Source organism: Acinetobacter sp. YH12131 (assembly GCF_013418635.1).
GTDB lineage: Bacteria > Pseudomonadota > Gammaproteobacteria > Pseudomonadales > Moraxellaceae > Acinetobacter > Acinetobacter towneri.
The window spans coordinates 230686-288356 of the sequence record NZ_VPBQ01000003.1 but is presented as its reverse complement, the minus strand read 5'-3'; the positions used below and the strand labels follow the sequence as shown (position 1 = coordinate 288356).

The 57671-nt window shown below is 43.2% G+C and carries 56 protein-coding genes, 4 tRNA genes and 1 riboswitch (2 of these 61 only partly in view); of the genes, 38 read left to right on the top strand and 22 right to left on the bottom strand.

The features are described 5' to 3' along the window. Together FTU66_RS04150 and FTU66_RS04145 are read right to left on the bottom strand one after the other, a co-directional pair. Positions 1-637: the 5' portion of a YifB family Mg chelatase-like AAA ATPase gene (locus FTU66_RS04150; protein WP_180112350.1), read on the bottom strand. 851 nt of this gene lie to the left of the window's left edge; only the first 637 of its 1488 coding nucleotides appear in the window; the start codon lies at positions 635-637; its stop codon lies beyond the left edge, outside the window. A 72-nt stretch (positions 638-709) separates the two neighbouring features. Further along, the gene (locus tag FTU66_RS04145) at positions 710-937 is read right to left on the bottom strand and encodes an accessory factor UbiK family protein (protein ID WP_019838153.1); all 228 of its coding nucleotides are present in this window, start codon (positions 935-937) and stop codon (positions 710-712) included. A 276-nt stretch (positions 938-1213) separates the two neighbouring features. On the opposite strand from FTU66_RS04145, the gene glnK reads away from it, so the two are divergent. The 7 genes from glnK to FTU66_RS04110 all read left to right on the top strand — a co-directional run bounded on the left by glnK (position 1214) and on the right by FTU66_RS04110 (position 7415). Continuing rightward, positions 1214-1552 carry a P-II family nitrogen regulator gene (gene glnK, locus FTU66_RS04140; protein ID WP_004650081.1) on the top strand — a complete coding sequence of 113 codons (339 nt, stop codon included), beginning with the start codon at positions 1214-1216 and terminating at the stop codon, positions 1550-1552. Between the two features lie 63 nt (positions 1553-1615). Beyond that, entirely contained in the window at positions 1616-3025 is a 1410-nt protein-coding gene (locus tag FTU66_RS04135; RefSeq protein WP_180064684.1) for an ammonium transporter, read from the top strand. A gap of 139 nt (positions 3026-3164) precedes the next feature. Then, complete coding sequence (nrdR, locus tag FTU66_RS04130; RefSeq protein WP_180112349.1) at positions 3165-3623, top strand: transcriptional regulator NrdR; 459 nt, start codon at positions 3165-3167, stop codon at positions 3621-3623. A gap of 36 nt (positions 3624-3659) precedes the next feature. Further along, positions 3660-4763: a bifunctional diaminohydroxyphosphoribosylaminopyrimidine deaminase/5-amino-6-(5-phosphoribosylamino)uracil reductase RibD gene (ribD, locus tag FTU66_RS04125; RefSeq protein ID WP_180008481.1), complete on the top strand. Its 1104-nt coding sequence runs from the start codon at positions 3660-3662 to the stop codon at positions 4761-4763. Further along, positions 4760-6052: a DNA adenine methylase gene (locus FTU66_RS04120; protein WP_004975669.1), complete on the top strand. Its 1293-nt coding sequence runs from the start codon at positions 4760-4762 to the stop codon at positions 6050-6052. The genes ribD and FTU66_RS04120 overlap by 4 nt, the downstream gene beginning before the upstream one ends. Positions 6053-6086: 34 nt before the next feature. After that, positions 6087-6746: a riboflavin synthase gene (locus FTU66_RS04115; protein ID WP_104852910.1), complete on the top strand. Its 660-nt coding sequence runs from the start codon at positions 6087-6089 to the stop codon at positions 6744-6746. Positions 6747-6869: 123 nt separating this feature from the next. Next, the gene (locus FTU66_RS04110; protein ID WP_004975673.1) at positions 6870-7415 is read left to right on the top strand and encodes a VTT domain-containing protein; all 546 of its coding nucleotides are present in this window, start codon (positions 6870-6872) and stop codon (positions 7413-7415) included. A gap of 109 nt (positions 7416-7524) precedes the next feature. On the opposite strand, the gene FTU66_RS04105 is transcribed toward FTU66_RS04110, so the two are convergent. From FTU66_RS04105 to FTU66_RS04090, 4 genes are all read right to left on the bottom strand, one after another. Beyond that, the gene (locus tag FTU66_RS04105; protein ID WP_096901968.1) at positions 7525-7743 is read right to left on the bottom strand and encodes a hypothetical protein; all 219 of its coding nucleotides are present in this window, start codon (positions 7741-7743) and stop codon (positions 7525-7527) included. A 145-nt stretch (positions 7744-7888) separates the two neighbouring features. Continuing rightward, complete coding sequence (locus FTU66_RS04100) at positions 7889-8509, bottom strand: hypothetical protein (RefSeq protein ID WP_004975677.1); 621 nt, start codon at positions 8507-8509, stop codon at positions 7889-7891. Positions 8510-8557: 48 nt separating this feature from the next. Next, positions 8558-8965 (bottom strand): DNA polymerase III subunit chi, encoded by a 408-nt coding sequence (locus FTU66_RS04095; RefSeq protein ID WP_004975678.1) that lies wholly within the window; start codon positions 8963-8965, stop codon positions 8558-8560. Continuing rightward, the gene (locus FTU66_RS04090) at positions 8958-10406 is read right to left on the bottom strand and encodes a leucyl aminopeptidase (protein WP_180112365.1); all 1449 of its coding nucleotides are present in this window, start codon (positions 10404-10406) and stop codon (positions 8958-8960) included. Before FTU66_RS04090 ends, FTU66_RS04095 begins: the two co-directional genes overlap by 8 nt. A gap of 158 nt (positions 10407-10564) precedes the next feature. Here FTU66_RS04090 and lptF point away from each other — a divergent pair, with 158 nt between their 5' ends. The 4 genes from lptF (at position 10565) to FTU66_RS04070 (ending at position 15619) form a co-directional block, all read left to right on the top strand. After that, a complete protein-coding gene (gene lptF / locus FTU66_RS04085; RefSeq protein ID WP_004975682.1) occupies positions 10565-11665 on the top strand; it encodes an LPS export ABC transporter permease LptF in 1101 nt (366 codons plus the stop codon). A gap of 1 nt (position 11666) precedes the next feature. After that, entirely contained in the window at positions 11667-12737 is a 1071-nt protein-coding gene (gene lptG, locus FTU66_RS04080) for an LPS export ABC transporter permease LptG (protein ID WP_004975683.1), read from the top strand. A 146-nt stretch (positions 12738-12883) separates the two neighbouring features. Continuing rightward, positions 12884-14431 carry a 2,3-bisphosphoglycerate-independent phosphoglycerate mutase gene (gpmI, locus tag FTU66_RS04075; RefSeq protein ID WP_180112348.1) on the top strand — a complete coding sequence of 516 codons (1548 nt, stop codon included), beginning with the start codon at positions 12884-12886 and terminating at the stop codon, positions 14429-14431. A 24-nt stretch (positions 14432-14455) separates the two neighbouring features. Further along, entirely contained in the window at positions 14456-15619 is a 1164-nt protein-coding gene (locus tag FTU66_RS04070; RefSeq protein WP_004975690.1) for a S41 family peptidase, read from the top strand. A gap of 49 nt (positions 15620-15668) precedes the next feature. Here the strand turns inward: FTU66_RS04070 and FTU66_RS04065 are convergent, their stop codons facing one another. From FTU66_RS04065 to FTU66_RS04055, 3 genes are all read right to left on the bottom strand, one after another. Next, positions 15669-17102: a sigma-54 dependent transcriptional regulator gene (locus tag FTU66_RS04065; RefSeq protein WP_180112347.1), complete on the bottom strand. Its 1434-nt coding sequence runs from the start codon at positions 17100-17102 to the stop codon at positions 15669-15671. A gap of 69 nt (positions 17103-17171) precedes the next feature. Next, complete coding sequence (locus tag FTU66_RS04060; protein ID WP_180112346.1) at positions 17172-18734, bottom strand: PAS domain-containing sensor histidine kinase; 1563 nt, start codon at positions 18732-18734, stop codon at positions 17172-17174. Positions 18735-18774: 40 nt separating this feature from the next. Continuing rightward, positions 18775-19410 carry a response regulator gene (locus FTU66_RS04055; RefSeq protein WP_004975702.1) on the bottom strand — a complete coding sequence of 212 codons (636 nt, stop codon included), beginning with the start codon at positions 19408-19410 and terminating at the stop codon, positions 18775-18777. A gap of 215 nt (positions 19411-19625) precedes the next feature. Here FTU66_RS04055 and FTU66_RS04050 point away from each other — a divergent pair, with 215 nt between their 5' ends. After that, positions 19626-20717, top strand: coding sequence for a serine hydrolase (locus FTU66_RS04050; RefSeq protein WP_131260992.1), 1092 nt, complete (start codon positions 19626-19628; stop codon positions 20715-20717). 120 nt (positions 20718-20837) lie between these two features. On the opposite strand, the gene thrC is transcribed toward FTU66_RS04050, so the two are convergent. The 4 genes from thrC to xerD all read right to left on the bottom strand — a co-directional run bounded on the left by thrC (position 20838) and on the right by xerD (position 25422). Further along, positions 20838-21977, bottom strand: coding sequence for a threonine synthase (thrC, locus tag FTU66_RS04045; RefSeq protein ID WP_180112345.1), 1140 nt, complete (start codon positions 21975-21977; stop codon positions 20838-20840). A 57-nt stretch (positions 21978-22034) separates the two neighbouring features. Further along, the gene (locus FTU66_RS04040; protein ID WP_004975708.1) at positions 22035-23339 is read right to left on the bottom strand and encodes a homoserine dehydrogenase; all 1305 of its coding nucleotides are present in this window, start codon (positions 23337-23339) and stop codon (positions 22035-22037) included. 199 nt (positions 23340-23538) lie between these two features. Further along, entirely contained in the window at positions 23539-24354 is an 816-nt protein-coding gene (locus FTU66_RS04035) for a DsbC family protein (RefSeq protein WP_004975709.1), read from the bottom strand. 150 nt (positions 24355-24504) lie between these two features. Further along, positions 24505-25422, bottom strand: a complete 918-nt coding sequence (xerD, locus tag FTU66_RS04030) for a site-specific tyrosine recombinase XerD (RefSeq protein WP_004975712.1) — start codon at positions 25420-25422, stop codon at positions 24505-24507. A 185-nt stretch (positions 25423-25607) separates the two neighbouring features. Between xerD and FTU66_RS04025 the strand changes: the two genes are divergently transcribed. The 5 genes from FTU66_RS04025 to ftsW all read left to right on the top strand — a co-directional run bounded on the left by FTU66_RS04025 (position 25608) and on the right by ftsW (position 30739). Beyond that, a complete protein-coding gene (locus FTU66_RS04025) occupies positions 25608-25868 on the top strand; it encodes a FeoA family protein (RefSeq protein WP_004975713.1) in 261 nt (86 codons plus the stop codon). After that, a complete protein-coding gene (locus FTU66_RS04020) occupies positions 25865-27721 on the top strand; it encodes a ferrous iron transporter B (protein ID WP_131260988.1) in 1857 nt (618 codons plus the stop codon). Before FTU66_RS04025 ends, FTU66_RS04020 begins: the two co-directional genes overlap by 4 nt. Positions 27722-27753: 32 nt before the next feature. Next, entirely contained in the window at positions 27754-28005 is a 252-nt protein-coding gene (locus FTU66_RS04015) for a DUF6587 family protein (RefSeq protein ID WP_154321146.1), read from the top strand. Between the two features lie 171 nt (positions 28006-28176). Then, positions 28177-29523, top strand: coding sequence for a UDP-N-acetylmuramoyl-L-alanine--D-glutamate ligase (gene murD, locus FTU66_RS04010; RefSeq protein WP_180112344.1), 1347 nt, complete (start codon positions 28177-28179; stop codon positions 29521-29523). A 19-nt stretch (positions 29524-29542) separates the two neighbouring features. Then, entirely contained in the window at positions 29543-30739 is a 1197-nt protein-coding gene (gene ftsW, locus FTU66_RS04005) for a putative lipid II flippase FtsW (protein WP_154321144.1), read from the top strand. Positions 30740-30750: 11 nt separating this feature from the next. On the opposite strand, the gene FTU66_RS04000 is transcribed toward ftsW, so the two are convergent. The 7 genes from FTU66_RS04000 to FTU66_RS03970 all read right to left on the bottom strand — a co-directional run bounded on the left by FTU66_RS04000 (position 30751) and on the right by FTU66_RS03970 (position 37543). After that, entirely contained in the window at positions 30751-30990 is a 240-nt protein-coding gene (locus tag FTU66_RS04000; RefSeq protein ID WP_104852920.1) for a zinc-ribbon domain-containing protein, read from the bottom strand. A 52-nt stretch (positions 30991-31042) separates the two neighbouring features. Beyond that, positions 31043-31975: a tRNA glutamyl-Q(34) synthetase GluQRS gene (gene gluQRS / locus FTU66_RS03995; protein WP_179989655.1), complete on the bottom strand. Its 933-nt coding sequence runs from the start codon at positions 31973-31975 to the stop codon at positions 31043-31045. A gap of 2 nt (positions 31976-31977) precedes the next feature. Beyond that, positions 31978-32505 (bottom strand): RNA polymerase-binding protein DksA, encoded by a 528-nt coding sequence (gene dksA, locus FTU66_RS03990; RefSeq protein ID WP_004975725.1) that lies wholly within the window; start codon positions 32503-32505, stop codon positions 31978-31980. Positions 32506-32718: 213 nt separating this feature from the next. Further along, the gene (gene cpdA, locus FTU66_RS03985; protein WP_004975727.1) at positions 32719-33525 is read right to left on the bottom strand and encodes a 3',5'-cyclic-AMP phosphodiesterase; all 807 of its coding nucleotides are present in this window, start codon (positions 33523-33525) and stop codon (positions 32719-32721) included. A gap of 10 nt (positions 33526-33535) precedes the next feature. Next, the gene (locus tag FTU66_RS03980) at positions 33536-34156 is read right to left on the bottom strand and encodes an NUDIX domain-containing protein (protein ID WP_004975729.1); all 621 of its coding nucleotides are present in this window, start codon (positions 34154-34156) and stop codon (positions 33536-33538) included. 77 nt (positions 34157-34233) lie between these two features. After that, a complete protein-coding gene (gene thiC, locus FTU66_RS03975; protein ID WP_180112343.1) occupies positions 34234-36129 on the bottom strand; it encodes a phosphomethylpyrimidine synthase ThiC in 1896 nt (631 codons plus the stop codon). A 102-nt stretch (positions 36130-36231) separates the two neighbouring features. Continuing rightward, positions 36232-36379: riboswitch (TPP riboswitch) on the bottom strand. A 99-nt stretch (positions 36380-36478) separates the two neighbouring features. Then, on the bottom strand, positions 36479-37543 hold the full coding sequence (locus FTU66_RS03970) for a hypothetical protein (RefSeq protein WP_004975731.1): 1065 nt from the start codon (positions 37541-37543) through the stop codon (positions 36479-36481). A 432-nt stretch (positions 37544-37975) separates the two neighbouring features. Between FTU66_RS03970 and FTU66_RS03965 the strand changes: the two genes are divergently transcribed. Both FTU66_RS03965 and phoU read left to right on the top strand, forming a co-directional pair. Continuing rightward, positions 37976-39313, top strand: coding sequence for a TolC family outer membrane protein (locus FTU66_RS03965; RefSeq protein ID WP_026438398.1), 1338 nt, complete (start codon positions 37976-37978; stop codon positions 39311-39313). Positions 39314-39467: 154 nt separating this feature from the next. Next, positions 39468-40190, top strand: a complete 723-nt coding sequence (gene phoU / locus FTU66_RS03960) for a phosphate signaling complex protein PhoU (protein ID WP_004975736.1) — start codon at positions 39468-39470, stop codon at positions 40188-40190. Between the two features lie 568 nt (positions 40191-40758). On the opposite strand, the gene FTU66_RS03955 is transcribed toward phoU, so the two are convergent. Further along, on the bottom strand, positions 40759-41031 hold the full coding sequence (locus FTU66_RS03955) for an oxidative damage protection protein (protein WP_004975738.1): 273 nt from the start codon (positions 41029-41031) through the stop codon (positions 40759-40761). A gap of 14 nt (positions 41032-41045) precedes the next feature. Then, complete coding sequence (argH, locus tag FTU66_RS03950; RefSeq protein ID WP_171458207.1) at positions 41046-42476, bottom strand: argininosuccinate lyase; 1431 nt, start codon at positions 42474-42476, stop codon at positions 41046-41048. Here argH and FTU66_RS03945 point away from each other — a divergent pair. From FTU66_RS03945 to tuf, 19 genes are all read left to right on the top strand, one after another. Next, positions 42467-43621 (top strand): sensor histidine kinase, encoded by a 1155-nt coding sequence (locus FTU66_RS03945; RefSeq protein WP_180112342.1) that lies wholly within the window; start codon positions 42467-42469, stop codon positions 43619-43621. The genes argH and FTU66_RS03945 overlap by 10 nt on opposite strands. A 71-nt stretch (positions 43622-43692) precedes the next feature. Further along, complete coding sequence (locus FTU66_RS03940) at positions 43693-44433, top strand: LytTR family DNA-binding domain-containing protein (RefSeq protein WP_104852924.1); 741 nt, start codon at positions 43693-43695, stop codon at positions 44431-44433. A gap of 122 nt (positions 44434-44555) precedes the next feature. Next, on the top strand, positions 44556-45476 hold the full coding sequence (hemC, locus tag FTU66_RS03935) for a hydroxymethylbilane synthase (protein WP_096901970.1): 921 nt from the start codon (positions 44556-44558) through the stop codon (positions 45474-45476). A gap of 21 nt (positions 45477-45497) precedes the next feature. Next, positions 45498-46277, top strand: coding sequence for a uroporphyrinogen-III synthase (locus FTU66_RS03930; RefSeq protein WP_004975746.1), 780 nt, complete (start codon positions 45498-45500; stop codon positions 46275-46277). Beyond that, positions 46274-47110 (top strand): hypothetical protein, encoded by an 837-nt coding sequence (locus tag FTU66_RS03925; RefSeq protein WP_180112341.1) that lies wholly within the window; start codon positions 46274-46276, stop codon positions 47108-47110. Before FTU66_RS03930 ends, FTU66_RS03925 begins: the two co-directional genes overlap by 4 nt. Beyond that, a complete protein-coding gene (locus FTU66_RS03920) occupies positions 47111-48304 on the top strand; it encodes a heme biosynthesis protein HemY (protein ID WP_180112340.1) in 1194 nt (397 codons plus the stop codon). Positions 48305-48313: 9 nt separating this feature from the next. After that, a complete protein-coding gene (locus FTU66_RS03915) occupies positions 48314-48745 on the top strand; it encodes a thioesterase family protein (RefSeq protein WP_096901909.1) in 432 nt (143 codons plus the stop codon). A 145-nt stretch (positions 48746-48890) separates the two neighbouring features. Further along, positions 48891-49217 (top strand): H-NS family nucleoid-associated regulatory protein, encoded by a 327-nt coding sequence (locus FTU66_RS03910; RefSeq protein WP_180112339.1) that lies wholly within the window; start codon positions 48891-48893, stop codon positions 49215-49217. A 162-nt stretch (positions 49218-49379) separates the two neighbouring features. After that, the gene (gene gspN / locus FTU66_RS03905) at positions 49380-50120 is read left to right on the top strand and encodes a type II secretion system protein N (protein WP_180112338.1); all 741 of its coding nucleotides are present in this window, start codon (positions 49380-49382) and stop codon (positions 50118-50120) included. After that, entirely contained in the window at positions 50120-50959 is an 840-nt protein-coding gene (locus FTU66_RS03900) for a type II secretion system protein N (protein ID WP_180112337.1), read from the top strand. The genes gspN and FTU66_RS03900 overlap by 1 nt, the downstream gene beginning before the upstream one ends. Positions 50960-51018: 59 nt before the next feature. Then, a complete protein-coding gene (gspD, locus tag FTU66_RS03895) occupies positions 51019-53274 on the top strand; it encodes a type II secretion system secretin GspD (protein ID WP_180112336.1) in 2256 nt (751 codons plus the stop codon). A gap of 69 nt (positions 53275-53343) precedes the next feature. Further along, positions 53344-53994 carry an FHA domain-containing protein gene (locus tag FTU66_RS03890; protein ID WP_019838108.1) on the top strand — a complete coding sequence of 217 codons (651 nt, stop codon included), beginning with the start codon at positions 53344-53346 and terminating at the stop codon, positions 53992-53994. 62 nt (positions 53995-54056) lie between these two features. Next, on the top strand, positions 54057-54728 hold the full coding sequence (locus FTU66_RS03885; RefSeq protein WP_180062038.1) for a phosphoglycolate phosphatase: 672 nt from the start codon (positions 54057-54059) through the stop codon (positions 54726-54728). A 152-nt stretch (positions 54729-54880) separates the two neighbouring features. After that, positions 54881-56374: an anthranilate synthase component I gene (trpE, locus tag FTU66_RS03880; protein WP_104852931.1), complete on the top strand. Its 1494-nt coding sequence runs from the start codon at positions 54881-54883 to the stop codon at positions 56372-56374. Positions 56375-56472: 98 nt separating this feature from the next. Continuing rightward, positions 56473-56548, top strand: a tRNA-Thr gene (locus FTU66_RS03875). A gap of 55 nt (positions 56549-56603) precedes the next feature. Beyond that, positions 56604-56687: transfer RNA gene (locus tag FTU66_RS03870), tRNA-Tyr, on the top strand. Between the two features lie 36 nt (positions 56688-56723). After that, positions 56724-56799 (top strand) — tRNA-Gly (locus FTU66_RS03865). Between the two features lie 14 nt (positions 56800-56813). Beyond that, positions 56814-56888: transfer RNA gene (locus FTU66_RS03860), tRNA-Thr, on the top strand. 148 nt (positions 56889-57036) lie between these two features. Next, positions 57037-57671, top strand: the 5' portion of a protein-coding gene (gene tuf / locus FTU66_RS03855; protein WP_004975768.1) for an elongation factor Tu. 556 nt of this gene lie beyond the right edge of the window; only the first 635 of its 1191 coding nucleotides appear in the window; its start codon is at positions 57037-57039; its stop codon lies beyond the right edge, outside the window.

The following is a 57671-nucleotide window of genomic DNA, read 5'->3' as shown; positions in this document are numbered from 1 at the left end:
AATGTCCACCTGCGGCTGCAATTTCCAAAGCGCGTCGTGGGCGTAATTGTCCTTTCACATCGACTAAATCAAATGAGGAGTGTGATAGCTGTGGCTGTGCAGTCGCGATGACTTTATCTAAAAGCTGGCTTTGTGCCAAATGTTCGCAAACTTGTTTTAAATGTGTGGCGGCAAAGACTTCAAAGTCTGGCAATTGAGCAGCTTCTTGTGCATTTTGTTCAGGTAAAACCAAACGATGCTGTGCCTGTTGGCAGGCAATCGCAATACTGAGTGTGCCTGTGGTGGGGCGTAATTGACCATCTAAAGCCAATTCTCCAATAAATTCTAAACCGTCAGTGCTCTGTTCGGGCAATTGTCCCGATGCAATTAAAATACCTAAGGCGATGGCTAAGTCTAAACGCGACCCATCTTTGGGCAAGTCGGCAGGCGCTAAATTAATCGTTAAACGCTTGGTTGGAAATTGAAAACCACTATTAATAATGGCAGAGCGTACTCGGTCTTTACTCTCACGTACGGCAGCTTCGGCTAGACCAACTATGGTTAAAGAAGGTAAGCCTTGACTTAGATGGACTTCAACTTCAATTGCAGGGGCATGCAAGCCGAGCAGCCCCCGCGTATACACTTTGGCAAAAGACATTTTTATTATGATCCGTTTTGGTGCGTTATTTTTATAATGTTTGGTTTTTGTACTTAAGCACTCAATTGGTGCTTATTTTTTGAGTTGGATTTTCTGTTCTAGTACTTCAACCTGTTTTAACAACTCATTTAAACGTAAGTTGGCATTATTGAGCGCAGTACGTTGGCGGTCTAGCTCATCTTGCGAGACCAAATCCATTTTGGTGACCGCTTCATTGAGCAAAGCACGTAAATTATGTTCTAAATCTTTTTTAGGTTGTTCAATTTGTTCCAAAATGGCTTGTAATAAAGTTTCAATCATTGTTGTTTCCACAAAGATGGAGAAAATGGAGGCAGTGTAGCACTGGTCTTGAATAGACTATAGCATTTCAGACGAAATATGGATTTATTCGATGAGTAAAATCGTAAATCTTCTAATAAATATGTCTATTTTTTGAAGATCAAAACCATATAAATGTATAAAATAAGGTATAAAGAAAACTCATGTCACGGTTTCTAATTTCCCCCGACCTTAGAACTTTGGCATGGAATTTGAACATAAAACCTTACTGGTGAATTAAGCCGAAGGAAAACAAACATGAAGCTCGTAACTGCAATTGTAAAACCCTTTAAATTAGATGATGTGCGTGAAGCATTATCTGAAATTGGTGTTCAAGGGATCACCGTAACAGAAGTCAAAGGCTTCGGTCGCCAAAAAGGTCACACCGAACTTTATCGTGGCGCTGAATACGTCGTTGACTTCTTGCCTAAAGTTAAAATTGAAATCGCAATTAGCGATGAAATGGTGGATTCGGTGATTGAGTCAATCACTCGTGTTGCTAGTACAGGCAAGATTGGTGATGGCAAAATCTTTGTGACTAACCTCGAACAAGTCATCCGTATTCGTACAGGTGAAACGGGTGCAGACGCTGTTTAAGAAAATGGCACGAAGTTTGCTGAGTACCTAATAACTCACAAAAACAAAGGTCGGGGGACACAAATGAAAAAAATGCTACTCGCGCTGAGTCTATCAGGCGCACTTCTTGGTGGTTCTGTTGCTTGGGCTGAAGAAGCCGTAACAGCCACCGCACCAACTTCAGATGTTGCAGTGCTTGAAACTGCCGAAACATCTCCTATCGAAACACCAAATGCAACAGAAGTTGCAGCTGTAGCAGAAGTCAGCACGCCCGAAGCTGCTGAACCAGAAGCTGTATTAGATACAGGCGATACCGCTTGGATTTTAGTTTCGACTGCTTTAGTTTTACTCATGACCATTCCTGGTTTGGCACTGTTTTATGGCGGTATGGTACGCAAGAAAAACGTACTCAATACTATGGCCTATAGCTTTGTAGCAGCAGCCGTGGTCAGTATTGCCTGGGTGGCAGTGGGCTATAGTTTGGCTTTTGGTGAAGGTAATGCCTTTATTGGTGGTCTAGACAAAGTCATGCTGGCGGGCATTGGTACCGATGCGCTCAGTGGCAGTATTCCTGAAATTCTATTTGTGATATTCCAAATGACCTTTGCCATTATTACTGTGGCAATTATCAGTGGTTCAATTGCAGAACGAATGAAGTTTGGTGCCTTTGTTGCCTTTATCGCGATCTGGGTGGTCGTGGTCTATGCACCAATTACCCACTGGGTATGGGGTGGTGGTTGGTTAGGCAATGATGGCGCACTCGACTTTGCTGGTGGTACTGTTGTTCATATTAACTCGGGTGTTGCAGGTTTGGTTGCTGCATACATGTTGGGTAAACGTATGGGCTTGGGCCGTGAATCTATGGCCCCGCACAACCTGACCTTGACTGTACTGGGTGCAAGTTTACTTTGGGTGGGCTGGTTTGGTTTCAACGGTGGTTCTGCTTTAGGCGCGAATGGTGCAGCGGGTTATGCCTTAGTTGTGACTCAAGTGGCAGCCGCAGCCGCAGCAATTGCATGGCTTGTGGTTGAAAAACTGGTACGTGGTAAAGGTTCTGTATTAGGTGCTGCATCGGGTGCTGTTGCAGGTTTGGTCGTCATTACGCCAGCGGCAGGTTTTGTGACTGTCGGTGGTGCATTAGCGATGGGTTTAATTGGTGGTGTGGTCTGTTTCTGGGGGATTACTGCCTTAAAACGCGCCCTGAAAGCCGATGACTCTTTAGATGCCTTTGGACTACATGGTGTAGGTGGTATTGTTGGTGCAATTTTAACCGCCTTTTTTGCCAGCGAGTTTATTATGGGCGATGCTGCACCAAGCAACCTAATGAGCCAAGTTTGGGTGCAAGTTGAAGGTGTGTTAGCGACTATTGCTTACTCAGCTGTACTGACTTTCATCATCTTAAAAGTAATTGATCTAACCATTGGTATTCGTGTGGCTGCAGAAGATGAGCGTATGGGACTCGACTTAAGCCAACATGGTGAACGTGTAGAATAATCTAGACAGTACATAATCAATATATTGTGTAAAACAGCCCTTCGGGGCTGTTTTTTTTCTATATGTTGCGTAAAACTCTACAAAGTTTGGAATTTTTGCTACACTGCATTTTCATTCAAATTTGTGCAATTAAACCGCTATGCATTGTCCATTTTGCAACACTGCAGACAGTAAAGTGATTGACTCACGTTTGGCGGCAGAAGGCTGTCAAATTCGCCGACGTCGCGAGTGTATTGGCTGTGGTGAACGCTTCACCACTTTTGAAAGTTATGAAGTCGTCATGCCACGGGTGATTAAATCGGATGGGAAAAGTGAACCCTTCGATGAGGTCAAGCTGCGTCGTTCGTTAATGCATGCTTTGCAAAAACGTCCTGTGACCCAAGAGCAAATTGAAACGGTACTCAGCGACATTCAATTACAAATTCGCCGTTTGGGTGAGCGTGATGTGAAATCACGTACCATTGGTGAAATTGTGATGCAGGCTTTATTTGCATTGGATCACGTGGCGTATGTGCGTTTTGCTTCGGTGTATCAGGACTTTCAGGATGTCGAAGCGTTTCGTCGTCAAATTGAACAAATGCAGTTACGTGAGCAATAAATCCTCATGTCAGCAAAAAGCACACAACATCTGAATATGACTGAATCTACTTCCAATTTACCACCCGACGATCTTTTTTGGATGCGTCGTGCTATTGAATTGGCACGTTTGGGGCAATACAGTACCAAACCTAATCCAAATGTCGGCTGTGTGATTGTTAAAGATGCGCAATTATTGGGCGAAGGTTATCATCCGCGTGCAGGACAACCGCATGCCGAAGTCTTTGCTTTGCGTCAGGCAGGTGAACAGGCACGTGGTGCAACTGCCTATGTAACTTTGGAGCCGTGTGCGCACTATGGACGCACACCACCTTGTGCCAAAGCATTGGTTGATGCAGGCGTGGCTAAAGTGGTGGTGGCATGTCCAGACCCAAATCCATTGGTGGCAGGCAAGGGCGTTCAGATTTTAAAGGATGCAGGCATTCAGGTGGATGTCGGTGTGGCAGAAGCTGAAGCGCGTCAGTTAAATTTAGGCTTTTTAAAAGCCATGGCTACGGGCATGCCCTATGTGCGTTTAAAAGTAGCTTCAAGTTTGGATGGTCGCACGGCAATGGCTTCGGGTGAATCCAAATGGATCACAGGCACGGCTGCACGTGCCGATGTGCAGCATTGGCGGGCAATTTCTGCTGCAGTATTAACGGGGATCGACACGTTACTGGCCGATGACTGTCTGCTTAATGTACGCCACTTAGAGGGTGTAGATGACATCCACAGCGTAGTACAACCCAAACGGATTATTTTAGATCGCCAAGGTCGTTTGCCTTTGAGCGCACAAATTTTGCAGCAGCCTGAAACGGTGATGGTGATGGGACCGTATCGTGCAGAGTTGGCTGCTTTGGGCGTGTTACAATTGGAACCGCAACCTTTAGCCACCTTACTTGCCCAATTGGTACAGCAACATCAAATTTATGATGTATTGGTTGAAGCGGGTGCAACCTTATCGACCGCTTTCTTACAGGAAGGTTGGGTTGATGAAGTGATCAGCTATGTGGCACCTACATTGTTAGGGCGCTCAGCTCGTGCCATGTTTAATGCAGAATTTGAACAGATGGCAGAGCAACTTCGATTTAAACTTTGCGATGTCACTCAATTGGGTGATGACGTGCGCCTTAGGTTAATTCCTTCTCAAGAGACACTATGAGTTCAGAGTCAACGGTTTATCACAAACGTCGTCATGCGGCACGCACCACTGATGAATACTTATTCCATCAGTTAGTGCCTTATTTGGGCAATAAACGCCGTTTACTGCATCTGATTTTAGAAGCACTTGAACAGACAGGAACGCTACATCCTAAAAATGGTCGTGCACCAATTTTTGCCGATTTTTTTGCAGGTTCAGGAGTGGTATCACGTTTGGCGCGTCAAAATGGTTATCGGGTGATTGCCAATGACTGGGAACCGTACAGCCATGCCTTAAACCATGCGATTTTGGCCTGCACTGAAGCACCTGCGTTTAAAGAATTAGGCGGCTATCAAAAAGCCATTGATTATTTGAACCGTTTGCCTGAAGTCAAAGGCTGGGTGACGCATAATTTGTGTCCGCGCAATGACGAAATTTATGACCCAAGTCGTGACCGTTTATTCTTTAAACGTCGTAACGGTATGCGCATAGATGCGATTCGTCAGCAAATTGCTACGTGGCAAGCGCAGGGTGCCATTGATGATGTTGAGATGTCGGCATTGTTGGCGCCGTTGTTGTACTCTGCCAGTTTTGTCAGTAATACCAGTGGGGTGTTTAAAAGCTTCCACCACGGCTGGGGTGGCAAAACTCAAACTGCACTCGAACGAATAGAATCATTATTGTGGCTCACGCCAAGTCGTTTTTGTGACATTGGTGAACCAAATAAACCTGCTGCAGAAATGTGGTGTGTCGATGCACAGCATCTTGCCAATCAAATGAGTGGTTTTGAGGTGGATGTGGCTTATTTAGACCCACCGTATAATCAACATGCTTATAGCAGTAACTATCATGTCTTAAATGCCTTAACCTTGTGGGATCAGGTCGATTTACCAACCCCAGACACCAAAGGCTTTAAAAGTGGTATTGACCGTGCATGGCGCAAAGAACGTCCAAGTCCATACAACTCATCTAAGTACGCCAAAGAGGCGTATGAAACCTTATTGGACACCATTAATGCACGTTTTATTCTGACCAGTTATTCTACCGATGGTAATATTAGTGCCACAGACTTGTTGCAAGCCAATTTAAAACGCGGTCGAGTGACGTTATTGACGCAAGATGTTCCGCGTTATCGCGTGAGTAAACAGCGTCAGTCCGAGCGTGCGCGCGTGCTGGAATTTATTGTGATTACCGATACGCATGCCAAGTCAGGCCCACCTATTCGCCAGTTGTTAGGGCAACTTTACCATTTTGCAGAATTGGGTGGTGTAGATACCTCAGGTGTGAGTACCCAATTGGCGTTGTGGTAAATCCACAAATCCTCAGTGAATGAGAGAAAAGATTATGTTTACAGGCATTATTGAAAGTTTAGGTAAAGTAGAAAGCCTGCAAAGTGTGGGCGGTGATGTACGTTTGCGTATTCAGACCGATTTGGATATGTCGGATGTGCATTTGGGGGATTCAATTGCCACCAATGGTATTTGCCTGACTGTGATCGAGTGGGGCGACAATTGGTATGCCGCAGATGTGTCCCGTGAAAGTTTGAACCGTACCACTTTAGGCACATGGAAAGTGGGTCAGCCTGTCAATGTCGAAAAAGCCATGTTGCCGACCACACGTTTTGGTGGACATATCGTAAGTGGCCATGTTGATGCAGTCGGTGAAATTACGCTGGTACGTGAAGATGCACGTTCAATTTACTATGAAGTGACTGCACCTGCAGAAATTGCCAAATATTTGGCAGAAAAAGGTTCGGTGACCGTCGATGGCATCAGCCTGACCATTAACCATTTACGCGGCAGTGTTATCAGTCTGAATTTAATTCCACACACGGCAGAGCGTACCAATATTGGCACATGGAAAGTTGGCAGCAAGGTCAATTTAGAAGTGGATGTCTTGGCGCGTTATATTGAGCGTTTGCTCTTGGGTGATAAAGCTGCAGAAACTACGCAGCAATCTAAAATTAGCATGGAATTCTTGGCTGAAAATGGCTTTTTAAAATAAGCACAGAGCCGAATGAAATTTAAACAGTCTGATTGAAAAATTAGACTGTTTTTTTGTTTTTAGGGATAATTAAAAAGATAAAGATGTTTTTTTCATCATAAACACCCCTTTGGTTTAATGTAGATGATTGATTTTTTAATGAATTTGGAACACTGGCTGCCATTATTACTCGATAATTATGGTCTGTGGATCTATGCCATTTTGTTTCTGATTATTTTTGCAGAAACAGGTTCTGTGTTCATGTTCTTTTTACCAGGCGATAGTTTGCTGATCGCAATTGGTGCCTTGTGTTCCACCACTGACGTGGTGCATTTGCACTATATGGGGATTTTGCTTTTTGTCGCGGCAGTCTTGGGATATAGCGTCAACTATTACACTGGACGAATTCTAGGGGTGAAGTATTTTCATCAACATTCACGTTATTTCAAACCTGAATATATTGTCAAAACCAACCATTATTTTATGAAACATGGTGGCAAAACTATTTTAATGGCGCGTTTTATACCGTTTGTACGCTCATTTGCACCATTTGCTGCAGGGTCAGGGCACATGCCTTTGGCGACCTTTAGTTTTTATAATGTGGTGGGTGCTGCCGTATGGATTTTTTCTTTAATGGCAATAGGTTATGGCTTGGGTAATATTTTGTCTTGGTTGGGTGATTGGATTTAAATTCCTCATTTTTTCTATTTTCTTCTTCTAAATCCACCGCGATAACTAAAAAAGTGGATTGATGGCCACAAAAAAAGCCCACCGTGTGGACTTTTGATATTGTTCAGTTTTAGTGTTTGGTGACAATTAATTCTGTGCCACCCAAGCGCGGGCTAAAAGTATCGTTACTTTGAATTGAAAACTCACCCTTTTCCGCTTCTTTAGACAAGTACATGCTTAATGATTGGAAATCTGCACGACTGATCCATAAATCCTGAGCACGAATACTCCACTGTTCGCCCGCATTAAGATGGTCGATTTTGCCTGAAATTTTCGTCAAGATATCCATTTGAAACCCATGATTACAAAAGTCATTTAAAGGAGATAAAAGTTGAGAATTCAACTTTTTCTGGATGATTATCATGTGACAAAATTATTTCATTTTGATGACATTGGGTTTAAGACTTTGGGCTAATTGGGGATAAAAAGTAAAATTATTCTTTAGAAAAATTTGAATTTTTTAAGATATAGTCAATTTCTTCTTGGGCTGCAGCATGTAGTCGCGCACGAAAGATCGTTACCGCCTGCTCAATTTGAGTTTCGGCTTCTAGCTCTAAACGCAAACGTACACTTTCAAGTTCAGAAACAATTTGATCATCACTTACCGCAGTTGCGGCTTGATTAAAAGTCACTGCAGGTAATTCAGGATTTTGCTCATAACGTGCAGTATAGTTTGAAATTTCCTGATCCAGACTTTGACGCATCAACTCAAGTGCTTGAGTTTGTTCTGCAAAGCGTTGCGCTTCATCTTGCTGTAGCTGTGCAGCATAAGCGGCTTGTTCTGCACGTTGCTGTTCTAATTTGAGTTCGAGTGCCAATTGGCGACGTTGCCGTGCTTCTTCAATCAAACGTGCTTTCAGGTCAGCATAGGCTTGTTCAATTTTTTCCTGTGATTGTTGCTGAGCGCGCTGATCTTCTGCAATCCAGTTGTGTAATTGCGTTTCAGGTTGCAAGACCTCACAAATTCGATGCAGATCATCCATAAATGTCTGGCGCACAGCCTGAGGCGCGGTTAACCAGCGCTGTTTAAAATCTGAGCCGACATTTAAAGTCACCGCATCTCTCCTTATTTTGAGCAGTATTTTAAAAAAAACGTTTTAAAATTAAAGCTTAAACGTCTGTGGTTCTATGCCCAAACGTCGATATTGTTTAAATTTTTCACGTCCAAGCACTTTGGCTGCTTCGTGATTTTCAATAATCTCAATAATGTGACTAAATTTTGCATAGGCTTCAAGTGCCTGACTGTTAAAATTAAACACAATCCAGTCCGATTGCTGCGGTAATTCGGCAGAAATACACACGTTGGCCTGTGTTTGGTTAATGCCATGTGGAATAAAGCTGCTGGCATCAAAACTCCACAGACGCTCATCCAATATTTGCTGTAACTCTGGATCAGGGCAATGCAGCCAAATGCGTGCCTGCTGCCGCAAAATTTTGCGGCATAAACGGCAAGTGCTTTCCACTTGCCGTTCAGGACTTTTTTCAAACAAATAAAAGCTAACTTTAGCCATTATTGCTTGCACGTTGTGCGAGGAACTGCATCAATAACGGTACAGGACGACCTGTTGCGCCTTTATTGCTGCCTGAATTCCATGCAGTGCCTGCAATGTCTAGATGCGCCCAGCGATAGTCACGGGTAAAGCGTTGCAAGAAGCATGCTGCAGTAACTGAACCTGCTTTAGGCCCACCAATATTGCCAATATCGGCAAATGGTGAATCCAGTTGTTCTTGGTAATCGTCAATCACGGGCATACGCCATACACGGTCAAATGCAGTGTGTCCCGCAGCATCCAATTCCGCCGCAAGTTCATCATCTGGGGTAAACATGCCTGTCAGTACCGAACCGAGTGCAACCACGCAAGCGCCTGTTAAAGTCGCAATATCAATCACCAAAGCAGGGTTGAAGCGTTTCACATAGGTTAGGGTATCGCACAGCACCAAACGACCTTCGGCATCGGTATTTAAAATTTCGATGGTTTGGCCGCTCATACTGGTCACAATATCACCCGGGCGAGTGGCTTTGCCTGACGGCATATTTTCTGCAGCGGCAATCGTGCCGACCACATGGATAGGTAAACGTGCTTCACATAGCGCGCGCATGGTGCCTAAGACTGAAGCAGAACCACACATATCAAATTTCATTTCATCCATCCCTAAGCCAGGTTTGAGTGAAATGCCGCCTGTATCAAAGGTGATGCCTTTACCAACCAATACCACAGGTGCTTCATCACGCTGTGCTTGGTATTCGAGGCTAATGATGCGTCCTGGACGGTCTGAACCCTGACTGACTGCAAGGAAAGCACCCATGCCCAATTCCGCTATTTCTGCTTCATCTAAAATGGTGACTTTGAGTAGGTCTGGATATTCTGCCGCAAGTGCTTGGGCTTGTTCTGCCAAATATTCAGGGAAACAAATGTTGCCCGGACGGTTGCCCAAGTCGCGTGCCATGTTTTGCCCCGATTGCATGGCTTCAATCAATTGAAGTTGATCTGCGCTGAGTGGGCTGTTATTGGCAATGAAATGGATTTGTTCAAGCTGAAATTCATTCTTTTTGCTTTTGTATTCATCAAAAGCATAGGCTGCTTGGGTCAGGCTGAGTGCAAATACATAATGCAGCTCGCTAGGCAGAGCAGACAAATCAATGCTGATCTGTTTAAATTTTTTTTGTGAAGATTTGATAATGCTTTGTGCAATTTTTGCCAGCTTTGCGGCTGGTAATTCTTCGGTTTTACCCAAACCGATCAGGTTGCTATTGGCGCATTCAACAACGCTAGCCACCAAACTTAAACTTTCATTAAAGCCTGCTTTAAATTGTGTCGCTTGAATAATGCTGTCTAAATCCTTGATTTGATAAGCAGCAGTTGCCTGTGGCACCTGTTCTGCAGCCACTAAAATTGACAAAGATTCACTCGCGCTGTGTTCTTGGAATGCGGGACTTAAGCTAAATTTAATCACTGGATTTTATGCCTATCTAAATGTGCAAACTATGCAACCATTGAAACATTTTTATGCGTCGAGTTTCAATGTATAACAAGGCGATAGGTTTTATATTTTCAACATTCAGGTAAACTAACGCGAATTGGATTCCCTCACATTTTGGAAGAAATAATTTGATTATTCGGCGTTATTTGGTCAAGCAAGTTGTGTCGACATCCTTGGTTGTGATTGCCTTACTGACTTTGATCATGATGGGTGGTCGCTTGATCAAGTATTTTGGCGTGGCGGCACAAGGGCGTCTGGATGCGAGTATTTTATTCAGCATCATTGGCTATCGCTTGCCTGAATTTTTGACGCTGATCTTACCTTTGGGTTTCTTTATTGGCTTGATGTTGGTATTTGGTCGTTTATATGTCGACCATGAAATGGCAGTGCTCAACAGCAGTGGCGTGAGTCGGCATCAATTGGCACGTTTATTGGTGCCAATGACGCTGGTATTTCTAATTGTCCAAGGCTTTTTAATGCTGTGGGCATCACCGTGGGGACTGCGTCAGTTTGAAGCATTGACCACCAGTCAGGCAGTACGCACAGGTTTTGATTTGGTGCGACCCAAAGAATTTATTTCTTCAGGGCCATATACCATTTACGCAGGCGATCTGTCCGAAGATCGTAAAAACCTGAAAGATATTTTCTTTTATCAACGTGCAGAAAAAGCAGGTCGTCCTGATGTCATGATTCTGGCAAAAGAAGCGACACGGGTAGAGTTGGAAAATGATCCTGCCAATGTGGTGGATTTGGTCGAAGGGCGTCGTTATGAAATATTTCCGGGCACAGCCAAATATTCACAGGCAGAATTCCAAAGTTATCGTTTACGTTTAGAAAATGATAAAGAAGCTAAATTTGAAAGTGCCGAAGTAGAAGCCTTAACCACCTCGCAACTTTGGAAAAACCGTGCAGACCCTGTGGTTGCAAGTGAACTCGGCTGGCGTATTTTTGTGCCTTTTGCGATTGTGGTGGCGTTGTTTTTAGCCGTGGCATTGTCAGAAGTTAGTCCGCGTCAGGGGCGTTATTTAAAACTGTTTCCTGCCTTGTTAATTTTCGCCAGTTTGATTGTGGCGCTCATGGCGGTTAAAACCCGTATCAGCAAACAAGAAATGGGCATGATTGCTTATCCGTTGGTGTTGTTGGCTTATGCGATTGCGGCAGCCTTGTTCTCACGTAAACAAAAACTAGCACCTAAAATTAAGCAGCAAATTCAGCGAGTGAGGTCTTAAGATGTTGGCACGTCGTATAGTTGCAAAACACGTCACCAAGACCACTGCACTGGCTATGTTTGGTGCAACGGCAATTTTGTCTGGTTTGCAGGTGTTGTTTACCTATTTAGGCGAATTGGGTTCACTCAATGAAAACTATAGTGCATGGCAGGCATTGCTGTATGTATTGTGGGGTGCGCCAAATTATCTCTATGAAATTTTGCCGATTTCTGCCTTGATTGGCGCAGTGTTAGGCTTGGGTACGTTGGCATCCAACAGCGAATTGATTGTGATGCGTTCTGCAGGGATTAGCCTGTGGCGTATTGTGGGATGGGTGATTCGTTCCGCCATGGTATTGGTACTGCTGTCTTTTGTGCTCAGTGAATGGGTGATTCCATACACCAATGAACAAGCCAAAAGTGTTAAAAGTCACCGTAGCGTCGCTGAGCTGGGTGAAGTTCGTGGCTATTGGTCGCGCGAAGGCAATCGTTTTATTTATATTGACTACGCCAATGCCCAAGGGCAGCTCAAAAATGTACAAGTGGTCGATTTTGATGATAATTATCGCTTGCGTGGTACATTGTCTGCAGATCAGGGACAGTTTGTTAAAGACGGTAGTTGGTTGCTCAATCAAACTGAACAGATGGATATTTTGCAGGCGGGCAACGCGACTTTAGCTAAAAACAGCGAACAGGCTTTGGCTTTAGCATTGCAACCGAAATATGTGCACATGGTCACCATCGACCCTGAAGATTTATCCCCAAGTCAATTGGTCAGTTTCATGAGTTATATGCATGAATACAGCCAAGTACCCAAAACCTACCAACTGGCGTTCTGGCAAAAACTTGGTGCACCCTTTGCGCTGATTGCTTTGGTGGTGATTGCTTGCTCCTTTATTTTTGGGCCGTTACGTCAGCAATCTATGGGTTTCCGTTTGGTGATTGCTTTATTTGTCGGCTTAACCTTCTTTTATTTACAGGATTTCTTGGGCTATGCCAGCTTGGTCTATGCACCATCGCCTGCGTGGTTCGTATTTATTCCTATTATTCTGATGTTTGTCATCGGCGGTTACTTACTGCATCGTGCGCGTTAAGTGCGGGCCGATGCTGCTGCTTTTTCCGTATGATTGGGTAAACCTATCTGAATCAGTGGCGGAAACCATCTTCTGAACATAGAGTCTTGACGCAAAATTCGTTAAGATAGCATGATTAATTTGTAGACGAAAAAAGAGTATTGATTATGGCGGATGCAACTGCTGGCAAAATCCCTCACGTATTGGTGATTATGGATGGTGTGGGTCATCGCGAAGCGGTCGAAGACAACGCGTTTTTAGCAGCGAAACGACCAAATTTGACTGCTATGCAGGAAAAGCATCCGCATGGTTTGATCTCTGGTTCAGGTGAAGATGTGGGCTTGCCAGATGGTCAAATGGGTAACTCTGAAGTTGGTCACATGAACTTGGGTGCAGGACGTGTGTTGTACCAAGACTTTACCCGTATTACCAAAGACATTCGTACAGGCGCTTTCTTTGAACATGAAGTGTTGGTCGATGCGGTAGAAAAAGCCAAAGCAGCCAACGGTGCAGTGCATCTGCTTGGTTTATTGTCTGAAGGCGGTGTGCATTCGCATGAAGATCATATCGTGGCGATGGCAGAATTGGCATTAAAACGTGGTGCAAAAGTTTATCTACATGCCTTTTTAGATGGCCGTGATACGCCACCCAAAAGCGCGCAGCCTTCTTTGGAAAAATTGGACGCATTATTTGCACAATATCCAAATCAAGGTCGTATTGCCAGCCTGATTGGTCGTTACTATGCGATGGATCGTGACAACCGTTGGGATCGTGTAGAACAAGCCTATCGTTTACTTACCGAAGGTGAGGCAGTACGTACTGCGGCAACCGCGGTAGAAGGCTTGGCAGCGGCTTATGCGGCAGAGGAAAGTGATGAGTTTGTGAAAGCCACCCGTATTGGTGAAATTGCCAAAATTCAAGATGGCGACAGCGTGGTGTTTATGAACTTCCGTGCTGACCGTGCGCGTGAATTGACCAAAGCTTTTGTGGAACAAGACTTTGCTGGTTTTGAACGTAAAGTTGTGCCGCAATTGTCTAAATTTGTGATGCTAACCCGTTATCAAGCCAGCATTGCTGCACCAGTGGCGTACATGCCAGAAGATTTGAAAAACTCGATTGGTGAATATTTATCAGACTTGGGCAAAACACAATTGCGTATTGCTGAAACTGAAAAATACGCACACGTGACGTTCTTCTTTAGTGGTGGTCGTGAAGATGAATATCCGGGTGAAAAACGTATCCTGATTCCATCGCCAAACGTAGCAACCTACGACTTAAAACCTGAAATGAGCGCTTATGAAGTGACTGATGAACTGGTTGCAGCCATTAATTCAGGTGAATATGATTTGTTGGTGGTGAACTATGCCAATGGCGATATGGTCGGTCATACTGGTGTGTTTGATGCAGCTGTCAAAGCAGTGGAAGCAGTAGATACCTGTTTGGGTCGTGTCTATGAAGCGGTGATGGCGAAACAAGGTCACATGATTATTACAGCTGATCATGGTAACGTCGAGCAAATGCAAGACTATGACAGTGGTCAGGTACATACTCAGCACACCACTGAATTGGTGCCATTCATTTATGTAGGCCCAACTAAGGCCACCATTTTGGAAGGTGGTGTGTTGGCAGATGTTGCACCAACTTTATTGAATTTGATGCAATTGCCAGTGCCAGCAGATATGCAAGGTCGCAACTTAATTCGCTTACAGGCATAACCCTCGATACAGGTAGATGATGGAATGACGGCTCACAAAATTTATGCGGTTGTGTTGGCAAGCGTGTTGTGTGCCAGTCATTCGAGTGTTTGGGCTGCGCCAGATTGGGAGTTAGATGGCCCTACACTACAACAGGACTATGTCGATGTGCCTGTAGAGTCGATACAGGAATTTGTACAAATCTATGGCATTGTCAAAGACAACTATGTGACTGAAAAAAGTGATGATGCCTTGTTTCAGCAAGCCATTCGTGGCTTGGTGAGCGGTTTAGACCGTTATTCACGCTATTTAACTGCTGAAGAATATAAACAACTTTTACAATATACCGAAGGCGACTTGGCCTCGGTTGATTTTACTTTGCGCTATGACGCTGCCCAGCAACATTGGGTCATTCAAAATTTAAGTGCCAATGCCGACTCGGCTAAACAAGGGCTGAAGAATGGCGACAGCCTATTTAAAATTGATAACCAAGAACTGAAAAAGCTGAGTGCAGATCAGGTCAATAACCTGCTCACAGGCTCAGTGGGATCGACTGTAAGCGTACAACGTGCAGCCAATCAGCCTGAAATTATGTTGGTACGCAACAAAAAAGTAGAAACCGATATTCAGGCGCAGATGCTTTCTAATCAGGTCTTGTTGTTAAAAGTACGTGTGTTTCAGCAAGACACCGCCAATGAAATTAAACGCTTAATTGAAGAACATAGCACGCCACGCTTAAAAGCCGTATTGATTGATCTGCGTAATAACCCAGGAGGCTTACTGTCTGCTGCGGTGGAATCTGCCGATTTATTTTTAAATCAGGGTGTGATTGTATCGACCAAAAGTCGTTCTGAAGGCGATCAACAATTTCAGGCGTTACCTAGCTTTGAATTTCAAAATTTAAAAGTCGGAGTACTGATTAATCATCGCTCTGCATCTGCGGCAGAAGTCTTTACCGGTGCTTTAAAAGACCATTCACGCGCTTGGGTGATGGGCGAAAAAAGTTATGGCAAGGGGGTGGTGCAAAAGCTGTTCCCACTTAGCGATGGTGCTGCCTTACAAATGACGGTTTCGCATTATTACACCCCACGCGAGCAAATGATTGAAGGGGTTGGGATTCAGCCGAATCAGCAATATATTCAAAGCCCTGAAATGAAAGAAGAGGCTTATCTTGAGCATGTGGCAGATTTACTGCTGAGCCGCCGTTAAGTCTCATCTGAGTAACACGTATTTTTAGACAGTCTTCATTGTTTAGCGTTTACTCATCTTCAGTATCTAATCCAAACTTTTTCAGACGATAGCGCAAAGAACGGAAAGACATGCCCAATTTTTTTGCTGCCAACGTACGGTTCCAGTGGGTCAGGTGCAGCGCATTCAGTAAAATGTCTTTTTCTACTTTTTCCAAGTAGGCTTCTAAACCTTCTTCAGGCAGTTTGCGTCCTGTCAGCAATACATCTGTCACGATCTGCTGTGGTGTTTCTGCTGTAGGTTGTGGTTCAGTGGTTGCTGTATTGCTCATACTGAATTGGCGCAAGGGTGCGGTTTGTAAGTGTTTGAGATCAATAACATCATCATCACTCAGGGTAATGGCACGTTCAATAATATTGCGTAACTCACGCACATTACCTGGATAGTACTGTTCTAATAAAAATTGCTGGGCACGAGGTGTCAGTTGTTTGGCAGGAATGTCCCATTCTTGTGCAACTTTTTGAATGAAGTGGTCTGCCAATAACAGAATATCTTGTCCACGTTCACGCAAGGCAGGCAAGACCAAATCCATCACGTGAATACGGAAGAATAAATCCTGACGGAAACGTCCTTGCTGAACCAAACTTTCTAAGTCCTGATGACTGGCGCTGATCACTCGAAAATCGACATCAATTTCACTATCTGAACCCACAGGACGGATGCGCTTTTCCTGAACGGCACGCAGCAGTTTGACTTGCATGCTCAGTGGCAGTTCGGCAATTTCATCTAAAAATAAGCTGCCCCCATGTGCGGACTGAATTAGACCTTGTTTGTCTTGAGTCGCGCCTGTAAAGCTGCCTTTTTTGTGTCCAAATAGCTCGCTTTCCATGAGTTCGGTGGGAATTGCGCCACAGTTAATCGCAATAAATGGCCCTTCGTTGCGGTTGCTTAAGCGGTGAACCAAATTGGCGACAACTTCTTTTCCCGTACCTGATTCGCCTGTAATAAATACAGGTGCTTGTGAACGCGCAATTTTTTTGATGGTGTTGCGTAATTGCTGAATAGGCAAAGACTGCCCAATCAACATTTTATATTCAAGCTGATCTTGGCTATGATGATCGGTAGTGTCGAACGGTTTGTTCAGTGCTTTTTCAAGGAGTTGCTGTAAATGTATTTGATTGACAGGCTTACTGACAAAGTCAAATGCACCCGCTTTTAACGCAGCAATCGCAATATCCATATTGCCGTAGGCGGTCAATACGGCAACAGGTACATTCGGATATTGTTCGGAAATCCATTCAACCAGTTGCAAGCCATTGCCATCGGGCAGGTTTAAGTCGGTTAAGCAAGCATCGTACTGATGTTCTGCCAATAACTGCTTGGCTTGCACTAAACGATACGCGACATGGGTTTGAATCCCCATACGTGCCAAAGTCATCTGCATGAGGGTACAAAGGTCTTCTTCGTCATCGACCAATAAAACTAAAGGTTGAACAGCGTGCATATTTTCCCCAAAACCACACAAAATTAAATCAAAACCACAGCAACAAGATTGATCCAATATCAATCGCGTTTATTCAATGGCACGTAGACATTTCATCCTGAAACATGCGCCTTGTTCTTGTTCTACATAGCTCAGCTTGGCTTGATTCGCCTCGCAAAAACTATGCGATAGATACAATCCTAAACCAGTTCCATTGATTTCGGTACTGAAAAATGGCTGGAACAGATAGAGGAGATCTTGACTGGCGACACCTGCACCAAAATCCCGCACATCAATATAAATATAAGTTGTTTGCGGGTAGACCGTAATCTCAATGGGCTGCTGTGCAGCATTGTGTCGAATGGCGTTACGAATCAGATTAATTAGCACTTGGCGAAACTGCGATTCATCAAACTGAATACTCAGTTGTTCGGTCAGTGTAAGCTGAATTTGACTCGCTGCATCAGGTAAATCTTCCTGAATGAATTGCGGCAAAAAGTGATTGAGCTGAATCGCGACAGGCGTGGTTTGTTTATTTTTGACCATGCTCAGCGTATCGTGAATAATTTTATCAATCCGTGTCGCTTGTTTGCTGATCATGTCCGACAGCAATTGTTGCTGTGCAGCATCACTGCCTGTAAATAAATTGTTGGCTTGTACAATGGCTGCCAACGGGTTGCGAATTTCGTGCGCAATACTGGCAGAGAGTTGTCCTAAGGCGGCTAATTTGAGTTGCTGGACTTGCTGATTGATTTTACGTCCATCCTGCAGCGCCAATAAAGTCAGCGTTTGATGTGGCACTTTGAGTTTTTGTACCTGAATATGCACATGAAAATGACTCAGTTGCGACTCGAATTGAAATTTTTCTCCATCTTGCAATTGATCAAATTTGAACAGATCAAATAAATCGGGCTGAATTTTATACAATGGATAGGTCGCGTGCGCATATTTAGGATGAATCCCCAACAGATGACAGGCTGCAGGGTTGCTGAGGACGACATAGCAATTTTCATCTAAAACCAAATAGCCCATTTCGGTTTGTTCTAAAATATAACGGTTGATATTTTGTAGGCGGTTTAATTCCAAAGATTGCGAAAAATTTAGATTTTCTAAAATTTGGAAACGCCGTACTGCAATACGTCCACTGCCATAAACCACCCAAAATAAAAATGCCAATAGCGCACTTTGACCAATATTATTTAGCGATGAAAAGTCCAGCAAACTCCCAACAAAGTGTTGGTAAATCACCATAATCATCGCGATGAGGGTAATGGCTAAGGCTTTACGCTTTTGCAGCAAGAGTGATGCTGCAAAAATCGTGATCGCAAACAGCAGACTTAAATATAAATTAGGGCCATCGCTGGCAAAAGTCAGGCTACTGAGCGCGATAATATCGACTGCAAAAAACAGGGTCAGTTGTTGCGTGCTTTTAAAAGGAATATATTTATAGCTGATCAGTTGCAGGCAGCTAAAAATAAAATAGCAGACCAAGGTGTATAGATATAAACCCGGGTGCTGATATTGTGTGCCAAGCTGCTGAAAGGTGAGTAGGGTAATCAGCAGCAAACAAAAGGCAATCAGCAGTCGGTAAGTACCATACCACATGCCAAGATGATACTGATTTAACTCAGAATGTTGTTTTAAATCTGGCATATCGTAAAGGTCTTATTTGTGCATCAACAGCGTTGAAAATTTAGGGTTTAATCAGTCCATAACGAATGGCAAGGTGAGTCAGTTTGACATCACTATCAATATTTAATTTTTCAAAAATACGGTAACGATAGGTATTTACGGTTTTTACACTGACAAACAACTTATCGGCAATTTCCTGTGCGCTAATACAATTCACCACCATCATCGCCACTTGCATTTCACGTTCTGAAAGACTATCAAAAGGCGATTGTTGTGTGTCAGATAAGTATGAACTTGCCAGTTGTTCGGCAATGTCGGCACTGAAGTATTTACCGCCCTGCATGACTTTTTTAATGGCACGTACCATTTCACTGACAGGTGCGCCTTTGGTGATATAGCCTTTTGCACCTGCTTTCAGCAATAAAGAAGGGTAGGGTTCTTCTGCCAAACCACTCACCGCCAAGACCTTAGTGTCTGGTGCAGTTTGCAATAGACGACGTGTGGTTTCTACGCCTCCAATCCCAGGCATGTTCACATCTAACAACACCACATTGGGATGATGCTGACGCACTAAGGTAATCGCTTCTTCACCCGATTCAGCTTGTCCAATCACCTGCACATCGGCATGGTCTTCGAGCATACGGCAAATCCCAGTACGTACCAATTCATGATCGTCGACTACTAAAACTGTGATCACCTACACTCTCCCTTTGAAAAAATCATCTTTTTTGTTACATAAAGCAAAATTAGCTTGCAATGAAACGACAAAATTAGCAATGCTATTCTTAATCTAGAATGAAAAGTTCTGCACAATATGGTGTCAAAAACGATTCATTGTTGTATTTTTAAATGTAAGGCATATTTGAGGTAATACGCAAATGTATCTTACCTCCCTGAGTTGAGTAAGCAGTCGTGAAAAATTCTAAGAAGTCGTTCATGCATGTGCTGGTCGCATCTATGATGTTCAGCCTAAGTTCTGTCAGTTTTGCTGAACTTGTCATCAATCCTTCCTCTGGGAGCGACGGTCAGGCGACCTTAAGTTGGTCTTCGGAGCAAGCCGATCAATTCTTAAATGGTGATCTGGAAAGTACCAGTGCGAGCGCTCAGGCTGCGCCAGAGAGCTATGTTGCTGAACCTACTCCGCCAGGTTCAACGAAAATTACCACTACAGTGCGTAGTAGCAATGGTGTTGCACCTGCTTCCACTGCGCCTAAAACAGTCCGTATTTTAGATACCTCTGCTTATAGCAACCAACCATCAGTTAATGCACGTGCTGCTTTGGTGATGGATGCGCAAACAGGTGAAGTGCTGTATAGCAAAAATACCAATGTGGCATTACCTATTGCATCTGTGACCAAGGTGATGACTGCCGTGGTGACTTCTGATGCACGTTTGAATATGTCTGAACAAATCACTTTGCAATCGATTGATTTTGCAGGTGCAGCAGGTAAAAACTCAAGCTCAACTTTGCGTGTGGGCGACAAGTTAAACCGTGCCGAAGCGTTACTGTTTGCATTAATGAAATCTGAAAATCCTGCAGCAGCAGCGTTGGCACGTACTTATCCAGGTGGGAAAAATGCCTTTGTAGCCGCAATGAATGCTAAAGCGCGTGAATTGGGCATGCATTCTACCCGTTTTACCGAAGCAACAGGCTTAGACCCACGTAATGTATCTTCTGCGCGTGATTTGGGTATTTTGGTCAGCACCGCTTCGCAATATGGTTTGATTCGCCAATTCTCAACCACGCCAACCTATGACTTTAACTTGGGTTATCGTGTTTTAAAATCTAACAATACCAATGCACTGGTACGTAATGGTGGTTGGAATATTAATCTGTCTAAAACAGGCTATATCAATGAAGCAGGGCGTTGTGTGGTGATGCATACCACTTTGAATAACCGTCCTGCAGTGGTGGTGCTTTTGGGTGCAGATACTTCACAAGCACGTACCAATGATGCAACTCGCTTAATGAGTTGGGCAAGCCAGTTACCTAAACGTATTTAAGAGCACATTCAGCTTGGAGCGTTGAGTTATCAATCGTATGACTCAACTTCCGTTAAAGTTGCATGATTCCAAATACAAAAAAACCTGCTAATGCAGGTTTTTTTGATCACGATTCAAAACTTACATGTTTGAAAGGATAGAGTCTTTTACTTGTTGCATTGTAGCATCAATAGAGAGCATCACAGCATCTGCACATTGTTTCATTGCAGTGTCAGGATCTTTCAGACCGTTACCTGTTACGGTACATACAATCACAGAACCTTCTTTGATTTTACCTGCTTTGATGTCGCGCATTGCACCACCAATAGACGCAGCAGATGCAGGCTCAACAAATACGCCTTCATACATAGACAGCATACGTTGTGCTTCTAAAATTTCGGCATCGGTCAATTCATCAAACCAACCTTCTGAATCACGTACTACTGCTTTAGCATGGTTCCAGCTTTGTGGGTTGCCAATACGGATTGCTGTTGCAACAGTTTCAGGATTTTCAACAGGCGCACCACGTAAGAATGGCGCAGCACCAGATGCTTGATAACCGACCATGATTGGACGGCCTTCAGGGTTTGGGCCTGTGAATTTGTCAGTAGCTGCGTCATATACCACCTGCTCGAATTGATCTGCAGGTTGGTTGGCAACTGCTTCGGTATATCCCATCCAGTGAGCAGTGATGTTACCTGCGTTACCTACTGGTAAGCAGTGGTAATCTGGAGCACGACCTAATTCATCTACAATTTCATAAGCGATGGTCTTTTGACCTTGTAGGCGGAAAGGGTTGATTGAGTTCACAATCGTTACAGGTGCTTGGTCAGCCACTTCTTTAACGAGACGCATACCATCGTCAAAGTTACCACGAATTTGCATGGTGATTGCACCGTACATCATCGCTTGTGCCATTTTGCCCATGGCAATTTTGCCTTCTGGAATTAAAACGAATGCTTTAATGCCAGCACGGGCAGCATAAGCTGCAGCCGCAGCAGAAGTGTTACCTGTAGATGCACAGATAATGGCTTTTGAACCTTCTTCAACCGCTTTGGTCACTGCCATGGTCATACCACGGTCTTTAAATGAACCTGTCGGGTTTAAGCCTTCATACTTCACATAAATTTCAACATCTTTACCAATAATGCGTGGAATATTCTCAAGCTTAATCAGCGGCGTGTTACCTTCGCCTAGAGAGATTGCACGTGTAGTTGCAGACACTGGTAAACGGTCACGATAACGGTCAACTAAACCAGTATAACGATTGGCATTCGACATGATGATGTTCCAATTGTGTGTAGAGCTTGGCAAGGGGAAATATTCCCCTCCACCCGATTAGTTATCAAGCGATTCTAAACGAATTCGTACAATTTCGCCATGAATGGTTGGCAATGCTTGAATTTGTTGTAACGCTTCATCCATTTTTGATTCTAGGACTGGGTCAGTCAGAATCACGATAGGAATAAGGTCTTTTAAGCGTGATTGCTGCATGATGGCATCAATACTGATTCCCGCGCGGCTTAAAATAGTGGTCACATCAGCAAGTACGCCAGTTTGGTCTTCGGCATTAATGCGAATGTAGTAACCCGTGGTCATTTCTTCACGGCTTAAAATTGGCAAGTCGGTTAAGGCTTCAAATGCCAATTGCGGAATTGTACCTGCGCCATCTTCGGTATAAGAAATGTCACGGACAATATCAACGACATCTGCAACTACTGCAGAGGCTGTTGGGCCTGCACCTGCACCTGCGCCATAATAGAGCGTTGGACCAACCGCATTGGCTTGTACCAAGACCGCGTTTTTCACGCCATTAACATTGGCAATCAATTCTTCTTCAGGAATTAAAGTTGGGTGAACACGCAGTTCAATGCCTTTGTCGGTACGACGGGCAATACCCAAGTGTTTGATGCGGAAACCGAGTTCTTCGGCATATTTCACATCTTGCGCGGTCACTTTGCCAATACCTTCGGTAAAGACTTTGTCAAACTGTAGCGGAATACCAAATGCACATGAAGCCAAAATAGTCAGTTTGTGAGCAGCATCAATACCTTCGACGTCAAAAGTCGGATCGGCTTCGGCATAGCCTAATTCTTGTGCTTCTTTCAGTACGTCTTCAAATGCACGACCTTTTTCACGCATTTCACTTAAAATGAAGTTGCCTGTACCGTTGATGATGCCTGCCAACCATTCAATTTTGTTGGCAGCCAAACCTTCACGGATGACTTTAATAATTGGAATACCACCTGCAACCGCAGCTTCATAGGCAATTTGTACGGCATTGTCTTCAGCTGCTTTAAATAGCTCATTGCCGTGTTCTGCAAGTAGGGCTTTGTTGGCTGTCACTACTTGTTTGCCGTGCTTCATGGCTTCCATGATCACGTCATAAGCAGGGTGAATACCGCCCATCACTTCAACCACCACGTCTACATCGGGTTGACGGACAATGTCCATCAAGTCGGAGCTTTGCTTGACCGATTCAGGCAAGTTTAGGTCAGGACGCGGACGACGTGTTCCCACATAAGTGATTTCAATTTCACGACCGGTGCGACGTCTAATCTCAGCAGCATTTTCTTTTAATAGTTTAAGGGCACCACCACCCACAGTACCAAGACCGAGGATTGCCAGACGAACTGGTTTCACGTCACACTCCATATTTTAATAACTTTAAGCAAGCCTAGATCATAGCTAAAAAAACGCGCTGACTCTAGGGCAGATCTCACTTATCTTCACAGTATAAAAAAAAGTAAAATAACGCATAAAAAATCGTTATTTATATTGGCTTCATAGATGCTACGTCTTGGTGTATTGGGATGATGCAGCATCCACAGATCCGCTATTTTTATTTGTCTAAGCGCTTGATCAATTCAGCGGTAGACAGATAGCCGCCTAAATATACGCCTTCGGCATTATAAATCGCAGGTGTGCCATTGACGCCCATATTTAAGCCCAATTGATACTGAGCACGAACAGGGTTTTTACAGTTGGCAGGTGCAATTTGTGCGCCATTCATGACCTGATTAAAGGCAGCGTGACGATCTTCGCTACACCAAATTGCTTCCATAGCAGGCATGTGCTGTTCACCACGCGGCCAAGCAATGTAACGGACTTCAATGCCTTTACCATTCATTTCATCCATTTGTTCATGTAGACGATGGCAATATGGACAGCTGACATCGGTAAATACATAAATGACGTGTTTGGTTTTGCCTTTGGCAGGGAATACCAATAAATCTTCCTGTTTTAATTCAGCAAAAATTTTCTTGTTCACGCCTGCTTGCAGGTTTTCACTGACGTTATGTAGTTCTTTGTCACCTAAACGGATCACATCGCCCTGAATAATGTATTTGCCATCACTGGTGGCATAGACCGATGACATGCCTTCAAGACTCACCCAAAATAAATTTGGAACTTCAGTGGCTTTAATGTCGGTAATTTTGGCGTTGATACCTGCAGTTTTAAAATGTTGCTGCAAGGTTGTACTTAAACGCTGTTGTGCATTGCGTTCAATTAGGGTTGATGCTTCACCCGTTGCAGGCGCACTGGCGGTGAGTGTGGTTTGCTTTTTATCTTCATTGTTTGCATTTGAACATGCGGTGATTGCAAAAGCACTTGCCAGTGAACAGGCAATCAAAAGTGTCGAGCGGGTAAATGTCATAAACAACCCTTTCTTGTTGGCATAAAAAATAGAGCGTTAGCATAACAAAAAATATTCGTGATCGTTAGGGTCTGTTGCCATTTCATAAATGGCTTACGTTCATAGATGAAGTGTCAACAGACCCTATGCTTCTACGTCGTTTTTGTTTTTTTAAGCCCGTGGATGATGTTGGGCATGCAATTGCTGCATACGGATTTGTGCAACGTGGGTATAAATTTGTGTAGTGGATAAATCGCTGTGCCCGAGCAGCATTTGTACCACACGTAAATCTGCCCCATGATTGAGTAAGTGTGTGGCAAAGGCATGTCTTAACGTGTGTGGCGATAACTCGGCTTGAATGCCTGCTTGCAGGGCATAGCGTTTAATGGCATACCAAAAATTTTGTCGGCTCATAATGCCGCCATGCACCGTTAAAAATAGATAATCGGTGGCACTTTTATACAGTTGCGGACGCGACTCGGTTAAATATTTTTCTATCCATTCACAAGCGACTTGTCCCATAGGCACCAAACGCTCTTTATTGCCTTTACCTACAATTCGTAAATAGCCTTGTTTTAGGTTGATTAATTCTAAACGTAAATTCAGCAATTCCGTCACTCGTAAACCGCAAGCATATAAGACTTCAAGCATGGCACGATCTCGTAATCCGAGTGCAGTGTTGATGTCAGGAGCGTGAATTAAGGCTTCAACATCGGCTTCAGATAAATCTTTGGGTAAGGCACGACCTAATTTTGGGGTTTTATGCGCAGCAACAGGGTTGTCAGAGCGCAGTTTGTGCTCTCTTAAAAATTTATAAAAAGAACGTAGTGCAGACAGGCAGCGTGCAATAGAGCGGGGGCTTTTTTGTTGTTTGGTGAGTTCGATGAGTACATCTGAAATATCGTCATGATTCCATTCAGGCATGGGTTTGCTGACATAGTCACTGCATTGAATTAAATCGGACAGATAGGCATTGCGGGTATGCGGGCTGACACTTTGCGCGATTAAATCGTTGCGATAGCCTTCCAAAAAGCTCAAAGCTTCTGGAATTTGTATTGCAGCAGGAATACGAGGTTTTTTGTTCAGCATAGGAATCACAGACGAAATCACAAAATTAATTGAGAAATTCGATAATAAGCAGCGTTATTTTCTACTCTAATCCAATTCAGCAAGGCTGTCGATGTGATATAAAGCATTTAAATGTAAGTCGACCTTATTTGTTAATTGTTCTCATTTGCATGTTATAATATGCAAAATGGTATAGGAATTTCACGGTGCGTTTGTCAGAACTTAAAGCAAAACAAACAGCCATCATCCGTCAGGTATTACGTACTGCCGATGGTGGAACATCCCTTAGTGACTTAGTGGCAAACCGCTTAGAAACACTGGGTTTTGTGCCAGGTACGCAGGTGCAGGTGATTACCAAAGGTATTTTTGGTGGTGATCCAATCTTGATTCAAGTGGGATTTACCCGTTTTGCTTTGCGCAAAGTAGAAGCTGAACGCATTGAAATTGAACAAGGGGTGTCCGCATGAGCGATGCCTTACGTATCGCACTTGTAGGGAATCCAAACTGCGGTAAAACATCTTTATTTAACCATTTGACAGGGACACGTCAAAAAGTTGGCAACTACGCAGGCGTGACCGTAGAGCGTAAAGTCGGGCAATTCACCTTGCCTTCGGGACAGGCGGTGCGGGTGTTGGATTTGCCCGGAACTTATAGTTTAGAAGCCACCAGTCCCGACGAAGCCATTACTCGAGATGTGGTACAAGGCAAAATAGCCGAAGAAGGTCAGCAAGATGCCTTTCTTTGTGTCGTGGATGCCACCAACCTGAAATTGCATTTGGGCTTGGTTTTGGAAATGATTGCACTGGGTCGTCCGATTTTGTTGGTACTCAACATGATGGATGAGGCGCGTCGTCGTGGCATGCAAATCAACACGCAAAAATTGTCTGAGCGTTTGGGTGTACCTGTGGTGGAAACCGTGGCAGTGCGTGATTCAGGTATTCAAAACTTAATGCATGCCTTAGATCAGGGCAAATTTGCTGTTCCGCAGACAGAATTGACAGGCTTAACAGGCAGTCAGCATCAACGGATTCAAACCATTTTGCATGATGTGGTGCACTTTGTAGATCAAGAAGACAAACGCTCCGACTTCCTCGATAAAATTTTTTTACATCCTGTATTCGGTTTAGTCAGCCTTGCGGTGATGATGTTTGTTGTCTTCCAAGCGGTATTTGCTTGGGCTGCACCGTTTATGGATGGCATCGAAAGTTTATTTGGCTGGCTAGGTGAAGTGATTGGCGAAAACATTAGCCATCCCTTGCTGAACAGCTTGATTGTGGATGGCATTATTGCGGGCGCAGGCGGTGTGGTGGTGTTCTTGCCGCAAATTTTAATTCTGTTCCTGTTTATTTTAATTTTAGAGGAATCGGGTTATTTGCCACGTGCCGCATTCTTGCTCGATAAGCTGATGTTTAGCGCAGGTTTGAGTGGTCGTGCCTTTATTCCATTGCTGTCTAGTTTTGCCTGTGCAGTGCCGGGCATTATGGCAACACGTAGTATTGCTGACCCACGTGATCGTTTAACCACGATTATGGTTGCGCCGTTAATGACTTGTTCTGCGCGCTTGCCTGTATATGCCTTACTCATCGCAGCATTCATTCCCAATCAAACCGTATGGGGCATGTTTAATTTACAAGGTCTGGTCTTGTTCGGTCTGTATATGGCAGGCATTGTGAGTGCCTTGGGCGTATCTTTTGTGCTTAAATTTTTGCAAAAAGATAAATCTGAGCATGTCTTGTTGATGGAGCTACCAAGTTACCGTTTTCCAGACCTAAAAAGTGTTTGGATTGGTTTGCTAGATCGCGCCAAAATTTTCTTAAAGCGTGTCGGTGGCATTATTTTTGCACTGTCGATTTTATTGTGGTTCTTGTGTACGTTCCCGCAGCCGCCTGAAGGCGCGACCATGCCTGCAATTGACTATAGTTTTGCAGGGATGCTGGGGCATGTATTACAGCCAATTTTTGCTCCTGTGGGCTTTAACTGGCAGATCGTGATTGCCTTGATTCCTGCGATGGCAGCGCGTGAAGTGGTGGTGGCTGCATTAGGCACAGTCTATGCCTTATCTGCAGTGGATGAAGATGCCATGTCCCAAGGTTTGGCTGCTTTAATTAGTGGTGGTGGTGAACTGGGCTGGTCATTGGCAACGGGTTTATCGTTATTGGTGTGGTTTATTTATGCACCGCATTGTTTGGCAACTTTAGCAACGGTAAAACGCGAAACAGGATCATGGCGTACGGTCAGTATTATGACCTGCTATCTATTTGGTTTGGCTTATTTCATGTCATTCCTGACTTATCAAACGGCATCGTATTTGTTGGGTTAAGGCACATGCCTGACCTACAGGAGTAGATGAACATGGTTGAAATTTTAATTGTTGCTGCATTGGTACTGTGGAGTGCTGTAGTAGTCTTTAAAAAAGTCTTTCCCAAGACTTCTGGCGCAGTTTTTCTAAAACTCTCCAATTTCTGTACTGAAAAAGGCTGGCATGGCTTGGCCAAATGGCTAAAACCTGCAGCCGCGGCAGGCTGTGGCGGCAGTTGTGGTTGTGATTCTCAAGATCAACCCGCAGAAAAGCAAGTTGAAGTTCAAGCGGTGAAGTGGAAATAGGCTTGTTTATTCACTTTAGCAATATTCTTTTTAAAAACCGTCTGCAATATGACGGTTTTTTTACGCACTGACACAAAAAAACTGCAGGAACTGCAAACAGAAAAAGCATTCAAAACAGCAAAGTGCTACTATTTTGTCTGTTTCAAAATTAGCGCACAAAATGGGGCAAAAATGTTAATACAACGTGGTGGATTAAAAGTCGTTGCAGGACTTGGTATTTCTGGTGTTGCAGCCGTTAATTTTTTACATCATCAGGGTTACCGCGTTGCTGTGACAGATTCTCGCCCCACACCTCCAGGGCATGACCAAATTCCTGCCGAAGTAGAAACCCGTTTTGGTCAGTTTGATCAGGATTTATTGCTGTCTGCGGAAGAAATTGTGATTAGCCCAGGTTTAGATCCAAAACTCCCTGAAATTCAGGCTGCGATGGCGCAGGGCATTCCTGTGGTGAGTGAAATTCAGATTTTAAGTCGTGCGACCGACAAACCTATTGTGGCAATTACAGGGTCTAATGCGAAAAGTACCGTTACCACACTGATTGGTTTAATGGCAGAGCAGGCAGGTAAAAAAGTCGCGGTAGGTGGAAATTTGGGACGCCCTGCGCTGGATTTGATTAAAGATGATCCTGAACTGTATATTTTAGAACTCTCCAGTTTTCAGCTAGAAACCACCTCGAATTTAAATGCAGAAGTGGCGGTAGTGCTGAACATGAGTGAAGACCATTTAGACCGTCATGGCGATATGTTCGGTTATCACACCGCCAAACATCGTATTTTTCAGGGTGTGAAAAAAGTGGTGTTTAACCGTGATGATGCTTTAAGTCGTCCGTTGGTGCCAGATCAGACTCCTATGCAAAGTTTTGGCTTAAATGCGCCTGACCTAAACCAATACGGCTTATTAAAAGATGATGATGGCAGCATGTGGTTGGCACGTGGGCGTGAGCGTTTATTAAAAAGCACCGAGATGTATATTCAAGGCACACACAATATTGCTAATGCATTAGCGTGTTTGGCATTGGGTGAAGCCATTGGTTTATCTATGCACAGCATGCTGGAAACGCTGAAAACCTTTAAAGGTTTGGAGCATCGTTGTGAATTCGTCAAAGAATTACATGGGGTGCGTTATTATAATGACTCCAAAGGAACCAACATCGGTGCAACTTTGGCAGCTTTAGATGGCTTGGGTGCAGCAATTCAGGCACAAGGCGGTAAGGTTGCGATTATTTTAGGTGGGCAAGGCAAAGGGCAGGACTTCACTGCGCTACGCCAATCATTGCAACAATATGCCAAACTGGCAGTGTTGATTGGTGAGGATGCTACGAAAATTGAAACAGCAGTTGCGGGAACAACCCAACTCTTAACTGCAGATACCTTGCAACAAGCAGTTGAAATCTGCCAACAACATACACAAGCGCATGATGTGGTGTTATTGTCACCTGCATGTGCAAGTTTTGATATGTTCTCGGGCTATCCAGAACGTGGTCACAAGTTCGTTGCTTATGTCAACGCACTGGTATAACAACAATAAGGTGTGAGATATGGCTGGCTTTGCTCAGACAACAATCAATAAACTCAATCAGGTCTATGAGCGCTGGTTACCCAAACTGCCAGCGGAAGTGAATGTACGCAATGTACTGATTTTTAGCGTACTGGCGCTGTTATGTATTGGTTCAATCATGGTGGCATCGGCTTCTATGCCTTATGCCGAGCGCATGCATGAAAATGCCTTTCACTATGTATTGCGTCATGGCATTTCTATTGTGGTGGCATTAATCGCTGCCGTGATTGCCTATAGAGTGCCGCTGAATACCTGGTTTAACAACACCTTCTTTCTGTGGATTGTGACCATTGCCTTGTTGGCTGCAGTGTTGCTGGTGGGTACTGAAGTCAATGGTTCTAAACGCTGGATTCGGGTCGCAGGTTTTACCCTGCAAGCTTCCGAAGTCGCTAAAGTGATGATGGCCATTTTTACCGCTGACTATGTGGTGCGCCGTGCCGAAGAAGTGCGTAATAACATTAAAGGTCTGATCCGTCTTGCAGTGATTATGGCAGTCACGGTAGGTTTGGTGATTGCAGAGCCTGACTTGGGGGCGACCGTGGTGATTGCCTTGACCATGTTAGGGGTCTTCTTTTTAGCTGGTGCGCCATTAATTCAGTTTGGTATTGCCTTTGGCGCGATTATTGCCGCCTTTGTGTTTTTGGTGGTATTTGAGCCTTATCGTTTTGAGCGTTTAATGTCGTTCTCAAACCCGTGGAATGACCCTTTGGGTGTCGGTTATCAGTTGTCTAACGCCTTAATGGCATTTGGACGCGGTGAATGGGCAGGCGTAGGCTTGGGGCATAGTATCCAGAAAATGTCCTATTTACCTGAAGCACATACGGACTTTATGTTGGCTGTCTTAGGTGAAGAGTTTGGCTTTTTAGGCATTTTTGTGGTGTTGAGCTTGTCTTTTGCTATACTGATTGCCTGCATTAAAATTGGTCATCGCGCCCTGAAAAACCAGTACTTACGTGCAGGATATTTGGCTTATGGCATCAGCATTATCTTCTTATTACAGATTATGGTGAATGCAGGCATGAATATGGGTATGTTGCCTACCAAAGGTTTGACTCTACCTTTTATTAGTTATGGTGGTTCATCGTTAATTATGTGTGCAGTGATGGTGAGTTTGATTCTGAAAATTGAAGCCAGCACGCATGAGATTAACCCTAGCCGTGAAGAATCCAGCTTCTAGAATTTATCCTTCTATTTCGCTTCTGGCTGAGCATGGTGCAAGACCATGCTTGGCATGACTGTTCCGCAGTGTAAGCACTTGACTGTAGTATTTTTTTGTTTAGACATAGGAAACAAGGGAATAAAAAATAAGGAAAAATATTGTCGTTGCTGTCTGAGTTCATAGCTACTGCGAGTGCGGCAAACGGGGCAGCTAAATTGACTTTTCTCGACCACTTTGGTTTTCGGTCCAACACCAAAAATAAAAAACATGACACAACCTCAAATGATCCATTTCAATTTGAGCATAACTGAATTTTAAATTTTATAAATAATAGCCGTGTAAAGCTGTGCCTGCAGGAATACGTGAAAGATCCCATTGCTGAATGGCTTGCGTAAGCATGCGTGCAGGGGTGTCTAATTCGACAGTGGCTTGATTTAAGGCAGTTAAAGCGGCTTGTAGCAGCTTCGGTGCTTGGGCTAAATCTAAAGCTTGTGCCAAGTTCTGTTTAGACAGTTTTTGCCCTTGTGCATTCATGGCTAAAGGCAGGTGCGTGTAGCTGAGTTTAGGGTAGCCTAACAGTTGCCCCAAATAGATTTGCCGTGCGGTGTTGTCGAGTAAATCTGCGCCGCGAACCACATGGGTAATGCCTTGCAAATAATCATCCACCACCACTGCCAGTTGATAATTGATAATGCCATCACGCCGTTTTAGGACAAAATCGCCCAAGTCCTGCGCAAGGTTGGAACATTGTTTGTCTTGCAGGCGGTCTTGAAAGCAAATCTCTTGGTCTGTGACTTTGACTCGAATCGCTTGATTGGCAAAATCTAAACCTAAATTGCGGCAAGTCCCTGCATAAATATGATTGGAGCCAAGCATTTTGCGGGTGCATTGACAGGCATAGACCAAGTCGCGTTGCTGCAATTGTTGCAACACGGCTGCATAGAGATCGAGGCGATCTTTCTGGAAAATAATTTCGGCATCCGGCTCAAATTGAAAGGCATCAATACAACGCAAGATATGATTTTCACTGCCAGGGTAAATGCGTGGGATGTCAGTATCTTCAATACGTACCAGCCAAGTGCCGTGCTGGGCTTTGGCATCGCAATAACTGGCCACTGCGGTAATGAGTGAGCCAAAATGCAAAGGGCCGGTTGGCGATGGCGCAAACCGACCTATATAGCGAGTGAGCGAAACATCGTTTCGCTGCTGCTCAAGCTCCGAACTGTGTTCGGCTAGGTAATTCTCAACAGTCACGATTAACCGTTGTTTTGCTTCTCTTTGATCTCTGCCAAAGTTTTGCAATCAATACATAACGTTGCAGTTGGACGCGCTTCTAAGCGACGTAAACCGATTTCGATACCGCAAGTTTCACAGAAACCATAGTCATCGTTTTTAATCGCTTCAATAGATTGTTCAATTTTACGAATCAATTTACGTTCACGGTCACGAGTACGCAATTCAATTGCAAACTCTTCTTCTTGAGTCGCACGGTCGTTGACATCTGGCAAGGCTGTATTTTCGTCTTGCATGGTGTTTAAAGTGCGGTCAACTTCTGACATTAACTCTTCTTTCCACGCCATGAGAATTTGACGGAAATGCTCGAGCTGTCCTTCAGACATGTATTCTTCATTTTTTTTAGGCTGATAAGGTGCAATACCAAATAAGCTAGCTGTAGAACCGCCCTCTAAAGCCTTTGGCTTTGCCTTACGCACGCGTTTTGTAGCTTTTTCTTCTACAAGATCTGTTTGTTCGTCCAAGACTTGATTTTGGTTGTCATTCGCCATGTAGGGCATTCCTCATCATATGCGCACGATTGGTACGCGAAAAATATGGTGATATGCAAGTGTTTTTATCCACTCCCAAAGAACAATATTCGATCTTCGGGGGACGTCATCATATAGACTTTTTTTGATTATGGATAGTCTTTGATGTTTGGATGTGTTATCGCATTTTTTCGTTGAAGGCATAAAGTAAAGCAAAAAAAATAAAATGGAAAGTTAATAACCTGAAATTTCAAAATTTATTTGTTGTGTGACATGCTCAACCCGATGCACTTGGGTGCTAAAACTGCCATCTGCATTCAAATGTAACACACGGTAACCCGGTGCCTCAGGCCCAAGCGCAAAGTGCTGGCTATGTGGTTTAAATTGCACGCAGGTCGAAGGCGTAGAGTAAAATTGAATCCCTTGCCATTCATTTAATGAGTCTTGATGCACATGCCCACACAGCACCAATTTGACATTGTTGTGGCGTGCCAATACATCAATTAAGGCTTCGGTATTTTTAAGTTTGTGCTGATCTATCCAGTGCGATTGCATATCAAAAGGATGGTGATGACAGGCAATAATCACCTGCTGCTGCGCATGTTGCTGTAAAAGCTGATCTAACTGCTGTAATTGTGCTGCGTCCATCCAGCCATCAATCCGACCTTTAACCGCAGTATTCAGTAAAATGACACTCCAATTGCCCAACTCAATTGCATGAACTTGATTGGACTGTAAATGGAATGGAAAAACCGCGGCATCATCATGATTGCCCGGAATCTGGAAATGCGGCGTATTCAAAGTCTGCATAAACTGCAAATAACGCTGATAGGTTTCAGCAACAGGGATTTGTGCTAAATCGCCTGTATGGAAAATAGCATCGAGCTGCGGATATTGCTGTTGAATATCGTGCATTACCGCGTGAAAGCTGCGTTCAGGATTCATGTGCACAAACTCTAAATCTTCCTGATTCATGAGGTGCGTATCTGAAATTTGTACAATTGTCCAGCGTTGCTGGTGATTGTTTGAGAATAAAGTCATGCCTGACCCCTTAGACATCCTTCACGGTTTTAATTTGTTGTTGTAACCATTGCAATGCCATGATGACAGGTGCGTTTTTTAGCCGACCATTGGTCAGCAAGTTTGGAATTTCCTGATAATCAAGAATGTGTAATTGAATATTCTCTCCTTCATCTGGCATACCAAACACGCCACCTTCCTGTGGTAACGTGGTGCTCGCACTATATAAGTGGAACAATTCTGCGCATGCACCCGCAGATGGATAAAAACTGAATAAATGTTGTAATTCTTTTAATTCACAGCCCGATTCTTCCAAAGCTTCACGACGAATGCAACTTTCAGGTGATTCATTGCCATCTAGCACGCCTGCAATCACTTCGAGTTGCCAAGGCGAGTCGCAATCATCAATTGCACCAATACGGAATTGTTCAATCAGGGCAAATTTTTGTTGTGGTGCATCATAAATGAGTACCCCAGCCGCTTCAGGGCGTTGAATGAGTTCACGCTGAAGGACTGGGGTATATGTAGTTTGATTAAACAAGCGATGGCTCAGGCTGACTTTTTCAACCTGAATAAAACCACGATACAGGTATTCACGTTGGTGAATCTGTGCATCGTGTTGTCCATAAGTTGCTTGTTGAATAATCTTCATAAATTCTCATCAGGATGAGCAAAGCATAATTTCATCCTAACTGAGATTTGATTGAATACAAACGCTTTTTAAACAATTTATAGCTTATGGTACAATTTTTGACCATGTTCCTGATAAGCGGTTTTCATGGCTTTGAGACCTGATTCTACCTCTGCATCTACTTGCTCTGTTTTGTTCGCAGCATTTTGATTTTGTGCATAATCTCTCACATTTTGCGTGATTTTCATGGAGCAGAACTTCGGTCCGCACATTGAACAGAAGTGTGCAGATTTATGCGCTTCTTTTGGCATGGTTTCATCATGCATGCTGCGTGCGGTATCTGGGTCAAGGCTCAGGTTAAACTGATCTTCCCAGCGGAATTCAAAACGTGCTTTAGATAAGGCATTGTCACGTGCTTGCGCGCCCGGATGTCCTTTGGCAAGGTCAGCCGCATGTGCTGCAATTTTATAGGTGATGATGCCGTCTTTGACGTCTTTTTTGTTCGGTAAGCCTAAGTGCTCTTTAGGTGTCACATAGCACAACATTGCAGTACCGTACCAACCAATCATCGCTGCACCAATTGCAGAAGTAATATGGTCATAACCTGGTGCAATATCCGTGGTTAATGGGCCGAGTGTATAGAATGGTGCTTCTTTACAGACTTCAAGTTGCAAGTCCATATTTTCTTTGACCATGTGCATTGGTACGTGCCCCGGGCCTTCAATCATCACTTGCACATCATGTTCCCAAGCGCGGTGAGTCAATTCACCCAAAGTTCGCAGTTCGCTGAATTGTGCTTCATCGTTGGCATCTTGAATACAACCTGGACGTAAACCATCACCTAAGCTGAACGATACATCGTAAGCTTTCATGATTTCGCAGATTTCATCAAAGTGTGTGTAAAGGAAGTTTTCTTCATGATGCGCCAAACACCATTGCGCCATGATTGAACCGCCACGCGATACAATACCTGTTAAGCGATTGGCCGTGAGTGGTACATAACGCAATAACACGCCTGCGTGAATGGTGAAGTAATCCACACCTTGTTCAGCCTGTTCAATCAGCGTGTCTTTAAAGATTTCCCAAGTGAGGTCTTCTGCAATGCCGTTTACTTTTTCTAGTGCCTGATAAATAGGTACAGTACCAATTGGCACAGGCGAGTTGCGGATAATCCATTCACGGGTTTCATGGATGTTTTTACCTGTCGATAAATCCATGATGGTATCTGCGCCCCAACGGGTCGCCCAAGTCATTTTCGCGACTTCTTCATCAATACTTGAACCTAGTGCCGAGTTACCAATATTGGCATTGATTTTGACCAAGAAGTTGCGACCAATAATCATTGGCTCACATTCTGGGTGGTTAATGTTGGCAGGAATAATTGCACGACCTTCAGCCACTTCCTGACGTACAAATTCAGGCGTGATTTCAGTTAGATTTTTAGCTCCAAAGTTTTGCCCCGAATGCTGACGCATATCGACACCTTCGCGTTGGCGTTGGTTTTCACGAATGGCGATATATTCCATTTCAGGGGTGATGATGCCTTGTTTGGCATAGTGCATTTGGGTGACGTTTTTACCAACTTTGGCACGACGTGGCTTTTGAATATGGGCAAAACGAATCTCTGCAGTGCGAATATCGCGTAAACGCTCTTGACCAAATGCCGAGCTGAGGGTTTCTAGTTTTTCGGTGTCTTGGCGCTCTTCAATCCAACTGTCGCGGATGTTCGGCAAGCCTTTATTCAGATCAATTTCTACATTTGGATCGGTATATACACCTGAAGTGTCATACACCATGAGCGGTGGATTGTGCTCACCGCCTAAACCTGTTGGAGTGTCGGTCAGTTCAATTTCACGCATTGGCACCTGAATGTCTGGGCGTGAGCCTTGAATATAGACTTTTTTCGATGCAGGCAAAATGCGGGTTAAATCTTTGGCATCTTGCTCGTGTTGAGCAGAAATGTCAGCAGGGGATAGATTCGTTAATTGGTTCATTGCAATGATCCTGAAGAATGAAATCAACGAATCAAGCACGACCAAAAACATTGCAATTGAGTTGTTGAGACTTTAATAGTTCAACATTAACCGTGTGGCTGGGTTTTTAGGTGGCTTGATTCCTACGCAGGTTTTAACCTGATCAGGTTCAACGGTACTTGGGTTTACAGCTTGGTTTGCAGATTTTAGGCTACAAACTCAGCATGGACACAATCTCAGCGAGGAATTACTCGCGCTCCGTCAAGCTGTATAAATAGTAGCACGTTGTTGGTATAAAAGCAGGCTTCGCGCGGCTTTTATTCTTTGATGCCTAATGACAAGTATTTGAGCTTTAAGCGACTTTGGATAATTAGCGAGTAATACAAACGGCATCACTAAAACAATCGCGTTTTGCATGGATGGAGATGTTCTTTAAATTTAAATATTGATGCAACTGTGCATGTACTAAAGCATCATCGCCATATTCACGCTGTTCACGTGCAGTGGGCTGTGCTGCAATTTCAGTGAGTCGTTGTTCACTGCTCATGTGTAAAAAGGCAAGGAATTTACGCGCTTGCTGTGCTAAGGGAGATTTTTGCAACTTTGCCAGTTTTTTAATTTCAAATAATACGGCAGGTTGGATACTGTATTCATCGACATAATCCTGAGAAACAGGACTGTTGACTGTGCCTTTAAACAGCAGCAAGGCATACACTTCGGCTAGATAACGTGCATCCCGTATAAAGTGACTTTTAGGATAACGCTGCACGTAATCTTCCCAAAATAAGGCGCGTTCTGCCAAATCGGCAGCATCAAGGGTGAGTCCACCATCACGCAGGCTGTGCTGCATATTGTCATTGGCCATTCTTTCAATAAAAATCTGCTCGGCATCGGGCATGTAAGGCGCAAAAATAATGGCTAAGTATTGCGGGCTTCGACGATAAACCAACTGTGCTTCACCTGCATCGTATAGCTCTAAATAGGCTTGTCCCTTATGTTTCAATAAATATTGATCACGCAAGGCAAAGTTTTCAAAATGACTTTGCTGAATGGTCGGATGCTGTGCCATATCAAAAGCGTGTTGGTCAAAGGCAGCTTGTTCTGCAGCGCTGCGTTCTACATGCAAAAAGCGTTGATACATTTGGGTCGAAAGATTGAGCAAATTTAATTGCTCATTCAAAGGCAGCAAGGGTAGGCAGACTTTTAAATCCTGATTAATTTGTTCTAGCGCAAACGTGGTGCGGGTATTGTCAATTTGCTGCATATTGTGCTGAATATTTTCACACATTTGGGTCAAATCCACAGGCTCGCTGGCACTGGCCTGTACCTTTGGTGGTTCAGCTACGGGAGGTGTATCTGAATTTTGGCAGGCGAGCAAATACAGACAACTGCCAAGCAGTAGGGCAAGTTTACTGGCGCGAAGAAATTTAACCATTACAGCAATTCAACATGAGTATTCTTTCATCATCTAGTGCCTTCATTTAGGCACTATGGATTCCAAAAATTCAAAATGAGTCATTCATACCAAAATTCTAAATTTAAAATATCCGCTGTGAGGCACACGGTTTTAGAAGCTTGGGTCGAAGGACGAGGGGAGAGCTTGCATTGTAAAGTCAAAGCCACGGAGTAAATTGTAGTATTCTGCTAGAGTTTGGTTACATGCCTGTGAGTAAGTACCACTTTATGCAGCGATTGTTAGCACGTGTATGGCTTTGCTTAATTATTGCAATGAATTGAAATAATATGAAAAATTATCAAAATTAATGAAAATCATACGAAAAAAATGCAAATTCGCTTTAGTATGGGCGGTGTAAAAATACATTGCAGTAGGATTGACGAAATTACAGAGTGGGTTGATCGAAAAATAATGAAAAAAATGATGTTAGTGACATGCTTATGTTGGATGAGTTCAAGCGCTTTTGCTTTGGATTTAATGCAAGCCTATCAGCGTGCTCAAAATAGCGATCCGACTTGGCGCGCACAGCAATTACAATATCAGGCCGATCAATTAAATTTAGGGCTTGCGCAAGGCAATTTACTGCCAACTGTGACTCTGTCGGGCAATATCACCCGTAAAAGTCAGGAAATGAGTCGAGTCAATATTGCCAGTTCCTCGCCAGAGCTTTTAAGCAGTTCATCTTCAACTTCACGTCAAGTCGCGTTAACAGCACGTCAGCCTTTATTTCGTTGGGATGCTTGGCAAGCCCTGAAACAAGTCAAAACCTCGTTAAGCCTGAGTGAAGTCACCTTACGTTTACAACAACAGCAACATATTTTGAATGTATCAGAAGCGTATTTTAATGTGCTGAGACAGCAGTCTTTAACAACAGCATATTTACAAGAAGAAAAAGCTTTGTTGGAACAGCTCAATATGATGAATGCCAAACTGCGTGAAGGTTTGGTGGCTAAAAGTGAAGTCAGTGAAGCCAATGCGCAATATCAAAATGCACGAGCGAACAGGATTGGAACACATGTGCAGTTGGTTTTGGCACAAGAGCAGTTGGCACAATTGATTGGGCCATATCAAGAAAGTTTGGCAGTTTTGCGAGATGACTTTCAATTTCAAAAACCTGTGCCTGAAAGTTTAGAGGCATGGTCGCAATTGGCACAAACTCAAAATTTGGCTATTCAACAGGCACGTTTGCAGCGACAATATGCCGAAGATGCACGTCGGGTTGAACAAGCAGCACGTTATCCGCAGGTAGAAGCTGTGGGCAGTTATGGTTATGCCAAACAAAGCCCTGAAAGTATCATGTCGCCCGATGGTCAGTTCGACCAGGTCGGGATTGAAATGAACTGGAATGTGTTTAGCGGTGGGCGGGTCAATAAAAATGTGCAAAAATCAGTGGTTTTGGTACAAAAATCTGAAGCCGAGCTAGATGCAGCAATCCGTAAAGCCAATACCGATGTGAAACAGGCATATTTACAAGTCGAAACTGATCAAGCCAAATTGCAGGCGCGACAGGCTGCAATGAATTCAGCAGATTTAGTGGCACGAGCATCCAAAGCGCAATATCAGGAAGGTTTAAAAACCATGGTGGATGTACTGTTGGCACAGCGTAACGCCTTTTCTGCCAAGCAGGATTATCTCAATGCACAGTATGACTATTTGAAGCATGTGTTACAGTTGAAAGCAGCCGTTGGGCAATTGACTGAACAAGATGTACAGGAAATGAATGCTTGGTTGATTCAGAAAGCCTTATAAAATCATTTTGTCATCTGTATAAGGTATGTTGTATAAAGACAGAAACGATCAGACTTGAGAGTTTGGTGAGAAAATGTCATAAAAACGTCATCATTGCTGTGCTTTAATATTCAATCATTGCGTCAGTCTATCCTTTTGTTGTGGAGTGTATTCCTTGAGTACGAATAATCCTGTGTTAAGTCACCATATTTCTTCTCAGTTCAATGAAGATTTGCAGGATGTAAATACCAAATTTATGGCCATGGGTGGTTTGGTAGAGCAGCAGGTTGCCAACTCGATTCACGCACTCTTGGATACCGATGCAGCCTTGGCGGTAGAAGTTCAGTTCCAAGACAATGTTGTCAATCGCATGGAAACCGAAATTGATGAAGCCTTAACGTTGATTTTGGCGCGTCGTCATCCAGCCGCAATTGATTTGCGTATGGTGATTGCCATGTCTAAAGCCAATACTGACTTAGAGCGTATTGGTGATGAAGCTGCAAAAATTGCCCGTATTGCCCAAAACTTATGTGAAGAAGGTGGTTCGCCACGCGGCTATATGGAAACACGTCATATTGGTAACCAAGTGCGCGTCATGATTCACGATGCACTGGATGCTTTTGCGCGTTTAGATGTCGATCAAGCACTGCGTGTTTTACTTGCCGATGCCGATATTGACCGTGAATATCAATCTGCAACACGTACTCTTATGACGTATATGATTGAAGATCCGCGTCATATTTCACGTGTGATTAATGTGATGTGGGTGTTACGTTCATTAGAGCGTATTGGTGACCACGCACGAAATATTTCAGAACAAGTGATTTATATGGTCAAAGGTTTTGACGTACGTCATACCAGCGTCAAAGAAATTGAAGAAAAAGTACAGGAACGCTAAGTTCAGCTTTTTTTTGAATATTCAGCCTCATCTAATGATGGGGCTTTTTTTTATGGCTTGAATGAGTCTTTTTGATTTTTGCTGATCTTTAAGATTTGAAATAACCTGAATTTTGGATAAAAAAAATCTCAGACTTTGGGGGAAATCTGAGATTGAAATCGGGGATATTTATTATAGTGAGAGATAATTGCTTATCTCCTTGAAAATAAGTATAGGGAAATCACACTCAAGAATCATGTGGTTTATTGTAGTGGAATGTAGCGTTTTATATGCAAATGTATTTTTAAATTACATTATTTTTAGTGTGATTGTTTTTTAAACTATTCTTTTTGAAATCAATAATTAATCTATTGTTAAGTGTTTTGTTGTGACTATAAAATATACGCTTCAATCGAGAAATAAAAATAGGAAATTAGCTTAACTTTTTGAATCTATTTTCATTTATTTAAAGTACTGTTGTTGTAATTCATCATAAATAAGATTATAAAAAAAGAGCCTTCATAAAGACTCTTTTAATTGTAAAATAAACAAGGTTTGAATTTTCCAAAATGAAAAAACAGTACTTGGATTAGTTTTGAGGTTTTAAGCCTTCTGCGACTTCCAAACTGGCATCATTGTTGAGAAACTTCTCACGTTGTTCTTCCAAAAACTTTTTCGCTTCAGGTTCAAACACATTTAAACGCTTTTCATTAATGAGCGTAGTTTGGTGTTTGAGCCATTCCTGCCAAGCCTGTTTAGATACCGTTTCAAGTAATTCTTGACCTTTGGCACCCGGAAAAGGAGCGAAATCCATCGCTTCCATGTCGGTTTGATATTTACGACAAAATACTTGTTTAGACATCTCTCACTTCCTGATTATGCATAAAGTTGAGCAAGACGTGTTTGAGCACGTTCAATTGCCGCTGCAACTTGTGCAGGCGCTGTACCGCCAATATGATCACGTGCATTTACAGAGGCTTCAAGGGTCAGTGCTTTTTCAAATACATCAGCTTGAATTAAATCTGAGAATTGCTGTAATTGTTCTAGGCTAAGTTCAGACAAGTCTTTGCCTTCTTGTACGCCCAATGCTACGGCTTTACCTACAATTTCATGTGCATCGCGGAATGCCACGCCATTTTTTACTAAGTAATCTGCAAGGTCAGTTGCCGTAGAGAAACCACGTAATGCAGCTTCACGCATTTCTGCAATGTTTGGTACTAAAGCAGGAATCATATCGGCAAATGCCATGAGCGAGCCGCGCACGGTATCAATGGCATCAAACAAAGGTTCTTTGTCTTCTTGGTTGTCTTTGTTGTAGGCAAGCGGTTGACCTTTCATCAGGGTCAACAGACTCATTAAATCGCCATAAACACGACCTGTTTTACCGCGCACCAATTCTGGTACGTCTGGGTTTTTCTTCTGCGGCATAATGGATGAGCCAGTGCAGAAACGGTCTGGAATATTCACAAATTTGAACTGTGCCGATGTCCATAAAATCAGTTCTTCAGACATACGCGACAAGTGCATCATAATTAAAGATGCAGCAGCGTTAAACTCAATCCCGAAATCACGGTCTGATACAGCATCTAACGAGTTTTCAGATACAGCTTCAAAGCCCAACAATTCTGCGGTAAAAGCACGGTCAATTGGGTAAGTGGTACCTGCCAAAGCAGCAGAACCCAAAGGCATACGATTAACACGTTTGCGGCAGTCAATTAAACGCTCAGAGTCACGTACCAACATTTCGAACCATGCCATAAGGTGATGACCAAAAGTCACAGGCTGTGCGGTTTGCAAATGGGTAAAACCAGGCATAATGGTATGCGTGTTTTTGGCTGCCAAGCTCAAAATGCCGTGTTGTAATTTTTTTAATAATTCTAAAATGGCATCAATTTCGTCACGGACATACAAACGAATATCGGTTGCCACTTGGTCGTTACGGCTACGACCAGTGTGTAATTTTTTACCTGTAATGCCAATACGCTGAGTAAGGCGCGATTCGATGTTCATGTGGACATCTTCAAGGTCAATACGCCATTCAAATTGACCTGCTTCAATTTCAGCCTGAATGGTATTTAAACCTTGGATAATATCGTCACGCTCTTCAGTCGTAAGTACGCCTACTTTGGCAAGCATCGTTGCATGCGCAATTGAGCCAGCAATATCTTGTTTATAAAAGCGTTGGTCAAATTGAACAGATGCTGTAAATTCAGCAACAAAAGCATCAGTCGCTTCAGAGAAACGACCGCCCCACATACCCGAAGTTTGGGCTTGTGACGGATTTGAGGAATTAGAAGATGTGGTCATATCGGCTCAATAAAGTAAAAAGCGGTGATTTGGACAAGAGTATAACAAATTCAGATTCACTTGCCGAAGAACAAGCCAATCAAACTTATGCTGATACGCAGGCAGAACAACATGAGCTGTATTTTTTTACGAAAATAGGACGTTGGCAATATCTAATTGAATTATTTATTGGCAGTAATGCCTTGGCAATGGTTTTGGCACTGGCTGAAGCACAAGGTTGGCAAGGTTTAAGTTTTGCTCGGGTGCTGCAATACGTACTCTATATCAATTGGGTGGTATTGTGTTTTGCGGCTTTGGTTGAATTTTTTCAGGCACGTTTTTTACGCATGGGCTTGGCGCTATCGTTTATGGTGAGTTTTATCTTGCTGCAAACCATCGTATTGGTCACGACACTCAGTTTAAATACCTTATTGCATTTTGGGCAAAATTTTCATTTACAGCAGTTTAGTCTGGCTGAACTCATGCATGGGATTGGACTGCATTTGAGTTATGGTGTGATTTTGGGTGCGTTTTGTTTTCGTTATATCTATGTCCGAGAACAAGCTATTCAGCAGCGGCATAGCGAATTGCAAGCGCGGGTGCATGCTATGCAGGCCCGTATTCATCCACACTTTTTGTTTAACAGCTTAAATAATGTGATCAGTCTAATTGCAATTGATCCCGATAAAGCCGAGCAGATGCTGCTGAATTTATCACGTTTATTCCGTGCCAGTTTGCAGGAATTAAAACTGGTGAGCCTGAAAGATGAGATTGAACTTTGCCAGCGATATTTAGAGATTGAACAAATTCGTTTGGGTGATCGGTTGGCGGTAGAATGGAAAATTGAACAACCGCAACTGCTCAGTCAGGTACAAATTCCGTTATTAACTTTACAACCCTTGCTAGAAAATAGTATTTTTCATGGAGTTGAAAAAGTTTTAGCAAAGAGTACGATAAGTATATTGATCGAAATATTGCAAAACCAAGTCAATATTGTCATTACAAATCCGTATGTCAGCGATAAAATAAATTTAAGATCTGGACATGGGATTGCACTGCAAAACGTGGAACAGCGCTTAAAAGCGTATTATGGGCGTAGTGTTACTTTCAAAAATTATGCGGGGAATGGTATGTACACCACGGTGCTGCAATACCGTTATAAATAAAATAAGCTGTGATTGCTCTGATTTTTCTAGACTTGATAAAAATAAAGTTATTGACTTAAAAAGGAGGAAAAATGGACATCCTAATTTGTGATGATGAGCCTCTAGCTAGAGAGCGATTATCACGTTTGGTCACTCAACTGGGGCATCATGTGGTGGCAACGGCAGCTCATGGGCAACAGGCGATTGAACTGGCGGATGAACATCAGCCGGATGTCATATTATTAGATATTCAAATGCCGGGAATGGATGGTCTAAGTTGTGCTCAACATTTGCGTGAGCTTGACCCTATGCCAGCCATTGTGTTTTGTACCGCTTATGATGAACACGCACTTGATGCGTTTAAATCCAATGCGGAAGGCTATTTGTTAAAACCGATAATGCAACAGGAATTGCAACAGGTTTTAGATCATTTAACAAAACTCACGCAAGCGCAGATGAGTCATTTAAAACAAAAAGAAAATATGGACGAATTAAAAATAAAACGTCACCAAATCGCGGCGAAAACCTATCGCGGTGTAGAATTGGTGCCAATAGAAAATATCTACTATTTTTTAGCTGATCAGAAATATGTCACTGTGCGTCATAAAAATGGCAGTGTCCTGATTGATGAAACGCTGAAAGATTTAGAAACCGAGTTTGGTGATCAGTTTATTCGGATTCACCGAAATGCCTTGGTCTCGATTCAGTTTTTGGAGGGGCTAGAAGTGGTCAATTCAGGACAGTATCAGGTACGTTGCCGTGAGCTAGATGAGCGTTTGGCTGTTAGCCGACGACATTTGCCTTTATTGCGAGAACGCATCCAAAAACTCTAATTTGTCAGCATCATCGCAGTTGAATACGCAACAGATTGATAAATCGGTAAAGAAATAGACTTGCATTTTTAGGGGATCAGGTTAAGTTTAGATGAACTTATTTATCTTGCTTAGCCACTATGATGAAAACCCTGAAAATTGCAACTCGACAAAGCCCGCTTGCGTTATGGCAGGCTGAACACATTCGTGCCCGCTTAGAGGCGATGCATGCCGATTTAACTGTTGAGTTGGTGACCTTTGTCACGCAGGGCGATAAAATTTTAGATACCCCATTGGCAAAAATTGGGGGGAAGGGCTTATTTGTCAAAGAATTAGAAGCCGCCTTAATGGATGGTCGTGCCGATTTAGCCGTACATTCTATGAAAGATGTACCCATGGCATTGCCTGAAGGTCTGAGCTTGGCGGTCATTTGTGAGCGTGAAGACCCACTCGATGCCTTTGTGTCGAATCACTATGCCAGTTTTGCAGATTTACCACAGGGCGCTAAAGTTGGAACCTCAAGCTTGCGCCGTAAATGCCAAATTTTAAAAGCACGTCCAGATTTAGAGATTATTGATTTACGTGGCAATGTGGGTACGCGCTTGTCTAAGCTAGATGATGGTCAGTATGACGCGATTATTTTAGCCAGTGCAGGATTAAAGCGTTTGGGCTTGGCAGAGCGTATTCGTCATACCATTCAGCCTGATGTGAGCTTACCTGCCGTTGGGCAAGGGGCTTTGGGTCTGGAATGTCGTAGCCAAGATCAGGCGGTGTTGGATTTAATTTTGCCGTTAATGCATGCCGAAACCAATGTCTGTGTACGTGCCGAACGTGCTTTTAATGCCTACTTGGAAGGCGGTTGTCAGGTGCCAATTGCAGGCTACGCAACTTTGCAGAATGGTCAGTTGCAGATTGAAGGTCGTGTTGGTAGTGTCGATGGGCAAACCATTCTTAAAGCTGTGCAATTTGGCGCACCTGAACAGGCTGAAATGCTAGGTGAAGAATTGGCAAAAGCTTTATTGGCACAGGGTGCGGGCGAATTACTCAAAGCCCTGTATCAATAATTCATATTGCACCAGAAGCCCATGCTCTTCATTAATACCCGACCTCAAGATCGTGCAGAGGCCTTAACTCAGGCTTTGCAACAACAGCATATTGAGGTCATTGATTTGCCCTTGTTGCAGCTTTCTGCACAGCCGTGGTCGGAGCAACTGGCTAATTTATATGCCCAGTTGCCTCACACGCATATTATTGTGGTGGTTAGTCCGACTGCTGTCGATATTGGGATGCAATATTTAGCCCGAAGCCAAATATCATTGCAGGATTTGCAGCATATACGTTGGGTGGCTGTGGGTGAGAAAACAGCAGAAGTTTTACGTGGATATGGTCTTTACAGCGAAGTCCCGCAGGTTGAAACTTCCGAAGGGATGCTGAGTTTGCCGTGTTTGCAAAATTTGAAAGTCGGCACACACATTGCCTTTTGGCGTGGCGAGGGCGGACGGCAATTTATGATGCAAACACTGCTTGATCAGGGGATGCAGATCCATAATTTTGTATTGTATCGGCGGGAGTGTCCTGCCAGTTCTATTGAAAAAATGCAGGCAGTACGCGCACGTTTAATACAATCATCAGAATTTATCATGATGATCAGCAGTGAAGCCAGTTGGTTAAACTGGCTAAGCTTAATTCAGCGGGATTTCGATCTACTGAACAAAGGTCATTATTGGGTATTGGGTGATCGTTTAGAGAAAATTTTGCTCGATTATCAAACGCAGCATCATACAAAATATAACGTATTCAAGTTGACCCATTTAAAAACAGAATTAATATTGCAGCAAATGATGCGCATGCAAGGAAAACTATGAAAAAACTGGTTGTGATAGTGGTGTTGATTGCGTTGATTTGGATCGTTAAATTAAGTTTTGATGTGATGCAAGTCTCGACGCAACAACAGCAACTCAGTCAAAGTTTGCATTTTGTAGAAAAAAATATTGCCAATTTAAATGATCAACTGGTGGCTTTACAGCGACGTAATTATACACAAGGTGCAGCAGAACAGCCCGCAGTATCCAGTGCAGTGCCGCAAGTAGATGCTATTCAGCCAATGGAGATGGTGGCGCAGCAATTAGACTTGGTGGAATTTTCTTTACAGCAACAGCAATTTCACTATGCAACCGAAATGCTGGCAAATTTAGACCGTGAGTTAAACGAATATGCTTTAGCGCCAGCTTTGAAACAAAGTTTGCACCAAGTTATTCAGCAAGATCAGAAACAAATTCAACAATTTATAACGACACGCGATGCGCAATATCAACAAGTGAGTCAGTTGTTACAACAGTTAGATCAACACATAAAACAGCAAGTTCAACAACCTGAGCTGAACCCTGCAGATGTCGATGATCGTTATTTTTGGCAAAAATGGCTGAGTGTTGAATCAGCCAAGCAACCTGCAACACAGTTGATGCAGCGCCAGATTATTTTAAAAGAGGCACAATTGCGTCTATTGCTGGCTCGACAAGTATTTATGCAAGGTCAATATGTGCAATATCAACAAGAAGTGAATGACATTATTCAGTTATTACAACAATTGCCTGATCAGAAAGCACAGCAATTGGTTCAGCAATTAGAAAAAATTAAACATTTAAATATCGTTCCTACGCCAAGTTTAAAAACGCGTGCATTATTGGGGGCGGTATAAATGAAACAGATTTTACTCGCTTATGTGGTGGTCAGTATTGTACTGATAGCTTTGCTGAGCGTACTGAGTTATGGGTATGGTTCAGGCTATGTTTATGTGTATTGGCGTGAATGGCAATTGCAAACCAATATTTGGTTGTTGTTGTTTTTTTTCTTGTCGATTAGTGTTTCGCTACAAATTTTATGGTTGTTGTTAAAACGCTATTTTAGCCGTGAGCAGCGTAAGGTTGAAACCGTATTTAACTTTAAAAATCTGCATCCTTATGAGCAATTGGGGGTCATTTGGTTGCTAGATGCTGCTGAAGATCAACACACCTTTATTCGACAGGTGTTTGCCCAGTCAGGCTTGCTCAAAGGGGTGATGGAAGCACGTATGTACTCCATTCAACAGCAATATCCGCAAGCGTTGGCTGCATTAAATCAAAGTAGTGCCATGGCGTTTGAATTGGCAGAAATACAGCGTATTGAAATTTATTTAGCGCAGCAGCAACCTGAACAAGCTTTGACACATTTAGAGTTTCTGAATCAGCATGAATTATCGCCGTGGTTATTTAAAGTCAAAACAGCTTATCAAAAGCGTTTAGTTGCTTTGTGGGGTGAGTTTGCCACGCAATATCCTTGGCATTATTTACGTTCGACCAAATACGGGCATTTAGATGCAGACACCAAGCAAAAGTGGCTGACTGAGTTATTAACCCAATTTGAGCAGGCTGATGCAGAAAATTTACAGGCTTTGCAGCAGCGTTATAGTGATTTAAGTGAGCAGATTTTCAGTCAGTCTTATGCCATTCAGGTGTTGTGGTTGAAGTTATTGTCGCGTCTGCCTGATTTGGCCGCACAACATGAACGTCTTGCGGTACAGATGTTGAGTGAACAGTTTAATCAGGAAGTGTTTTATTTATGGTTCCAACAGCAGTTGTTAAAACAACAACCTGATTATGCAAAAATTGAACAGCAAATAAATCTGTGGGAACAGAAATACCCTGCATTACCTGTATTTAGTTTTGCCAAATGGCATATTTTTACAGCAACAGCGCGTTATTCAGAAGCCGAGCAATTACTGGATTTATATCCTGAACACGTATTAATGAGTTATTTAAGAGTTAAATCTAATTTAAAAGATCAGCCTGAATTATTAAAACAGTTAAATTTAATCTTTGAAAATAATTCTAATTTTGTCGAAATTAAAATTTAAGGGTGAGTTGTGTTAACACTAGCAGATTATCCAATTGTTTTTGAGCAGCGTGTTGCATGGGGAGATATGGATGCTTTTGGGCATGTCAATAATGTGATCTATTACCGTTATATTGAAAGTGCGCGTTTATATTATTTAGACCATTTAAAAATTTTACAGCAAGATGTTTTGACTGTGATTGCCTCAAATCAGTGCAAATATATACGTCCTGTGGTTTATCCTGATATTTTAAAAATTGGCGTTCGGGTAGAAGAATTGCGTAATAGTGCCATGCGTATGCATTATTTAATCCACAGTGAAGCACAGCAAATGGTGGTGGCAGAGGCAGATGCGGTGATTGTATGTGTAGATCGCGTCAATATGCAAAAAACCTTAATCCCTGAAAATGTACGCGCGGGTATTCATAAAATAGAAAAAACCGTACAGCATATTCTTGATTAAATCTTAATAATCAGTTCATAATATGTCCGACTGTTATTTATATGTAGAGTAGTAGATTTTTTATTGACGCTTCGGTTTGATAAAAATAGAATGAATCTGCTTAATTTAATAACTGAATATAAAAAGCATAGTTTTTGGAGTAAGTATGATGCCTGATATTAGCAATTTGTCTGTAGAACAGTTAAAGCATTTACAAGCGGAAGCGGAAGCATTAATTGCAACAAAAAAAGATCAAGCGATTGAAGATGCCTATAATCAAATTTTAGCGATTGCAGACAATTTGGGTTTAAGCATTGAGCAGATTTTGGAAGTTGGCGAAAGCAAGCGTAAGAAAAGCCCGCGTAAAACAGTAGCGCCACGTTATCGTAGCAAAACAAATCCTACAGATACTTGGACTGGTCGTGGTAAAAAACCACGCTGGTTAGTCGCTGAATTAGAAAAAGGCGCAAAACTTGAAGATTTTCTAATCTAAGCTTCATCAATTTGTCATTGATTTGACTTAGAGTTCAAAAACCAAGCAATACGGCTTGGTTTTTTTATCTGTATCAATTGGCGACGCCGAAAAAGTGTGCATAATGTGTGAGTGTTATAAAAAGTCATTCATAGAAAAATTAGTAAGGTTGGTCGTGGTGGCATGATAAAGAAACCCAAATACATCACGTGGTGGATTTTCGCCCTCATTGCATTTTTGTTTTTTGTGTTATTACAAATTCCAGCAGCGTGGTTAATTTCAAAATTTTATAAAAATAATCAGACCTTACATAATGTGAGTGGCAATATCTGGAAGGGGCAAGCCGATTGGCATAAGGGACAGTTACGTGGTTCTTTAAGTTGGAATACACGTCCTTTAGATTTAGTTTTATTGCGTGTCGCTGCCGATGTTGAAGTGCATAGTGGCAATACTAAACTCGAAGGCATTGTTGGCTATCGTTTTGGTAGCGTCTTGGTGCAATCTTTAGATGGGCAAGTTGCGCCAGAAACCTTAAAAAGTATTGTGGACTGGCAGTGGCCGAGTAATGCGATTCAACTCAAAGATATTCATTTGAATTTTAAAAAACAACAAGGTTTTACTAAAAGCAAAGGACAGTTGCAGTGGGCGGGTGGCGAATTGCTGTATCGTTTTGCTCAGCGCCAAGACCGTATGAATATTCCTGCGTTAAAAGGCAGCTTGTCTGATGAAAATGGCAAACTGTTATTCGATATTCGCGATCAACGTGAACAAAAAATGCTGAATATTACGCTTGATCAAAGCTTGATGTTAGATGTACAACTTACGCAACGCTTATTGATGAATATAGCCTCTTATGAGGGTAAAGCGGGCTTAGATACCTATGTAATCAGTACTCGCCAACCTCTATTTAAAGGAGGTTTCTAATGCGTACTCTCTCTGAACGATTGGAAGATTTGCACTGGAAGCATTTTGATCGTGCTGCGCCTGTACTTTTAACTTTTTTGATTTTGTACCTGTGTTGGAAACTGGCGAGTTTATTTTGGTGGGTTGTTGCGCCGCCCCAAGTCATGCAAATTGATCGGGTGGAGTTAGGTTCACAGCAACCACAAATCCCGAATATTTCATCCTTTGCATTGTTTCAAGAACTTGGGCGTAGCAACACTGCCGATGATCAATTAAATATGATCTTGCAAGGTGTGGTGGTTGGGCAACCGAGTCAGTTTTCTTCTGCGGTCATTAAAGTGAATGACGTGGCAGAGCGCTACCGTGTTGGCGATGTGATTGATTCGAGTCAGTACCAATTGGCAGAAGTTTATTGGGATCGGGTGGTTTTACGTCATAGCAGTGGCGCGACGCGTGAAGTATTGTTTAAAGGTATTGAAAATGGTTTAAATCAACCTATCGCACCTTTAATTTCAAATGGTAACCAAGAGCCTGCAATGGCACCCACCCAGTCCGTACAACCGAATAACGCCATTGGACAGGCAGTGCAGCGTATACAGGAAGATCGCGAACAATATTTAAAAGAAATGGGTGTTGAGGCAAATACGGGCAATGGTTATGAAGTGACCACACGTACGCCAGCCGCTTTAAGAAATAAACTGGGTTTACAGCCAGGTGACCGTATTTTGTCTTTAAATGGACAAAACGTGGGGCAAGGGCAAAACGATGCGCAGTTATTAGAACAAGCGCGTCGTGAAGGTCAGGTGAAATTAGAAATAAAACGTGGTGATCAGGTGATGACCATACAACAAAATTTTTAAATGAATCGGCATGTTGAATAATGCAGAGGCATATTTAGGGTTAGGAAACACAGTAGATTATGGCTTTATTGAATCATGAGCGTCCATTTTGGGCATTACTGGCTGCTGCACCGCTTGTTGCAATGGTGAGTACTGCAAGTCATGCGCAAACCTGGAAAATTAATTTACGTGATGCGGACTTAACTGCATTTATTAATGAAGTGGCCGATATTACAGGCAAGAACTTTGCAGTCGATCCGCGTGTGCGTGGCAATGTCACGGTGATTTCCAACAAAGCCCTGAATAAAAATGAAGTCTATGACCTATTTCTAGGGGTGTTGAATGTGAATGGTGTGGTGGCTATTCCATCAGGAAATACCATTCGCCTTGTACCTGACAGTAATGTTAAAAGCTCAGGCATTCCTTATGACAGTCGTCAAAATGCGCGTGGTGATCAAATTGTAACGCGAGTGATATGGCTGGAAAATACCAATGCCAATGACCTGATTCCTGCTTTACGTCCGCTAATGCCACAATTTGCACACTTATCAGCGGTAGGGGGCACCAATGCCTTAATTGTGTCAGATCGTGCCAGTAATATTTACCAGTTAGAAAGCATTATCCGTAACCTAGATGGTACGGGGCAGAATGATATTGAGGCGATTAGCCTGCAATCCAGTCAGGCCGAAGAAGTGATTGGCTTGCTTGAGTCGATGAGTTCGACAGGGGCAGCGAAAGATATTAAAGGTTCGCGTGTACGCATTGTGGCAGACAATCGTACCAATCGTATTATTATCAAAGGCGACACCGCAACACGTAAACGCATTCGCCAAATGATTGAAATGATGGATGTGCCTGCTGCAGATCGTTTGGGTGGTTTAAAGGTTTTTCGCTTGAAGTATGCCAGTGCACAGAATTTAGCAGAAATATTGCAAGGTCTGGTTTCAGGGCAGGCGGTGAGCAGCAGCGCTAATGCTAATAGCAACAGTAGCAACAGCAGTTCTAGTAATTTAAGCAGCAACAATAACACCACAGGTAATTCATCGACCATTTCTACCCCAAGTATTAATTTGGGGGGCAGCTCGAATAGCAATAATCAGAACAACATCACGAGTTTTAATAGCAATGGTGTCAGTATTATTGCCGATGGTTCGCAAAATGCTTTGGTGGTCAAAGCCGATCCGCAGTTAATGCGTGAAATTGAATCGGCGATTCAGCAGCTAGACACCCGTCGTCAACAGGTGTTGATTGAAGCTGCAATTATAGAAGTAGAAGGCACCGATGCCGACCAATTGGGTGTTCAGTGGGCATTGGGAGATTTAAGCAGCGGCATTGGCTTGATTAACTTTGACAATATTGGTGCAAGTTTAAAAAATGTTGCAGCAGGCTATTTGACTGGTGGTGCAGCAGGTGCAGGCAGTGCGATTGGTGCAGGTACATCTTTGGTTTTGGGTGATTATCGTGAAGGAAGCGATGGTTCCCGTAAACTCTATGGTGCGATGATTCAGGCCTTGAAAGAAAAAACCAAATCCAATTTATTGTCTACCCCTTCTATCGTGACTATGGATAATGAAGAAGCCTATATTGTGGTGGGTGAGAACGTCCCTTTTGTGACAGGGTCATTATCCACCAATGGCGGCGTGGCAAATCCGTATACCACTATTGAACGTAAAGATGTCGGGGTGACGTTAAAGGTAGTGCCACATATTGGTGAGGGTGGAACACTACGCTTGGAAGTTGAACAAGAAGTGTCGGATGTCAAAGCCAATAAAGGTCAGGCGCAGGATTTAGTCACCAGCAAACGCGCTATTAAAACCTCTATTTTGGCTGAACATGGGCAAACCATTGTCTTGGGTGGCTTGATTTCTGATAACTCGATTTATAGTCGTCAGGCTGTGCCAGGTTTGGGTGCTATTCCAGGTTTAGGGCGTTTATTCCGCTCCGATGGTCAATCTAATCAAAAACGTAATTTGTTAATTTTTATTCACCCAACGATTGTGGGAGATAGTCAGGACATCCGCCGTATTTCGCAGCAGCGTTATAGTCAATTGTACAGCCTTCAATTGGCGATGGATACCGATGGTAGCTTTGCCAAATTGCCTGAAAATGTTAGTGATGTCTATCAGCAGCGTTTGCCTGTATCTCGAGTTGCGCCGCAAACAGGAACTTATCAAACCTTGCCGTCAGCAGTGTCTGCAAACCGCACAGCAACGGTGGTGAGCACTCCTGTTGCGATTGAGCCTGCGGTGCAGCGCCAAAACGTAATTTTGCCGCAGCAGGAAGTCAGCAAAACCAAAAATACAGTCACCACGACCACAATTCGCGCTACACCTTAATCGTATCCTGCGCAGATTGTGGGTAAGGGCATGTTATGATGTCGCCAAATCACACGAGAGAAGTTATTTATGACTTGGAAAATACAAGCAATTAGCGGTGAATTTACTGGCCAAGAAATTAGTATCGACCGTGATATGTTGGTGGGGCGCCATCAAAGTGCAGATTTGGTGCTGCAATCGGCAGAAATTTCACGTAAACATGCTGCTTTTTTACTCAAAGAACAAGCGCTATATGTGCAAGATTTAAATTCTTCGAACGGCTCTTTTGTTAATGATTTGCGTATTGCCGATGAAACCTTACTTAAAGAAGGTGATATCGTTCAATTTGCTAGCTTAAAATTTTCAGTACTTGCGCCTGCGGTTGAATTGGAGCATGCAGCTGATGTTGCTGAAACTGCAGATAAAGTCACAGCGCAAACAGAAAAAACACCTGCACAGCAAATGAATGAGCAGGGAATGCCTGAGTTGAATCAACGTGACAGTTCTGTGCAATTAAACCGAGATGGTATGCCGCAAGGTGTGGCAGTGCCGAAACCAGCGCCTATTCCAGAAGGTGTAGATATTCATGCAGCTCAAGCAGAGCCAACACCTGTGCCTGTCGAGCAGCCTGTTTCTCGTGTGGAACTAGAGAAAGAACAGCAGAAAAATGCCTCTGTTGGCTTGATTTCACTAGTTGTCTTGGTGATTTTGGCAGTTTTGGCTTGGCTATTGTTTAAATAAGTAGCCTTTGCTTTACAATCAAGGCATGCGATCGCATGCCTTTGTTCATTTAGGGGGGAAGAATGTCTATTGCTCAGCTAGATACGCGTCAAGTCATTTTATTTGATTTAGATGGCACCTTGGTCGATTCTGCGACAGATTTATACCGCGCCATGAATATGAGTTTAAATGCGCTGCAACTGCCTTTGGTAACACTGGAACAAGTCCGAACGTGGGTGGGTAAGGGAACTGCGGTATTTTGTAATAGTGTTTTATCGCACTTAATGGGCGAAGTTCATCCTGAACAGCAACAACAGCTACTAAACACCTTCTTAGAAATTTATAATGCCGATCCGTGTATCGACACACAACCCTTCCCGGGCATTATTGAATTTTTGGATTGGGCAAAAGCACAACAAAAAACCTTAGTTTGTGTGACTAATAAACCTGAGCAGCCAGCTCGTGCCATTGTTGAAGCATTAGAGATGCAACACTATTTTGATGATGTGATTGGTGGAGATCGCTTTGAGGAGCGTAAACCACACCCGCGTCAATTGCTGCATTGTGTTGAGCATTATCAGGTGGAGAAGTCTCAAGTCTTGATGATTGGTGATTCTTCTAATGATGTTGAAGCCGCGCGTCGAGCGGGGATTGATTGTATTGTAGTCAGCTACGGCTATAATCATGGTGAGCCGATTGCCAATTGTCAGCCACAACAAATTGTGGATAATTTAACTGAATTGTTAAATATTTAAGTGCTTAAAACTTCGCGCTAATTGCTATAAAGGATATCAATATGAGTCAGGCTGTAATGCCCATATTTCGATGGCGACGCTAGTCAATCTACAACCGTCCTTCACTTCGTCTTATCGAAAACATTGCTACATCGAAATATAGAGAGCTTCACATGACCACTCTGACTCAATTTGAACAACTTAAAGCAGCAGGCTACAACCTCATTCCTGTATATCGCCAGCGTTTGGCCGATACCGAAACTCCATTGTCGGTATTTGCACGTTTGAAGCAGCATCAACAAGCCTATTTGTTTGAGTCTGTAGAAGGTGGTGAAAACTGGGCACGTTATTCAATTATTGGTTTGGGTGAATCTACAGTTTTCTCCTGTAATGCGGGTGAACTCACCATCCAACATGCTGACGGTTCAATCGAAAAACAAACTTGTGCACAGCCGTTTCAGTATATCCGCGATTTTCAAGCGCAATTTAAAGTGCCTACGCAAGCTGACTTGCCTGAATTGCCAAGCTTTACAGGTGGTTTGGTGGGTTATTTTGGTTACGATGCAGTGCGTTATATCGAACCGCGTTTAAAAAACGTGCCTGCAGCAGATCCAGTCGGTTTGCCTGATATTTGGATGATGTTGTCTAAAACAGTCATCGTGTTTGATAACTTAAAAGATACCTTGTTCTTAATTGTGCATGCCGATGCAGCGCAGGCAGATGCTTATGACAAGGCACAACAACAACTCGATGCACTAGAAGAAATTTTAGCAACCCCGATTAGTCTAAAAGCAGAAAAACATACGCCACCACATTTTGAATCGCTTACAGGCAAAGAAAAATTCTTGGCGACCATTGATACCGTCAAAGAATACATTCGTGCAGGCGATGTTATGCAAGTGGTGCCTGGACATCGCATGGTGTCAGATTTTGATGGTGAGCCGTTACAGGTTTATCGTGCTTTGCGCCATCTCAACCCATCGCCGTACTTATTCTTGGTACAAGGCAAAACTTTGGGCGATGATCAGCCATTTCATATTGTCGGCTCATCACCTGAAATTTTATCGCGTTTGGAAAATGGTATTGCCACTGTGCGTCCTTTAGCAGGTACACGCCCGCGCGGTAAAACCAAAGAAGAAGATTTGGCACTTGAGCAAGATTTGTTGTCGGATGAAAAAGAAATTGCCGAACACTTAATGCTGATTGACTTGGGGCGTAATGATGTCGGGCGTATCGCCAAAATTGGTAAAGTACAAGTGACTGATCAAATGGTGATCGAGCGTTATTCGCATGTCATGCATATTGTGTCCAATGTGCAAGGTGAAGTGCGTGACGATGTCGATGCTTTGGATGTTTTTCAGGCAACTTTCCCTGCAGGGACACTTTCGGGTGCACCAAAAATTCGTGCCATGGAAATTATTGATGAAGTTGAGCCTGTAAAACGTGGTGTTTTTGGTGGTGCTGTTGGTTATTTAGGCTGGCATGGCGAAATGGACATGTCGATTGCGATTCGTACCTGTGTTATTCGTCAAAATAAGGTCTATGTACAGGCAGGCGCAGGTCTAGTTGCGGACTCAAATCCTGAATCTGAATGGAATGAAACCCAAATAAAAGCTCGCGCAGTGATCAAAGCGGTTGAATTATCATCAAATGGATTGATTTTATGAGTTTTTAGCGTTTTTTTTGAAAAAAACACTTGCACGGATTTCAAGTTTTGCTAAACTGCACACCGTTCCGATACGAAACGTACGAAACACTAAGAAACGCCGGCATAGCTCAGTTGGTAGAGCAACTGACTTGTAATCAGTAGGTCCACAGTTCGAATCCGTGTGCCGGCACCATCTTAGGGAGTTTGAGTTGTTAAGTAAAGAACGAACACTGAGTAAGTGTGAAAATGGTGGGATTCCCGAGCGGTCAAAGGGAGCAGACTGTAACTCTGCCGCGTAAGCTTCGAAGGTTCGAATCCTTCTCCCACCACCATTAACTTCGATAGAAGTGGTAATTACCAACATAGATGCGGGAGTAGCTCAGTTGGTAGAGCGGCAGCCTTCCAAGCTGCATGTCGCGAGTTCGATCCTCGTCTCCCGCTCCATCGAAGGATTTGTCGCTCTTATAGCTCAGTGGTAGAGCACTCCCTTGGTAAGGGAGAGGTCTCGAGTTCAAATCTCGATAAGAGCTCCAGATACAGTTTAGCGATTATTCGCACAAGATTTTCAAAAAGCAGGCTTATTAGTCTGCTTTTCAAGTATTAGGTGTCTAGTTTTTTAGGCGATATGTCGGGGCAGAGTTTTACTCAGCATTGTGTTCGACGTAAACGAGGAAGATGAACATGGCTAAGGCTAAGTTTGAACGTAATAAGCCACACGTTAACGTGGGCACAATCGGTCACGTTGACCATGGTAAAACAACTTTAACAGCTGCGATTGCTACAGTATGTGCACGTAAGTTTGGTGGTGAAGCGAAAGATTACGCTGCTATCGACTCTGCACCAGAAGAAAAAGCACGTGGTATTACAATTAATACTTCTCACGTAGAATACGACTCTCCAACTCGTCACTACGCGCACGTAGACTGCCCAGGTCACGCCGACTATGTTAAAAACATGATCACTGGTGCTGCTCAGATGGATGGTGCGATCCTTGTTTGTTCAGCGACTGATGGTCCAATGCCACAAACTCGTGAACACATCCTTCTTTCTCGTCAGGTAGGTGTACCTTACATCATCGTATTCTTAAACAAATGCGATATCGTAGACGACGAAGAGTTAATCGAATTAGTTGAAATGGAAGTTCGTGAACTTCTTTCTACTTACGACTTTCCAGGCGACGACACTCCAGTAATCCGTGGTTCAGCACTTGCTGCACTTAACGGTGAATCAGGTCAATATGGCGAAGATGCTGTAGTTGCTCTTGTTGAAGCGCTTGATACTTACATCCCAGAGCCAGTACGTGCAATCGATCAAGC

Excerpts from the sequence above, each read along its gene's own strand:
- FTU66_RS04145 (WP_019838153.1), bottom strand. The coding sequence starts at position 937 with ATGATTGAAACTTTATTACAAGCCATTTTGGAACAAATTGAACAACCT.
- glnK (WP_004650081.1), top strand. The coding sequence starts at position 1,214 with ATGAAGCTCGTAACTGCAATTGTAAAACCCTTTAAATTAGATGATGTG.
- FTU66_RS04135 (WP_180064684.1), top strand. The coding sequence starts at position 1,616 with ATGAAAAAAATGCTACTCGCGCTGAGTCTATCAGGCGCACTTCTTGGT.
- nrdR (WP_180112349.1), top strand. The coding sequence starts at position 3,165 with ATGCATTGTCCATTTTGCAACACTGCAGACAGTAAAGTGATTGACTCA.
- ribD (WP_180008481.1), top strand. The coding sequence starts at position 3,660 with ATGACTGAATCTACTTCCAATTTACCACCCGACGATCTTTTTTGGATG.
- FTU66_RS04120 (WP_004975669.1), top strand. The coding sequence starts at position 4,760 with ATGAGTTCAGAGTCAACGGTTTATCACAAACGTCGTCATGCGGCACGC.
- FTU66_RS04115 (WP_104852910.1), top strand. The coding sequence starts at position 6,087 with ATGTTTACAGGCATTATTGAAAGTTTAGGTAAAGTAGAAAGCCTGCAA.
- FTU66_RS04110 (WP_004975673.1), top strand. The coding sequence starts at position 6,870 with ATGATTGATTTTTTAATGAATTTGGAACACTGGCTGCCATTATTACTC.
- FTU66_RS04105 (WP_096901968.1), bottom strand. The coding sequence starts at position 7,743 with ATGGATATCTTGACGAAAATTTCAGGCAAAATCGACCATCTTAATGCG.
- FTU66_RS04095 (WP_004975678.1), bottom strand. The coding sequence starts at position 8,965 with ATGGCTAAAGTTAGCTTTTATTTGTTTGAAAAAAGTCCTGAACGGCAA.
- lptG (WP_004975683.1), top strand. The coding sequence starts at position 11,667 with ATGTTGGCACGTCGTATAGTTGCAAAACACGTCACCAAGACCACTGCA.
- gpmI (WP_180112348.1), top strand. The coding sequence starts at position 12,884 with ATGGCGGATGCAACTGCTGGCAAAATCCCTCACGTATTGGTGATTATG.
- FTU66_RS04070 (WP_004975690.1), top strand. The coding sequence starts at position 14,456 with ATGACGGCTCACAAAATTTATGCGGTTGTGTTGGCAAGCGTGTTGTGT.
- FTU66_RS04065 (WP_180112347.1), bottom strand. The coding sequence starts at position 17,102 with ATGCACGCTGTTCAACCTTTAGTTTTATTGGTCGATGACGAAGAAGAC.
- FTU66_RS04060 (WP_180112346.1), bottom strand. The coding sequence starts at position 18,734 with ATGCCAGATTTAAAACAACATTCTGAGTTAAATCAGTATCATCTTGGC.
- thrC (WP_180112345.1), bottom strand. The coding sequence starts at position 21,977 with ATGTCGAATGCCAATCGTTATACTGGTTTAGTTGACCGTTATCGTGAC.
- FTU66_RS04035 (WP_004975709.1), bottom strand. The coding sequence starts at position 24,354 with ATGACATTTACCCGCTCGACACTTTTGATTGCCTGTTCACTGGCAAGT.
- xerD (WP_004975712.1), bottom strand. The coding sequence starts at position 25,422 with ATGCTGAACAAAAAACCTCGTATTCCTGCTGCAATACAAATTCCAGAA.
- FTU66_RS04020 (WP_131260988.1), top strand. The coding sequence starts at position 25,865 with ATGAGCGATGCCTTACGTATCGCACTTGTAGGGAATCCAAACTGCGGT.
- FTU66_RS04015 (WP_154321146.1), top strand. The coding sequence starts at position 27,754 with ATGGTTGAAATTTTAATTGTTGCTGCATTGGTACTGTGGAGTGCTGTA.
- murD (WP_180112344.1), top strand. The coding sequence starts at position 28,177 with ATGTTAATACAACGTGGTGGATTAAAAGTCGTTGCAGGACTTGGTATT.
- ftsW (WP_154321144.1), top strand. The coding sequence starts at position 29,543 with ATGGCTGGCTTTGCTCAGACAACAATCAATAAACTCAATCAGGTCTAT.
- FTU66_RS04000 (WP_104852920.1), bottom strand. The coding sequence starts at position 30,990 with ATGTTTTTTATTTTTGGTGTTGGACCGAAAACCAAAGTGGTCGAGAAA.
- dksA (WP_004975725.1), bottom strand. The coding sequence starts at position 32,505 with ATGGCGAATGACAACCAAAATCAAGTCTTGGACGAACAAACAGATCTT.
- cpdA (WP_004975727.1), bottom strand. The coding sequence starts at position 33,525 with ATGACTTTATTCTCAAACAATCACCAGCAACGCTGGACAATTGTACAA.
- FTU66_RS03980 (WP_004975729.1), bottom strand. The coding sequence starts at position 34,156 with ATGAAGATTATTCAACAAGCAACTTATGGACAACACGATGCACAGATT.
- thiC (WP_180112343.1), bottom strand. The coding sequence starts at position 36,129 with ATGAACCAATTAACGAATCTATCCCCTGCTGACATTTCTGCTCAACAC.
- FTU66_RS03970 (WP_004975731.1), bottom strand. The coding sequence starts at position 37,543 with ATGGTTAAATTTCTTCGCGCCAGTAAACTTGCCCTACTGCTTGGCAGT.
- FTU66_RS03965 (WP_026438398.1), top strand. The coding sequence starts at position 37,976 with ATGAAAAAAATGATGTTAGTGACATGCTTATGTTGGATGAGTTCAAGC.
- FTU66_RS03955 (WP_004975738.1), bottom strand. The coding sequence starts at position 41,031 with ATGTCTAAACAAGTATTTTGTCGTAAATATCAAACCGACATGGAAGCG.
- FTU66_RS03945 (WP_180112342.1), top strand. The coding sequence starts at position 42,467 with ATGTGGTCATATCGGCTCAATAAAGTAAAAAGCGGTGATTTGGACAAG.
- argH (WP_171458207.1), bottom strand. The coding sequence starts at position 42,476 with ATGACCACATCTTCTAATTCCTCAAATCCGTCACAAGCCCAAACTTCG.
- FTU66_RS03940 (WP_104852924.1), top strand. The coding sequence starts at position 43,693 with ATGGACATCCTAATTTGTGATGATGAGCCTCTAGCTAGAGAGCGATTA.
- hemC (WP_096901970.1), top strand. The coding sequence starts at position 44,556 with ATGAAAACCCTGAAAATTGCAACTCGACAAAGCCCGCTTGCGTTATGG.
- FTU66_RS03930 (WP_004975746.1), top strand. The coding sequence starts at position 45,498 with ATGCTCTTCATTAATACCCGACCTCAAGATCGTGCAGAGGCCTTAACT.
- FTU66_RS03925 (WP_180112341.1), top strand. The coding sequence starts at position 46,274 with ATGAAAAAACTGGTTGTGATAGTGGTGTTGATTGCGTTGATTTGGATC.
- FTU66_RS03920 (WP_180112340.1), top strand. The coding sequence starts at position 47,111 with ATGAAACAGATTTTACTCGCTTATGTGGTGGTCAGTATTGTACTGATA.
- FTU66_RS03910 (WP_180112339.1), top strand. The coding sequence starts at position 48,891 with ATGATGCCTGATATTAGCAATTTGTCTGTAGAACAGTTAAAGCATTTA.
- gspN (WP_180112338.1), top strand. The coding sequence starts at position 49,380 with ATGATAAAGAAACCCAAATACATCACGTGGTGGATTTTCGCCCTCATT.
- FTU66_RS03900 (WP_180112337.1), top strand. The coding sequence starts at position 50,120 with ATGCGTACTCTCTCTGAACGATTGGAAGATTTGCACTGGAAGCATTTT.
- gspD (WP_180112336.1), top strand. The coding sequence starts at position 51,019 with ATGGCTTTATTGAATCATGAGCGTCCATTTTGGGCATTACTGGCTGCT.
- FTU66_RS03890 (WP_019838108.1), top strand. The coding sequence starts at position 53,344 with ATGACTTGGAAAATACAAGCAATTAGCGGTGAATTTACTGGCCAAGAA.
- FTU66_RS03885 (WP_180062038.1), top strand. The coding sequence starts at position 54,057 with ATGTCTATTGCTCAGCTAGATACGCGTCAAGTCATTTTATTTGATTTA.
- trpE (WP_104852931.1), top strand. The coding sequence starts at position 54,881 with ATGACCACTCTGACTCAATTTGAACAACTTAAAGCAGCAGGCTACAAC.